Below are 42797 nucleotides of genomic sequence, written 5' to 3'. Positions count from 1 at the left end.
ACCCGTTTACGGGTAGCAAGAAATAGATGTAGATGGCAGACTACATTAGCGCTGTAAAGCGCAACTAGAAGTAAAGGGCTACGCCCGCATCTGAAAAACCACCAGCTAAGCTGGTGGATATTTATTTTTTTAGTATTTTTGAAAGGAGAGTTTCTGAAATACTATGTTTTTAGTTTTTTGGTTTCTCTACACCGTATTCATACCAGTTTAGAAGTGGGTTATAGCCACCAGGGATTGCTTCTCCTGTTTCAGGGTTAATAGCTTTTGAATCACCAGCTAAGATTCCTGTTGCAGTTCCACCAATACCGATTACTAATAATAGTACGATACATTTTGTAGGAGTCCAGTTACGTTTCTTGAGTAAGAAGTACATTAACATTGTTAAGAGTAATGGTAAGAGTTTTGGTAAAATTCCATCCATAATTTTTTGAACGTTTGTTACCATGTCACCATCAACAACTGAGATACGAATTTGTGTTCCACCGAAGATAGAAACCATCGCACCAACAATGAATACCCCAAGGATACCAGCTGCTCGTGTAAATTCTTTAGCATTTTCTGTAAAGACATCGATTGCTTGTGCACCAAGACGGTATGACATGTTCATTAACCAGAAACGAAGTGCAAATTGTACAGCGTTAAAGATTAATAAGAACAAGATTGGACCCATAATCTGTCCACCAATTGCCATATTAGCTGTAATACCAGCTGTAATAGGAACAAGTGTCATCCAGAATAGAGCATCACCAATACCTCCAAGAGGACCCATTGCAGCAACACGTACGGCACGGATTGTTGGGATATCAGCTTTGTTTTGTTCTAAGTTTAGAACAATACCCATAACAAATGTAACTAAGAATGGGTGAGTGTTGAAGAACTCAAGGTTATGCGTCATAGATGCTGAGAGGTCTTCTTTGTTAGTATGGATTTTTTCTAATCCAGGAAGAATTCCATAGAGCCATCCAGCTGCTTGCATACGCTCATAGTTAAATGATGCTTGCAAGAAGAGTGAACGCCAAACCATTTTGTTAAGAGTTTTCTTGTCCAGCGGTTGTGCTGGAGTTAAATCTTTGTAGTGTGTTACATTAGATTCCATCTTCTTCACCTCCACCGAATGTTGCATTTTGTGTTAATTTACGTAGTTTTGTATTTTGTTGGAAGTCATAGATAGCAATAGCGCCACCGATCATTGAAAGGATAAGCAATGCTGCTCCTGAAAGTCCAGGAACCATGTTGACGATTGTAGCAAATGCGAAACCAAGGAAGAAGAATCCCCATAGTTCGCCAGATAGCATAATCTTCATCAAGATACCGAAACCAACATATTTCATCATACCACCAGCAACATCAAGACCAGCCATTAACCAGCTAAGGTTATAGGAAGCTTCTGCTAATTGTTTACCGATAACTTGTCCTGATAACATTCCAAGTAAGACGATAAATGCGAAGAGTGATCCCAAGATTGCCATTGAGATAATGTTAACGCGTGTAATTCCTGCTGGGTTTGCGTCTTCAGCAGCTTTATCTGCTAATGCCATCATTGGTGACATTAATGTAAATGTCAATGTAACAGCATATTGTCCAAATAAAGCAAATGGAACTGCTAAACCAACAGCTGCATCAGGTGCCATATTTGATGAAATAGCAAACACAGTAGCCATGATACCACCGATAATTACGTTAGGTGGTTGTGCTCCACCAACTGGCATACTACCGATTGAGATTAATTGGTATGTACCACCAACAACCATTCCGGCCTTAATATCTCCAAGAATAGCACCAACAATTGTACATAATACGATTGGTTGGTAGAGGGATTCTAGGAAACTAAATTGGTCAATCGCTGCAATAAATGTAACGATCATTACGAGAATGATTGGAATAATTCCAAAATCCATAATCTTTTCCTCCTTGAGTATTATTTAAATAATTTAGCGACGTCTTCTGTACCTTCTTGAGGAACGCGTCGAATTTCAAGCTCAACTCCAAGTTCTTGGAGACGTTTGAATGCAGCAACATCGTTGTCATCAACTGCGACAACAGTTGCTACTTGGCGTTTCCCCTCCGCCATGTGCATGTTTCCGATGTTTACCTTTTTGATTGGAACACCGCCCTCAACAAGTGTTAAGACATCTTGAGGTGATTCGCAAATGATGAAAATCATTTGGCGATCAGATGCTTTGTGAATTGTATCAATTGTCTTTTGAAGTGACCAGTAACGTGTTTGTGCGTATCCTGGTGCAGCCATGTCCATAAGGCCTTGACGCATCTTGTTGGTAGAAACTTCATCATTAGCAACTAACAGTAAGTTAGCACCAATAACTCCCGACCATTGTGTTGCGACTTGTCCGTGGATGAGACGATTGTCAATTCGAGTTAATACGATATTTGGCATAATTCATGCTCTCCTTTCATACCCATAAGAGATGTAAGCGCTCTTATAGTGTAATATTACAATAGATAGGTACATTTTTATTTGCATTATTTTACATATCCTTTGCACTTTTGATTAATCGGCGGTAATTATTTAATGAAAAAGCACAATGTTGTATAATAGAGGCATAGAGAGAAGTTTAGGTAGGTGAATTATGTATTTAAAGACAACAAGTCCACAGTTTCTTAAATTTGGTTCGATTGCTGAAGAGCCGTCAGAATATGTATCACATCGTAGGATTATTGAAGGAAAAAATCCAGACTATCTAGAAGTAAGTGAAGTGCCAATTCGTATTGAGTTATTAGAAGGAATTGCGATTTTGGTAGTTCAAGAAGAGTTTGGAAGCCGCGAACAATTTGTTATCCACCGTCCAATTATGCTGAAAGAGAATACACCTTATACAGTCATTCCATTAACACAAAGCGTTGTTGTGGATTTCTCATATCAAACACCGATGGCTCAAGAGTTGAAACGGATCGATTTACCCAACCAGTTGGCGTATGAGCCGATTCGTCCAAAATTTGCTGTTACCGACATTTATTCATATTATTATAGTGTAAAAGGGAAGGACTATCACTTTGATGGCGAATCCCATTATTTCTGGGAATTAACGTATGTGGATACGGGAGAGTTAGGGGTTGAAGTGGATGGTGTTGAACATATCCTATCCAGTCAACAAATCATGCTTTATTTTCCAGGACAATTTCATAAACAATATATTCGAGGTGATAAATCGTCATCATACCTCACCATTATGTTTGATATGAACATTCGCACGAAGGATATGGCACATCTTAAAGATCGAATCATTGACTGTACTCCGGAGTTGTATCAATTGACGGATAAATTCATTCGCCACTCGACCATTATGGAGTCGCATAACGTACCATACTCGCGTGATCTCATGGTTTCATATCTTCAAGAATTAGTCATTCTTTTGATCCAACTTGAGAATCAAGATCAAACAAAAGTTACGACAAACAATCCAATTCAAGAAAACTTTGAAAATGAGTTAATGAATGAAATTAGTACTTACATTCATAATAATATTTTTGAACCCATCTCGGTGGAAGACATCTGCGATCAGTTTTCAATTAGCCGTTCAACCTTACAGGGTATTTTTAAGAAAAATCTCAATATGCCGCCGAAGCAGTATATTAATGAATTGAAAATGGCGAAAGCCCAACACATGATCTTAGAAGAACGCTATCCAATTACAGAAATTGCGTTAAAGCTTGGGTTTAGTTCAATCCACTACTTCTCACGTAAATTCAAAAAACGTTTTGGATTAGCACCTAGTGAATTCTCACAATCGATATACAAAGAATCCATTGAATCAATTACAGAAGAAAATAAATCAGAGCACAAAAAAAGCTGAAGTCGTGAAGACTCCAGCTTTTTTATTAACGATCTAAAATATTGGTAATGCTATACATTGCAATTTCGACTACAGTGTTATCACTGAGGCGTACTTTTGCAAAGATTTTTTCATCATCGGTACTTACAAGTTTTCCGACGAATCCACCAGCGAATACAATCTCTACCCCTGGTTTCAATTCATTAAGAATATCAGGCATACGGCTGTGTTGCTGCTTAATCTTACGCGCAGTTGTAATATAGTAAATGATTGCGAATGAAACTAAGAGCACTCCAACAGTTAAGCTTGAATATAAAACTACTGACATTGGTGTCATAGTTAGCCTCCCTAGATACCATCTCCATCAAAATCATCTTCTGATGTCTCTAAAACTAATTCAAAGAAATCTACTTGTGATGCGCCAGTTTCAACTAATGAACGTGAAAATGCTTGAACTTCAACATCACCCATTCGCATTAAACTTGCTTCTAACAACATCGCTAAGTTTGTTCCTGTTAAAACTTCAATGTTACTGAATGAAGCAGATAACATTGCTGATTCTTTAAACGGTGTTCCACCTTTTAAATCTGTGAACACTAAGACACCTTCGCCTGTATTAACACGTTCGATTGCTGCCTTTAAGTCTTCAGATAAAGTTTCCGGTGTTTTATCTTGGTTGAATGTTACAACCTCATATTGTTCTTGACGTCCAGCGATGAGTTCGACTGCTGATGTTAAACCAGAAGCAAATTCGCCGTGTCCTGTTACAACGATACCGATCATTATTTTGCGCCTCCATTATGATATGGATAAATGATAACCCCTTGAACAACACGGTTTACAAGTCCTGATGGCCATGGATTGTCTGGTGATTTATTCAACTTGATTGATTGGTACAGTGAGAAGATTTGAGCATACATCACCATATTTAAACCAACAAGGTCCATATTCATAGTTTCATTATATTCGATGACTTCGTAGACATCAACTAAGTCTTTAATTTGTGAATCGTGGCGTGTATCGACAACCATAATTTTGTTGCCTGCACGTTGTCCGCTCATTTCGCGAATTAAGTCGATTTGATATTTACGAACATATTCTGCTTCTTTCATGTAGATAACAGTTAAAGTTTTGTTGTTGACAATTGATTTAGGTCCATGACGGAAACCAAGTGGTGAGTTATGCATTGTTACTGTTTCACCAGCTGTAAGTTCTAACATTTTTAATGCACTCTCTTGGGCAAAACCGTTAAGGTCTGCATCTCCAAGATAAACGATACGGTCAAAATCAAAGCTATCAACTGTATCTTTAACAATTTGGAAACGATCGGATTCGATATGTTTTCCAACACGGACAACTTCTTTGACTGCATCTGTGTAGCTCTCTAATTTATCAATGTTGAATGATAGGTAAGCTGCAAGGAACATATTTGAGAAGCTGCTTGTCATAGCAAATGATTGGTCATTTGTTTCTTTTGGTAGTTTGATTGAGTAGATGTTTTCGTCATCACGTAACGCTAATTTACCTTCATGGTTACATGTAATGACTAAGTGTTTTGCATTCTTGTTGACTTCGTTCACAACATCAACTGCGGCAATGGATTCTGGTGAGTTTCCTGAACGTCCAAATGATACAAGTAATGTAGGGCGTGTTGGGTGAACATAGACTTCAGGAGTAACTACAATGTTTGTAGTTGCAACTGATTTAAAGTTGCGTCCATACGCTGCTTGAAGGATTGGTGCAAGTGAGTTTCCAACAAATTCACTAGTTCCAGCTCCTGTAAAAATAACATCAAAATCTTCTTGGCCTGTAACTTGGTTGATGAACGCTTCAATATCAGAACGTTTTGAAGTTACGATGTCCAAAGTCTTCAACCATGTTTCAGGTTGTTGTGCAATTTCATTTGCCGTGTGGAAACCAGCAAGTGCTTCCCAGTGGGCTTTATCTTGTTTAAACATATACAAATCTCCGTTTCTTATATTTTTTATCATCTTCATTATAGGATTGGAAAGGGTGTGCCTCAACCAAATTGGTTAAAGATGCAAAAAGCAAACTGAAAAAGACAAATGAATTGGTGCTACACTATAAAATATAAGGTAGAATAGGTATATAGAGACGGAGAATCATCGAATGGCAAAAACAGAAGAAACTATGTTTATTGATTTTTTTAATAAGAATGTATATCTTGTCCCCAAAGATAAAGAGGCACTTGCAAAGGTATTTCAGAGCCGTTTTGCAATTACTTTAGCACTTGCAGTTGTTGTGAATGGCCTGTTTTTTGATACACCTGCATCCATGGTGTTCGGTCTTGCGACACTCATTATAATGGAAATCATTTATCGTAAACGTTTTTTACAAGGGCTTACGATTGTACCAAAAGAACGTTTTGTGATGAATGATAATCTAAAACCACAAGCATTGATGATGAATATTGGTTTGTATGCATTGTTCGGCGTTCTGCTAACATATTATGCATTAACAGGCGTTACACAAGAAGCATCAAAGTGGGGCCTTCTTGCCTTAGGTGTTGGGTCCCTAGGTTTGAGTGGAACCTATTTGCTGACATATTTATCAAGTAAATAATCATGGGAAACCATGATTTTTTTTATATGCAAAATAAGCTATAATAGATGCATTATGTGGAGGATCTATGGAACATATTAAAATAATCGTTACAGATATTGATGGTACACTAATTTCGTCCGATGGAACACTGGATGAGACTACAAAAAAAGCTTTGATTAAGGCTCAACAAAAGGGAACGCGTGTTGTTTTAGCGTCGGGAAGACCGACAAGCGGTATGCTTCCACTTGCAGCCGAACTCGATCTTGCAAACTTTGGTGGCATGATTGTTTCTTATAATGGTAGCAAGGTTTTAAATCCAGCAACGGATGAAGTTCTCTTTCATCAACCACTATCTCATGAAGAAGTGCTTTCAATTATTGATCACCTGGAACAATTTGACGTCAGTATGATGTTTGATGACGGGACATTCTTGTATACGAATAATGAAGATGGTTATATGGTTCAACACGAAGCAGAAATGTGCTATCTGAAGCTCAAACCCATTAAAGATTTACGTGAAGCCGCAACATTTACCCTTAGTAAAGTTTTGGTGAGTGCTACACCTGAGTATCTTCAGGAACACCACGACGCCCTTATTGCACCATTTTCAGGAAAACTCAATTGTGTTTTCTCCGCGCCATTTTACCTTGAGTATACAGCGCAAGGGATTGATAAAGGAAATGCACTAGCGCAAGCATTAGAACCTTTAGGATACCATCCTGATGCGATGATTGGGTTTGGCGATGGTCATAACGATAAATCGTTCTTATCCTATGTTGGCCATGCTGTCGCAATGGGGAATGCAGTCGATGCAGTTAAAGATATGGCCCATTTTGTGACCCGTTCAAACGATGAATCGGGAATAGCCTATGCCCTTGAAACGTTAAAAATAATTTAGAAAAGAGTTCACCAATGGTGAACTCTTTTTATAATATCTTCTGATTTTGGAGAATCTTGCGATGAGCCGTCACGAGAGGATAAGTGTCCACAATTTCTTGAAGAGGCACAAAGAACCAATTGTGATCTCCAATGTCTAACGAATCAACGTGATAAGCTTCAATATTCCAATGCAAATGAGAAAACTTATGGACAAGAGTTGTGACAGGTTTCAAATCTTGGTGACCATCAATTTGTGGTAAACGGAAGAGACCTTCCATTAAACCATCATCGTGCTCATTCGAAATAAGCAATTTTCCATCTTTAACGAGGATAAAGACTGATTTATCATACGCTTTCACAGGTTTGCTTTTGGGTATAAAGGGAACCTGACCCACGACTTCTCCACGCCAACAAGCGCACATTTCCTCAAAAGGACACCCTTCGCAGTTTATGTTACTAGGAGTACATACAAGGGCCCCTAACTCCATTAATGCTTGATTGAATTCGTTAGGATCCGCACCATCCTTAATAAGCTCTTCTTTAAGAAACGCATCAAAGACCTTATGGGCTGCTCGTGCATTTACGTTCTCGGTATAATTAAGATATCGTGCCATGACACGCTTGACGTTACCGTCAATCACTATTTCCGGCAAACTAAAAGCAATTGAGGCAATCGCACTAGAAGTGTAGTCACCAATGCCAGGAATACTCATAAGTGCCTGTTTATCCGCGGGCAGAACACCGTCAAAATGTTCCACAACAAACTGTGCCCCGGCATGTAAGTTACGAGCACGGCGGTAATAACCCAATCCCTCCCACATTTTGAGAATTTCATCAATATCAGCTGCTGCTAAAGCTTGAACAGTTGGATACTTCGCAACCCATTTTTCATAGTAAGGGAGCATCGTTGCAATTTGTGTTTGTTGAGCCATGATTTCACTGACCCAAATTTTATAGGGATCACGCTCACGACGAAACGGTAAGTCTCGTTTATTTGCGCGATACCATGTTATTAATCTATCTGTAAATGTCATGCGTATAGTATAGCCCATATTCGCGACTTTGGGTATTTGAACGCAAAAAAAGAAATGGACGGGAACCCATTTCTTTTAAGAGAGATAGTGCGTAACATCGTAGTGGTCTTCATAAGTGGTTAAGAAGGAAATTATGAAGTCATCTACGACGGATGCAGTAACAACTTATCTATTATTTGAAGTTGTTACTAACATAATACCTTTTTGTAAATAAAAAATCAACCAATTACCATCGATAACATTATGTGTAATTTTGGTATTTGACTATATTGTAAAGATAATGTGAAGAAACCTAACACTACCGGAAGAGTTCATGAAATGATGGTGAACTCCCGAAAATTTCAAAAGATAATCAATTGGAAGGGGTTAGATTTAAACGATGAGTGTGATAGGATTATTAAGAAGAGGTAAAGATAAATGGCAAAGCGAAGACGTTATAAAATTAATTATAAATTTGCGATTCCTTTTGCATTATCAATCCTACTTGTAGTAGGTTTAGGAATATATATTATAAGTGGTATGTTTCCCAAATATCCAAGTCATTTAAAGAATGTGGATACAGATAATAAGCAAATTGGAACCCAAGTTAAGGATTTAAAATCAATGGATCAAGGATATTTTGCGTATCATTATCCAAAGACGGGATACAAATCTGCAGATACATTTGTGGACAATGTGCTTACAAATACCCAAACTCGAAACCAAGAGGTGTTTACCGACAGTGAACGAACCGATGTCGAATTTCTCCAAGACTACGCGGTATCGACGTATAAAGATAAATATTTGAGTGTTACATTCTACCAACAACTTGATGGTGCACTCACCAATGTGGAAAGTCGTGTTTTTGACATGAATTCAGATACGGAAGTAAGTCCCAAAGATCTGCTCGTTGACAAAGCAGATCGAAAGGTCATGAGTGACTACCGTAAGATTTTAGAACCAGTAATGCCGCGTGATCAAGTTATTGCATCATCGACGTTGGATGGGAAAACAAATTGGCTGCTCAACGATCAGAAAATGTGTCTGTTTTCGAATGATCGTAAGGTCGAGTACGATTTAAAAGAGTCTGCCCATTTCTTTGATGAACCACCGTTTGAGACTGATAAAACTGCAGCCGATGTTCCATCAGCCTACCTTGATCAAGGAATCGATGGCAATGAGAAATTGATTGCTTTCACATACGATGATGGACCACATGGTGATAATACCTTGGCATTAATCGATTTGTTTGCAACGTATAATGGAAAAGCGACATTCTTTACAGTGGGGAGTCGTGTAGGAAGTTACCCAGACATTGTGAAACAAATTCTTGATTCAGGAAATCAAATAGCGAGTCATACTTTTTCACATCCAAATTTGAATAAAGCGACTCCAGAGCAAATCCAGCAAGAAATTGCGAGTACAGAGCAAGCAATCCGCGATGCTTCGGGATATGATGGTCAAATCATGGTCCGCCCACCATACGGGAATGCTAATGAGTATGTTCGTGAAAATTCAAATGTCACATTTATTAACTGGTCAATTGATTCAAATGACTGGCGTTATAAAGATGGCAAATCAGTTTGCGATACAGTTGTGGAATATGCGCATGATGGTGGAATTGTTCTCATGCATGATCTGTATTCAAGTACTGTTGAAGGAACTAAGTGTGCGCTCGAAAAATTATCGGCTGAGGGTTATAAATTTGTCACGGTCGAAGAATTACTCGAATCACGTAACATCCCAATTGAACCAAAGAAAATTTACTATAGAACATAAAAAAAGGCACTTGACGTAGGTCGAGTGCCTTTTAATCTACTAGAATGTTGTTTCTTGTGAGTTGTTTGGGTAACCATAGTTGTTCATGTGGTCATCACCAGGACTTACTAAGAAGAAGATAAATACGAATTGACCAATAACTGGAATCATATTTACGAGTAGGTACCATGCAGATTTATTTGTGTCATGTAGACGACGAACTTGCATCGAGATTGTTCCAATGAAAATGATGGCTTGAATAACGATGATAGCTGCGCCCAAGAGTGTAGGTAATTTAACAATTAATCCAATTAAACCAACAGCAACGCCAAAGAGTGCTGCAAAGAGATAAATGTATAAGATTGTAAACCAGAATTCACGACGTGATGTGCGACCGTCCATGATTGCCATGTTAGCTACAAATTTCTTTAAATAGTTCATAAGTTTTCCCCCTTTATTGTCCTATTCTATAATATCTACGAACAGAAAAACAGTAATATGTATACAATATTTGAAAATTTATGAGAATATGAGAGTGTGTATCGAAAATGTACATGCGTTTTTCGACGACGAGGCTATATTTCAGTGTTATAATAAAGCAAAGAGGTATTGTATGAAACATGTGTTTTCACGGGAAGAAAAATCAGTTTTATGGATACAGATACTCGTGTCTGTAGTTTTAATCGTAATAGGGGTACTTTTTATTTATCGTGATAATCTCATGTGGTCACTCATTTATCTCGCTATCCGTATTGCATTAATTGCTTCGTTTGTGGTTTCGATTTATCAAAGTATCCGAAATCGGAATATCTTCAATGGGTTAATTGGTTTAGGTGCACTGGGTCTATTTATATTGCTGGGACTGACGGAGTACCTCTATATCGAGATCATTGCAATTATTTTTGGGATGTGGGCAATGTTTAATGCAGCAGTCCACGGACTTGAACTTTATGTCAAAATTAAGGACAACGAACCCGGAAAGTTTGGAAAAATTATTGCGTTTCTAATTTCATTTGGCATGGGTTTATTACTGATTTTCAGTGGTGTTGAAAACCGTTTTATTATTAATTTACAAGTTGGATCATACATTATTCTATATGGTATAGTGGAGGGATTTTCGGCAGTTCAAGTTCTTTTCCGTAATAAAATCAAGATTAGTTTTTCCTTGCCAGTCTTTTTTGCTGCATTAATTCCGAATTTTTTAATAAAGAGTATTAATCGTATTGAGTTGGAAAATCCTGGCAGTTTTTCGAGCGAGGTTGAGCCCTCAACGGGTACAATGTTATCCGTATACCTTTATGCTAAAGATGAAGGACATAGTCGAATCGGCCACCTTGATATAGGATATCGTGGCAGTATTTATTCTTATGGTGCCCATGATAACTTCAACCGTGCAAAATCAATGGCCTATGGCGACGGTGTCATGATTATTGGAAGTGAGAAAGATTTTGTCCAATATGCAGTCGATACGGGCACAACAGTCTTTCGTTTCTTTATTCATTTAACACAAGAGCAAGCGAGTCAAATAGAAGCACGTATTGATACAATTCTTGAAGATGCGTTTTATTATGATTACCCATATCAACAAGATACAGAAGGCGAAAACTATCTAACACGACTCCGTCAAGCAAATCTAAAAGTAGATTTCTATAAGTTTAAGCGCGGAAAGTTCAAAACATACAACGTGTTTACGACCAATTGCGTTCTGGTTGCTGATCAAATTATTGAATCAAGTGGAATGCGATTAATACAAATAAGTGGTGTGGCAACTCCCGGGGCTTATTATGAGTATCTTGAAAGCCAACTAAAAAAACCTGGATCTGGTGTAATTCAGAAAAAAATATATACATCAAAGAGCTCGTAAGAGCTTTTTTTATGGGAATCCAAACCAAATTGGTGCGTCAAAAAGTAAGGTCATAACGAACCCAAAAGTGATAAATGGAACAAAGGGGATAGCATCTTGCAGCGATCGTCGCCCCATCACAATTAACAAAATAGAAACACACGAAGCACTTATCACCGCGATCGCAAGTGTTATGTAAAACGAAAGTACATTTAAGTAAGTCGCACAAATAATAAGTAAGATAACATCGCCAAAACCGAGATATTCTTTGTGTCTTAAACCTATCAATGTTAGCGGAACAACACAGACTAACAAGAAAAAGTGATTTTGGGTCAGTGGATTTAGCCAACGCTGAAGTAGTGCTAAAATTAAGCAGATTATTAAGTGGTGATTCGATATACAACAGGTGTATGTATCAATTAAACTCATCAACAACAGAAGCGATATAAACAAACCGTGGACAATTCGAAGCATCGTTGGGAGTTCCATTTGCATCAATTGTCGAAAAATAATGTAGTGATTGAAAACCATAAAAATAAAGACAGAGACGCGCCGTTGGCCATATTGATTACTTTTGATTGCATCAATAACGCGAAATCCCCAGCACCATATTAAAAATGTCAGTAGTACACAAAAAATAGAAGTTAATATAGAATACATCAATTTCACCTCTATCTTTTAAATAGGAAGCGTGCGCTATAAATCCTATAAAAAAGATAGAGATTACTCTCTACCTTCATATTTTGAAACAATTTTATGAGCTGCTTCAAGATTCATGGGTTGGGTTTGTGTCAGTTCAGTCACGATTGCATCGAGATGTTCAGCGAGAGCCCCAGCTTGTAATGCGAGCGACCGGGCATGCAGTGCCATGTGACCTTTTTGAATGCCGTCAGTAGTTAATGCGTAAATGGCAGCGAAGTTTTGTGCAAGGCCGACACTTGCGATCATCATCATGAGGTCTTGAGCATTCTCGAATTTCATAATTTTACGTGCTAATTGTGCTTTAGGGTGAATACCCATTGAGCCGCCAACAGCGCCAATGGGCATGGGTAAGGTTATGGAACCGAGGATATCACCATTATCTGCTATAGACCATTTAGTTAAGGGTTGATATGTGCCTGAAAGTGAAGCATAGCTATGGACTGCGGCTTCGATTGCACGCCAATCATTCCCACTTGCCAAGACGACAGCATCAATACCGTTCATAATCCCTTTATTATGTGTTGCTGCTCGATATGGGTCTACCATCGCAAGATCGGATGCCTGTTTAATGCGTGAGGCAATGAGATCAGAATGTTTAAGCGTATCTGGATTCAAACGTACGGAAGCATGAACAACGGATTCCGTTGTTAGGTTTGATAAAATCCCCATTAAGGCTTCTGTTGCGAATGTTTCGGCTAAGTAACTCTTAACGGCCTCAAGCATAGTATTCATCATATTTGCACCCATTGCCTCTTGCGTGTCTACAATTAAATAGACAATCAGGAAGTGTGTTTTATCGGGATTCATCACATACTTGGTTTCTATTTTGTGAAGACCGCCACCCCTTTTCACAATAGATGGGTAAGCAGTGTGTGCAATATGCTGTAGTTCTGAGAAATTATTCTCAACAAATTCCATCATTTCTTGTGGGTTTTTTGGATTAGCAAATGCAATTTGACCACGCATGAAACGACTTTCTACATGACTTGTTATACCACCATTACGTTGGAATATCTTTGCGGCATTACTCGCAGCAGCAATCACTGATGGTTCTTCTGTGACCATTGCCATCACAACATCTTTTCCATTGATTAGAAATCCAGGAGCAACTCCCATTGGAAGTTCATAGGCTGTAATTGCATTTTCAATCATATTGTCGTAAACAGATTCCGGTAAAGGCGTATCCAAGGACTCATCGTAACGATGGTCTTGAGCAAGGACAGCTTTCCGAGCTGCGATATCTTTCTTATAAAACTTTGTATACATGTGAATCACCTCATAGATTAAGAATAACTTATCACGATGAAAATGCAAGCAAACTCTACCGCTTCTTAACGCAGTTTTGGTATGATGAAGACAGACAAAAGGAGAGATTCTATGAAAGCAAATAAAGTTTCAATAATTGGTGCAGGTTTTGTTGGTTCAACCACTGCATTTGCGTTAATGAATAGTAATGTCGTATCCGAAATTGTAATTGTTGATATCAACAAAGATAAAGCGAAAGGTGAAGCAATGGATCTGGATCAAGGTCAAGTATTTGTTTCTCCCGTAAAGGTTGTTGCTGGTGACTATCCAGAAACAGCAGGATCCGATATTGTAATTATCACTGCCGGTTTGGCACAAAAACCTGGTGAAACACGGATTGATCTTGTAAACCGTAATATTGAGATCTATAAGCAATTAATTCCAAGTATTGTTGAATACAATCCAGATGCTATCCTCTTGGTTGTCTCAAATCCAGTAGATATTTTGGCACAAATAACCTACCAACTTTCAGGCTTCCCAGCGAATCGCGTGATTGGTTCAGGTACAGTTCTTGATACCGCACGCTTCCAATCAATTTTAGCAAACAAGTTTGCTGTCGATCCTCGTAATATCCATGCGAATATTATTGGTGAACATGGTGATAGTGAGATTGCAACATGGTCACTCGCAACCATTGCTGGACTTACAATCGAGCAGTATTCACGCAATATGAACATTGAGTTTAATGACGCGATGCGTGATCAAATTACGCATGATGTTAAAACGGCTGCGTACGAAATTATTGATCGTAAAGGTTATACCAATTATGCGGTTGCACTTGCCGTTACGCACATTGTTAAAGCAATTCTTCGTGATGAAAAATCAATCTTAACCGTTTCCTCATTACAAAGTGGTGATTATGGAATCGAAGATGTTTATATTTCAGTACCAACAGTTGTGGGTCGTCAAGGAGTTCTTAATACCGTTGAAGTTCCATACAGCACAAACGAAGTGTCGGCACTTCGAGAATCTGCAGATATGCTTAAAGAAATTATCAACCAATCAAATCTATAAAGTATACGAATAGTCCGCCGTCATGGTGGGCTATTTTCGTAGTAAAGCACAGGTGCAAATGTTAACGATGGGTGATGAACACGAGAAAAACAGAGCAAATTGCTTGAAAATGGAACTTTTTTCGTCTGTAAACGCACTCATGATTGCATTTTCTACACTTTTACTACGAATTCGTGTATAATAGACCAGTTGTAGAAAAGGAAAATGTAATATATGAAAAAAATAATAAACATAGCAGTTATTGCTCACGTTGACGCTGGTAAAAGTACACTCGTAGATGCGATGTTAAAGTCCGCAGGTGTATTTCATGAGAATCAAGTGGTCGTGGACCAAGTTATGGATAGTGATGATATCGAGCGTGAGCGTGGTATTACAATCTATTCCAAAAACTGTAGTGTCGAATATGGCGACATTAAAATTAATATTGTGGACACTCCTGGCCATGCTGACTTCTCAAGTGAAGTTGAACGTATCATCAAAACGGTTGATACAGTTATCTTAATTGTTGATAGTGCAGAAGGACCAATGCCACAAACACGTTTTGTTCTAAACAAAGCGCTTGAAAATGGTTTAAAACCAATCTTACTAATTAATAAAATTGATAAACAAGACCGTCGTGTTGAAGAAGTCATTGAAGAAGTTTACGAACTCTTTATGGACCTTGATGCAACCGACGAACAACTTGAATTCCCAATTCTTTACGGAATTACGAAAAAACAAATTGTTCAAAAATCATTAGATCAAGATGCAACAAACATTAAAGATCTCTTTGACACAATTGTTGAACACACACCACTTTATCCAGATTACGATAATGATCCACTTCAATTCCAAGTATCATCATTAGCTTATGATGAATATGTTGGACGTCTTGGAATCGGTCGTATTACTAAAGGACAAGTTAAAAAAGGACAACAAGTAGCTGTTGTTGATAATGATGGAAACGTTAAACGTCAATCAATTTCAAAAGTATATGTCTACGAAGGTCTAAAACGAGTGGAGACACAAGTTGCATACGCTGGTGACATCGTAATGGTTGCTGGTATTGATGATATCTCAATCGGTAACACATTAAACAATGTTGATCACATTGATCCATTACCACCAATTATTATCGAAGAACCAACATTGTCCATGAACTTCATGGTTAATGCATCACCATTTGCAGGTCGTGATGGAAAATACGTAACATCTCGTAACATTAAAGAACGTCTTGAAAAAGAACTCGAAGTTAACGTGGGATTACGCGTTGATGATACGGGGTCAGCAGATTCATTCAAAGTCTCTGGACGTGGAGAACTTCACTTATCAATCCTTATTGAAAACATGCGTCGTGAAGGATACGAACTGGCAATTTCAAAACCACAAGTTATCACACAAATGATCGATGGCAAAAAACATGAGCCAATTGAAACTGTAATCATTGAAGTGCCAGAAGCATATTCAGGAACAATGATCAGCCAAATTAGCCTTCGTCAAGGGGAAATGACTGACATGACTGAAGACCGTGGTATGGTTAAACAATACTGGCGTGTTCCAACACGTGGTTTAATTGGTTTCCGTGGAGACTTTATTAACTCAACACGTGGTGAAGGTACAATGGTCCGCCAATTCTTCGGTTACGAACCATACAAAGGTGCTATCCAACAACGTCAAAACGGTTCAATGGTTTCAACAGAACAAGGTGTTTCGATGGCATACTCAATCTTTAACTTACAAGAACGTGGCCAATTCTTTATTGGTGCACAAACAGATGTCTATGAAGGAATGATCGTCGGGATTGCCGCACGTGATACCGACATGGATGTTAACCCAACAAAAAACAAAAAACAAACAGCGATTCGTAGTTCAGGACGTGATGAAGCCATGAAGCTTACACCACCAATCCAACTAACGCTTGAATATGCACTTGAGTTCATTCGCGATGATGAATTGGTTGAGGTTACACCTCTAAATATTCGTCTACGTAAACGTTTCTTAAAACCACACGAACGTAAAGCTGCAATCCGAAACGTCCAAGAATAATTAATGAGAGAGGTGTCGTACTATGGCATTGGATAACCAACCACTAAAATATACGTTGCTGAAAACTGAAAAAGATACAGGTGCCCGACTCGCATCCATTGAAACGCCACACGGCGTTGTGCAAACGCCAATGTTTATGCCGGTCGGAACACTTGCAACTGTTAAATTTTTATCACCTGAAGATTTGTACAATATCAATTCACAAGTAATCTTGAGTAATACCTATCACCTATGGCTTCGCCCTGGGTCCGATATTGTTAAAGAGGCAGGTGGATTGCATAAATTTATGAATTATGACGGACCAATCCTCACAGATAGTGGTGGATTCCAAGTCTTCTCTTTAGGGAAAATTCGTAAAATTGTTGAGGAAGGCGTTCATTTTAAGAACCATCTTAACGGCGATGCCCTCTTCTTAACTCCAGAAATTTCAATTCAAGTTCAAAATGATTTAGGAGCAGACATCATCATGAGCTTTGATGAATGTCCTCCATATCCTGCAACTTACGAGTATATGAAAGAAAGTATCGAGCGAACAGTTCGCTGGGCGAAACGTGGCCAAGAAGCACACCAACGTCCGCATGACCAAGCCCTCTTTGGGATTTGCCAAGGTGGAGAATTCTCTGATCTTCGCGAATGGCATGCAAAACAACTCGTTGATATGGACTTCCCAGGTTACTCAATTGGGGGAACCAGTGTTGGTGAACCTAAAGATGTAATGTATAAAATGATTGAAGATACAATCAAACACTTACCAGAAGACAAACCACGATACCTAATGGGTGTCGGAAGTGTTGATGGATTGTTTGAAGGTGTGTTGCGCGGTGTTGATATGTTTGACTGTGTTTTACCAACACGTATCGCACGTCATGGTGCTGCGATGACAAGTGTCGGTCGTATCAACATGAAGAGTGTAAAATATGAACGTGATTTCTCACCACTCGATGCAAATTGTGATTGTGAGGCATGTACTAAATACTCTAAAGCCTACTTACGTCATTTAATGCGTACAAACGAAGGTCTTGGAATGCGTTTATTATCAATCCATAACTTACGTTACTTATTAAAACTAATGGAAGATATTCGAGAAGCAATTAAAGACGATCGTCTCCTTGCACTTCGTGATGAAGTCTATGAAGCGTATGGAATTGCGGATGGAAGTAACACTTCTGGTTTCTAATTCAGAAAAAAGCTTTGACACAATATGTCGAAGCTTTTTTATTGTTAATAGAAGGGAGAATACCCATATATTGAAAACGCATACATATTTGTATTGAATCCAATGAATATAATGTTATAATGTTTTATATAGGAGGATTCACTATGAATGCATTAATGACATTTTTGGAAGCCAAGATTATGCCCTATGCGACACGAATTAGTGGACAGCGCCACATGTCCGCAATCCGTCACGGTATTATCGCCACCCTTCCGTTAACGATTGTAGGATCGTTTTTTACAATTTTGCTGAATATTCCCGTACCCGAAATTGCTGCGGTCATCGAGCCGTACAAAGCAATGCTTGATATTCCCTTCCGTTTTACTGTCGGAACGATGTCACTATATTGTACGTTTACCATTGCCCAGCATTTAGCAGGTACCTACCAATTGGATAAAGTATCAACAGGACTACTTGCTGTCTTGGCCTTTCTTATTTCGACAGTTGTTCCTGTTCATGTCACACAAGCTGTTGATGGTGTGATTGGTTCAGGTCGTTACATCAATATCGGAGCATTAGGTTCATCATCATTGTTCGCAGCAATTGTTACTTCGATAATTACTGTCGAGATTTTCCGTTATATGAAAGCAAAAGATTGGACGATAAAAATGCCTGATGGCGTTCCACCAGAAGTCGCGAATTCATTCATTGCGCTACTCCCAACAGCTGTGGTAATTCTATTCTTCTGGACGATACGCTATCTCTTAGGCTTTGATATTAATGGTTTCCTCACAACCATCCTAATGCCGTTGAAAGGCCTATTAACAGGAAATAGTTTAATTGGAGGGTTACTAACGGTATTCTTAATTTGCATCTTTTGGGTAATGGGAATTCATGGTCCGGCAATTCTAGGTCCCATTATTCGTCCATTTTGGGACATGTCGATTGCCGAAAATATGGAAGCATTCACTAATGGTGTACCTGCATCCCAACTCCCCAATATATTTACGGAGCAATTTATTCAATGGTTTGTATGGATTGGTGGGTCGGGAGCAACGTTGGCACTTGTTGTTCTCTTTATGTTCTCAAAATCAAAATATTTGAAGCAATTGGGAAAACTGTCGATTCTTCCGGGACTCTTCAACATTAATGAACCAATTATTTTTGGAGCTCCAATTGTTATGAACCCAATTCTTGCGATCCCATTTATTGTGGCTCCATTGGTTATGACGACAGTTTCATACATCTTCTTGAAACTTAATTTGATTCCGATGATGGTTGCGAAGTTACCGTTTACTGTCCTCTCGCCAATTGCTGCATGGATTAGCACTGATTGGACAATAATGGCAGCTATCCTAGTAATCATAAACTTCATAATCTCGTTGCTCATATACTATCCATTCTTTAAAGTATTTGAGAAACAACAGCTAGAACGTGAGCTTGAAGCAATTACGGAAACATCAGAACAATAAAAAACCGCTATTAGGCGGTTTTTTTATCGTTTAATTTTAATTGTACCTCAGTTAAAAACTCGGACTCATTTTGAGTGTAGCGGTTATCGATACGATAAATTTCAAAAGGACGATTGTCGGATGTATAGCCGTGCTCATGTGCAACATTAATAATTTTCTTCAAATTCGCAACACTCTGCTTATACGACCCTTGATAGAAAATAGAAATGTAGGTACCCGCTGGAAGGATAAAGTCATAATCGTCGGTTTCTTCATCACCAATAAAAAATACCGATTGCATGGTATTTATGATTCCTTGATTTGCATCATCATAGGAAGGGATGGCACCAATCTCTAAGTCACCCAATTCATCCAATTCTTCTTGGTGCTTCCTATGTAGTTGTTTGATCACAAAATCAGTTTCTTCATCACTTCGCATTTGTGATTCGAGTTCGTAACCGTAGCGAATTGGATACTCTTTGATGGTGATCGTGGCGGTGTCTAAATGACGGTAAAAGCGTAGCATATCACTCCGATAGTTTAGAGATTCATAGATTTCATTTAGTTTTGATATTTCCGTTTGGACGCGTTCTTTCTCGGTTTCGTAGAGTGTAATTGTATGACTGAGTGAAAAAGCATCTAAATAGTCTTTAATCTGTTCAGTGGAAAAATCTAAGGCCAAGAGGTCGCGAATGATGTTGAGAATGAAAATATCATTAAGAGAATAATAGCGATAATTGTTGTCGCCGCGTTGCGGTGCAATCAGTCCTTTAGTTTCATAATAGCGAATGGAATCAACACCAATACCATATAACTGCGAAATTTCTTTGATCGTATAAAGTTGTTTCATGGGTATCCTCCAAAGTTCTTTGTTTGACTCTAGTATAGTACTAGGGTTTAGAATGGTCAATATATAGAAAAAGGAGAAATACAATGTTTCGCAATAAAGAAAATAGGAAGACTGTTGGGGCAATGTTACTAGGATCTCTGATCCTATCATTCGGTCTTTATAATATTCACCAACCCCTACAAATCACCGAAGGTGGAGTTATTGGTGGGATTCTACTCATCAACCACTGGACAGGGATTAACGCTTCCTACATTTCCTTTGCATTGGATCTATTGTGTTATGCCTTTGCATTCAAATTCTTAGGTCTCGATTTCATTAAAAAATCGGTGATCACATCATTTTTTGTTGCTGCATTTTTAAGAATGTGGGAACTTCAACCTCCATTAATTACCCATCTATTTACGAATCAGTTCGTCGCTGCAATCGCTGCAGGAATGTTTGTAGGTATTGGGGTCGGGATTATTGTTAGAAGTGGGGGATCGAGTGGTGGTGATGACGCACTTGCACTCATCATCTCTGAACGTACAGGTTGGAAACTTGCGAAAGCGTACATGATTACAGATTTTTCAGTGCTAATACTATCATTGTCGTATATTCCGATGTCGCGAATAGTTTACTCATTAATCACGGTAACAGTGTCATCAGTTTTAATTGATATGATTAGTACCTACCGTGTTCAACCTATCAAAACAACAATTCCCCAAACTTAGTGAGATTGTGTGTTAGTACTTATTTCGCTCAAATTACACATAAATAATGCATAATGGATTTACGGAGGTGGTAACGATGTCCAAAAAATTCAGACAAACGCAGACCCCAAAAGTAGTGCCAATTGCAACGTTATTGGCCGTAGATAAAGAAGGAAATGTCCTTCTCGCAAAAAACGAACGAGGGGTATATTCGCTACCCAATATAGAATTAAAACAAAAGCAAACATTAGAAAATTCAGTACGTATGGATATGAAAGACGTGCATAATTTGGAAGTAGGAACATTATCATTGATGAATGTGTACTCAGATTCCGAGTTTAGCCCAAGTAAGTGGCTCGTAGAAGTTCATACAATTTACTATACTGAAGATTTTGAACCCAATGGCAGTCAGACCTTTTATCCAATGTATGACGTTCCAGAAAACATAGATGCTTTTTCAAAACGTGTTATTTGCAAGTATTATGACGATGTACAAAAATCATTCATGGACTATATTCGAGTCCATGGCGACTTATACTAAATCCAAAAGCTCGTGGTTCATAAACCGCGAGTTTTCTTTTGTTAAAGATTTGACAATAAATTCATTTAAACGGTACAATGCACACAGGAGAACTCACGATGGAAAAAACGTACCGAATAAAAAAAATACTCAACAATAACGTTGTGAGTGCCATGAGTGGACTCCAGGAAGTTATTATAGTTGGGATGGGTGTTGGCTTTCAGGGGAAAGTTCATGCCAAAGTTGATAACCGAAAAATTGAAAAAGTCTTCGAACTCAAGCAAGAAGATGTTTTAAAGACGTCTCAGCTTGTTCGCGATATTCCTGAAAGTATGTTCTATGACATGTATCGTCTGATTGATAATGTGTCGAAGCAAACGCGAATCAATTTGGATGCTCATGCGTATGTAACGTTGATTGATCATATTAATTTTGCGATGGAACGTCATCGAAGTGGTCAAGATATTAAAAATTTAATGAACTATGATCTTCAAATTCTTTATGGTGATGAGTTCCAATTTGGAACTCGATTGCTTGAAATGGTCAACACAAAGTATGGAATTAATATGCCTGACGATGAAATTGGATTCCTGACGATGCATATTGTGAATGGTGCCCATGCGGATATTAAAAACCAATCCTCGATTCTAACGGACACGGTTCTAAACTGTTTGAATATTGTTCGTGATTACTATTTAATCTCATTGAAACTAGAAGAAGCAGCAACACAACGCATCACAATTCATATAAAAATGCTCGTCCAGCGGGCACTGAGCGATACACAAATTGACTTCGAAGAAAATATCTTGTACAATGTTATTGAAGAATTTGATAGTGCTTACAAATGTTCGCTACAAATTCAGGAATACATTGAAAATCGTTTAAAGAAAAAACTAAACCCACAAGAACTTGTCTATCTTACAATTCATCTAAACCGTTTGGAGATGATGAATAAAGGCAAGTGAGGATTTGTTACCGGAATTATGGGCAAGCCTCTCAAGTGCGTCTTTTATGGCGTCTTGGGAGGCTTTTTATGTTTTCTTCTTTAAACCCCATTCCAAAGGAGGAAAGAAGATGGGAAAATATCAAAATGACGCACGTGATTTACTAAAACACGTGGGTGGCAAGGATAATATTGGGGCTGTAACACACTGTGTCACACGGATGCGTTTTGTGTTAAATCATCCTGACCAAGCTGAGATTGAAGCAATTGAAAAGATTCCAGCAGTCAAAGGAACGTTTACACAAGCTGGTCAATTTCAAGTCATCATTGGAAATGATGTCGATCTTTTCTACAATGATTTTGTAGAAATATCTGGAGTTGAAGGGACCACAAAAGAAGGTGTCAAAACACTCGCTAAAACGAATCAGGGTAAAGTTCAACAACTCATGAGCAACTTGGCAGAAATTTTTGCACCGCTTATTCCTGCATTAATTATTGGGGGACTCATTCTTGGGTTTAGAAATATTCTGGAAGGTGTTACATGGGGCGAGTGGGGTAAAATCGTCGATAACTCACAATTCTGGGCAGGGATTAACCACTTCTTATGGCTCATCGGAGAAGCAATTTTCCAATTCCTACCAGTCGGAATCACATGGTCAATTTCACGCAAGATGGGAACAACACAAATCTTAGGAATTGTCTTAGGGATTACTTTAGTTTCACCACAATTAATGAATGCGTATGAGGTAGCTGGTGCAACAGCAATTCCTTTCTGGGATTTTGGATTTGCACAAGTTCAAATGATTGGGTATCAGGCACAGGTCATTCCTGCAATGCTTGCTGGATTTACTCTGGTATATCTGGAACGGTTCTGGAAGAAAATCATCCCAAGTGCTGTCTCAATGATTTTTGTACCACTCTTCGCATTAGTACCTGCAGTCTTAATTGCACACGTTGTTTTAGGTCCTATTGGATGGACAATTGGTTCATGGATTTCAAATGTCGTCTATTCAGGTCTAACATCATCATTTAGAATTCTCTTTGCAGGAATCTTTGGTTTCTTCTATGCACCCCTAGTCTTAACAGGATTACATCACATGAGTAATGCGATTGATATGCAGCTCGTTAATGACTTTGGTGGAACGCTCTTATGGCCAATGATTGCATTTAGTAATATTGCTCAAGGGAGTGCAGTTCTTGGAATTTGGTGGCTCCATCGAGGCAATACCGAAGAAGAGCAAGTATCGATTCCTTCCATTATTTCAGCATATCTTGGTGTTACGGAACCAGCAATGTTCGGAATTAACTTGAAGTATAACTATCCATTTATTGCTGCGATGATTGGTTCATCAATTGCGGCTGTTATCTCGGTTGGATTTGGATTGATGGCTAACTCAATTGGAGTTGGTGGATTGCCAGGATTCTTATCATTTAATATTGACCGTTGGCCATTATTCTTTATGATTGCCCTCGTTGTCATTATTGTTCCGTTTGTAATTACTGTCGCATATGGCAGAAAGGTTGAGGGCAATGCAAAATAAGTTACCGATAGTTTATCAGATTTATCCAAAGTCATTTTATGATACAAATGGGGATGGAATTGGAGATGTTCAAGGAATTATTGAAAAGTTGGATTACCTCCAATATTTAGGTATCGATATGATTTGGCTAACTCCGATTTTTACATCACCACAGCGTGATAATGGATACGACGTAGCGGATTATCTTGCAATTGATCCTGTTTTTGGGACAATGGAATCGGTTGAAACGTTGATACAAGAAGCTAAAAAACGTGATATTGGTATTATGTTTGATATGGTTTTAAATCATACTTCAACAGAACATGCATGGTTCAAACGAGCACTCAAGGATCCACAATATCAAGACTTCTATTTCTTCCGCGAGAAACCAACCAATTGGGAGTCAAAGTTTGGAGGAAATGCTTGGGAATATGTTGAATCGCTCAATCTGTATTATTTACATCTTTTTGATGTAACCCAAGCGGATTTGAACTGGGAACATGAACCTGTTTTCCAAGCACTCGTAGATGTTGTGAATTTCTGGCTGGATAAGGGAATTCAAGGACTTCGTTTTGATGTCATTAATCTGGTCTCTAAACCTAATCCCGATACTTTTGAAGATGATTTTGAAGGGGACGGACGTCGATTCTATACCGATGGCCCGCGAATTCACGAACACCTTCACCGCTTGAATCAAGAAACATTCGGAAAATATCCCAATATCACCACTGTTGGTGAACTCTCGTCGACAGATGTTCAAAATGGAGTTGCTTATGCAACTCCAGAAAATAAAGAGTTATCCACAATTTTCAACTTCCATCATCTAAAAGTGGATTACAAAGATGGAAAGAAATGGGAATTAATGCCATTTGATTTCTTGCAATTCAAAACATTGATGAAAACATGGCAAGATGCAATGGCAGCAAATAATGCGAACATGTCGTTATTTTTAAATAATCATGACCAACCCCGTTCTGTATCTCGTTTCGGAAATGATCAAGAATATCCATTTGAATCGGCAACTGCGCTGGCAACCGCGATGCAATTAATGCGCGGAATGCCTTATATTTTTCAAGGTGAAGAGATTGGGTTACCGAATGCATACTTTGATAGCATTGACGATTATCGTGATGTAGAGTCGATTAATTATTATGAAATTCTAAGAACATCGATGTCAGATAATGAAGCACTTGAAATTTTACGCCAACGCTCGCGCGATAACTCAAGAACTCCCATTCCTTGGGATGATACCATACATCATGGTTTTACGACAGGAACCCCGTGGTTAGGATTGACCAAATATCCAAATGTCCAAACAGTTGCAGATAACCTTGATAATCCGAATTCAGTCTTCCATTATTACCGCAAACTGATTGCGTTACGAAAGACTTTGCGAATTATTGAATCGGGATCGATAACATTTGAAGCAATGGATCATCCGGAGCTTATGATTTATACCCGCGAATATAACGGAGAAACGATTGTAGTGGTCATTAATTTTTATGGCAATACCGTTGCATATCAACCGAAACAAAACGTTAAAGAAATCTTGCTTTCCAATGTGGGACGTACGACTTTAACTGCAACATGCGAATTGAAACCGTATGAAGCATGTGTCTACGCCATCACTGCGTAATGTAAACTAGAGATGAATACGTCACAAATGTCATTGTAATTTCATAATAAATAGTCGTTAACGTATCTATTCCGCGTGAATAAATGATAAAATAGATACACAAGCGCCAACAATCAACTAATAATGACTTGATGCGGCGTAGCGCCACTTGGAGGTATATATATGTTTTTTAAACGTAAAAAGAAAATAACAGATGAATCATATGGAGCATTCGGAACTGGAACTGTTTTATCATTAGAACAAGTTCCTGATCCTGTCTTTGCCCAAAAAATGATGGGTGATGGTTATGCCATTGAATTAACCGAAGGAACAATCGTTGCACCTTCAGAAGGTGAAGTAACGGTTGTGTTCCCAACGGGCCATGCCTATGGTATTGTCAGAGAAGATGGCGTTGAAATTCTTGTTCACTTAGGAATTGATACGGTTCAACTTGAAGGCAAAGGATTTGTATCGCACGTTAAAGTCGGTGATAAAGTATCCCGTGGAGATAAACTTGCAACGATGGATCTTGACCTCATCAAGGCGGCTGGAAAATCAATTATCAGTCCAATGATTATAACATCAGGCCAAGCGATAACATTACATCGTGATGGTGAAACAGTAACACCAACCACTGAGGATATCTTCTCAGTAAACGCATAATTTTAAAGCTTAGGATATCCTAAGCTTTTTTGTATATCAAAGGATAGATAGGAGTTACTTATGGAATATTACAAATACTTACGACAATTTGTTGGGCACCGTCCAATTATATTGCCAGGTTCAGTTGTACTTGTTTTTGATAGTGCTGGGGCAGTTCTTTTGGAGCAGCGTACTTCAGGTCATTTTGGCCTTCCTGGAGGAATGATGGATCTTGGCGAAAGTTTTGAAACAGTTGCCCTTCGAGAAGTCAAAGAAGAAACTAACCTGACGATTCGAACACTGGAATTTTTCAAAAATTATTCAGGACCGTCGCATCATGTTGTACTCGAAAATGGGGATGAGATGTACGTTGTAACCGCGGTTTTCTATACAATGGACTATGATGGAGATTTGCAACATAATCCTGATGAATCCCTAGGTGTTCATTTTTTTCCACTGGATCAATTGCCAGAATTAATGGTTCCCGTTCACTTACGAATGATTCAAGAATTCCAAGAGTTCGCAATCACAAAAGGGAATGTGTTAAAATAGTAAAGAACTTTTTAGGAGAACACTTATGAACGTAAATGATTTTGATTTTTACCTTCCAGAGTCACTGATAGCACAAACACCTGCCGCCAAACGCAGTGAGTCGCGCTTATTGGTTGTGGACGGTATGAATCTTGAAGATAAACACTTCTACAATATAACTGACTACTTGCATGAAGGGGACGTCTTGGTGGTTAATAACACTCGCGTTATTGCTGCTCGTCTTTTCGGAGAAAAACCTGAGACAGGTGCACATGTTGAGTTGTTGATTCTTAAATTTGAAGGGACAACTGCAGAATGCCTAGTTGGAAACGCTAAGGTTGTGAAACTAGGAACAGAACTAAGTTTTGGTGGCGGAAAACTGAAAGCTATCTGTACTAAAATTGGCGAAGAAGGCATTCGATTCTTTGACCTAATTTTTGAGGGGATATTCTTAGAGGTGCTGGATGAACTGGGACAAATGCCGTTGCCACCGTATATTCATGAACGTCTTGAAGATAAAGAGCGTTATCAAACAGTTTATTCGGAAGTTGCAGGAAGTGCTGCGGCACCCACTGCAGGATTACACTTTACTGAAGAAATCCTTGACCAATTGAAAGCAAAAGGTGTTATGATTGTTCCTGTAACATTACATGTCGGTTTAGGAACATTCCGACCTGTCAAAGTAGATAATATTTTCGAGCATACGATGCATGCCGAATCATACTTTATGACCCAAGAAACAGCAGATGTTTTAAATCAAGCACGTGCCGAAGGTCGTCGTATTGTAGCTGTTGGAACAACATCAGTCCGAACTTTGGAAACGATTATGAGCGAACATGGAACCTTTCTTGAGACAGAAGATGAAAGTAAAATATTTATCTATCCAGGATATGAATGGAAAGCAGTGGATGCAATTATTACGAACTTCCACTTGCCAAAATCTACACTCATTATGCTTGTCAGCGCCTTTGCTGGTAAAGCGGAAATTGACCACGCATATGCCCACGCAGTTGAAACTGAATATCGTTTCTTCTCCTTTGGCGATAGCATGATCTTGACCCATAAAAAATAAAAGAGGAGTCTTATGAAAATCAATAAAAATCCAGAGCGGTTAAAAATGATTCTAATTGTGATAGGAATTCAGTTCATTGTCGCAACAATAACGCTCTTAATGTATGGAAACGGTCACCCTTTAATTCAATATATTAGAGGGATTCATGTTGGTTTCCAAGTAATTATAATTAGTATTATAGGATTTATTATTTATGCGATTCCTGGTTATCTGCTCGTTATTTCAAAATCTAATAAGCGTAACCTTATCGCAACCATTGATTCAGCAGTTCTTGTACTAACGGGTATCTTACTTGCAACGTTTTTAATTATTTTTGCATACAGTTACGTGTTACACCTGAAGACGCCATGGTTATTCTATAGTCTTATGAACCCAATTTTTGGGAATTTAATGTACGATACGATGCAGATTCGATCGTTTATGAATCTTGTCTGGTTACCATCGACAATTATTCCGGGATTGGGAATATTGTTTGGTGCGTTTGTACGCCTTAAACAAGAAGGAGTTGTGAAAGTTTGAAACGTCATTGGACCGCATTACTGGCAATTGTTGCATCCGCAATAATTTACAGTCTGCTCTTAAAATTTATACCTGGAACCTTTACGTGGTTTCTAACATTTATTTGGATGGTTATGCTTCTAGTGATTGGACACTTTATGTCCCCACACAGCAAAGCAAATAACCGTTGGTTAGGAAAAGTTGTCATCGCAATCATCGTTGTCTTTATCTTTGGATTCCAACTGAATATTCTACAAGTACCAGAGTTTCGACAATTACTTGGAACCGTAGGAATTACCGGTGGGTTCCTCGATTTGCTCTTATTGTACTGTGGATGGGCATTTTTCCAAGTTTAAAAGAGTTTTCGAACTCTTTTTTTCGTTTAAACATGTATAATAAAATAAATGGGGTGACTGAATATGAGATTAAAGAAAAATGCGAACATCGTACTGTTGGGTGATAATACGTTTGTGAGTACATCATTAACACGATCATTAACGAAATCATTGCAAAATTATAACATTCATAACAGTGCACAAAAGCACTATCTTATGGAGGATGTATTGAATAATTTTCAATCCGATTGCACAACACTGAAACCAAGCGTTGTTTTTGTGAGTATTGGTAATGAAGATAGTTTGAGCTTACGGCGCGATATTTTATCGGGAACAACTGCATCCATGCTTAATTTTGAAAACCAGTATCATGAATTAGCCCGTAAACTGGATGCTATGACACTCAAACGTGTTGTCTTGATTGAACCTTTTTATGTATCTCGTTATGCAATCTGTGATCATGTTCGCTACGATATTCAGGATAAAATATACATCACCCGTAAAATTGCGAAATCGTATGGGTTTGAATTAATTACATTGGATGGCTTGCTGAATCAAGCGGCATTCGATACCGGAGCTTATAATATTGTTAAACCAAATGGTTTACAGTTGAAAAAACAAGGTGTTCGCGTTCTAGAGACTGCGATTTTGGATAAATTTAAAGAGTGGAGTATTCTATGATTGTATCAGGTAAAATAAGTGTTAAAGCAATTCTAAAAGAACGAAAACGAGAAATTAGTGCCGTCTATATTCTTGATAAACATCATGACAAAGAGTCGCGTTATGTTTTAGGAATTGCGCAGGGACTACCGATTGAACGGTTAGATCGTGAGGCTATGGATCAATTGGCAGGAAATACGAGCCATGGTGGATATTTAGTTGCATGCGGACCACGAATTTCGGATGGTTTTGATACGCTAAAGCAAGGACAACTTGCACTTATGTGTATTGAAGGGGTCACGGATCCTTTTAACCTTGGTGAGATTTGCCGTACGGTGGCGTCTTTGGGATTTGATGGTATTGTGACGCCAAACTATGATTTTTATGATAATGAAGCAAAACTGATTCGTGCAAGTGCTGGTGCAAGTGAATCGTTATGGTGGTTAAAATCTGATGATTTAGCGCACGATATGACTATTGTAAAAGAAAACGATGTTCGCATTGTTGCTGCATACCGTGGTGATGAGAGTGTTGCGCTTCATCACTACACGATGCCTAACCGTGTCTGTATTGCTTTAGGAGGCGCACTTCGTGGGCTTTCGCGCTCACTCCTTGATTTAAGTGATGATCATGTTCGAATTGATTATGATGCACGTGTCTCGTTGAGTACGGTTGGAGCAGCAACATCCTTTGCCTATGAGCACTATCGTCAAAAAGGAGTATCCGAATGAAACTAGCAATTATACAACAACGTATTTTTTCAAATAATCCACAACGAAACTTTGAAGCAATGAAAGCAGCGATTCAAACCCATAAGAATCAAGCAGATATCATTGTCTTCCCAGAAATGGCCGTCGGTGGTTACATGTTGGGGGATAAATATAATAATCTAGATACAATTCATGATTTCATGCAGTATAACGATCAATTAAAAGTGCTCTCTGAAGGAACCGCAGTTATTTGGGGAAATGTGCATCATGATGGAAAGCATTTATACAACGCGGCGTATTTTGCAGTTGATGGGGATTGGGCACAACGTGCATCTCAAACCGATCGGGGTATCTATTTCAAACACTTATTGCCTAACTATACATTTTTTGATGATAAACGTTATTTCCATGCGGGCCATGGTAATTTTGAACCGTTTGAATTTAAAGGTCAAAAAGTTGCAATTCAAATCTGCGAAGATATGTGGGATGAAACGCATGATATGTCACCTACGACACAAATGAAAGCCTATAACCCTGATGTAATGATTAATATTTCCGCATCACCATGGGTTAAAGGCAAAGAGACATCGCGCCTTGACACAATCCGTCGTCACAATCTATCAATGCCATTTGTTTATGTGAATGCCACGGGAATGCAAAACAATGGTAAAAATGTCGTAGTATTTGATGGTGGGTCATTGGTTGTGACGCCTAACACAATTCATGAGTTACCACAAAATTTTGAGCAATCAGAAACCGTGATTGATTTGATGGCCCTTGAGGCACATCAAAATCCAGTCGAGCACAAACTTTATGAAGCACTCATCCACGCAATTCGTTATTTTGATGAGGAAACACTTGCATACGGTCCAAAATGGGTCGTAGGTGTATCGGGTGGTCTTGATAGCAGTGTAACGGTATCGCTCTTAGTTAAAGCACTGGGAGAAGATCGTGTATTGGGTGTTACAATGCCAAGTAAATTCACACGTGACATTACCAAGAGTAATGCCTATCATCTCAGTGAAAAACTAAACTTTAAATTATTGGAGATTCCAATTGCTTCCATGGTTGATGCAACACTTGAAAGTTTAGGTCACGGTGGTTACGAAACGGTCGAAGGTTTATCCTATGAAAACATTCAAGCGCGTCTACGAGGCCATACATTGATGAGTGTATCGAGCCTAGAAAATGCTGTAGTTTCAAATAATGGAAATAAAATAGAGGTTGCATTGGGTTATGCAACGCTTTATGGTGATGCAATTGGTGCGCTGGCGATACTTGGAGATCTTACTAAGATGGAAGTTGGAAAAGTTGCGCAATCACTGAACGAAATTGCTGAGGCAGAACTCGTTCCACAAAACCTCATTCCTCATGACGAAGCAACACATGTATCTTGGGAATTTGCACCAAGTGCAGAATTAAAGGATGATCAATTTGATCCTATGAAATGGGGGTATCATGATGCTCTCATCGAATTCTTACAAAAAGACTCTTTGGAAGATTTGCTTACATCATATCGAGATGGTACCATTTACAATACGAAACTCGGTAGTTATCTCAAAACCTATCAATTGGATAAACCTGAAGCGTTTATCGATGATTTGAAATGGGTTATTCGAACGATGAATGTCGCTGTCTACAAGCGCATTCAAATGCCGCCGATTGTTTCAGTGAGTGACTATGCATATGGCATGACGTATCGTGAGAGCCAACTTCCACAGACTTACACACAGAAACAACGTGCACTTATGGAATCCATTCTTAAAATGTAAAAAGATAACTTAGGTTATCTTTTTTTATGTTTAATTCTAAATCTTAATTCCTCAATCACAAGAAAAACACACAGCAATTGAAAAATAGTTACCAAATAACCACTAAATACAGCATGTTAGTCAATATACAACGAACATGATTTAATAATTGTGCGATAAACCTTATAATGTGTCAGACACAATGGTATTATAATCCTATGTTCATGATAGGATGCCGTGTTGTATAAAACAACCCTTAGTAATTTTTTTGAAGGGGTGATTATGTGGAGAAAATACTACTGCTACTTATAGTAGTTTTACTTATCACGGGTTGTGCCTCAAATCAGCAACTGGGCATGGTGATGACTGGTGACACAGTGACCAGTTATTCCAAAGTAATTGATGAGCGAATTGAACCTATCTACTATGAAACAATTGAAAGACCTTCAGGATTATTGTTTGTTGGTGATTCGCGAATTGTTGAATCGGGAGCGGATGGGTATTATCGTTATGAAATCATTCAGTTAGAACATAATGGCGACATAACGACATATGAAAATCTTGCAGAGACAGTTCCTGCAACTGCAGAAATTATAGAAGTTGGGGTTAAAACCTTGGAGAGTGTGACACAAGGTGTTTATGATGATGCTTTTGCAAGTGCATTATTCGAATCAATTAATCAATCCCGACGTGATGTTTATTTAACAGAACTTTCGTGGTCGGATGAATTATCGCAAGCTGCTAAAACAAGGGCTAAGGAGCTTCTTATTACATTTGATCATAAACGTCCGGATGGACGCTTATGGGATACCGTGAGTAGCCATGTCTATGCTGAAAATATTGCATACGGACAAAAGACCTCTGAAGAAGCACAAGCTGGCTTCATGCAATCTGAATCACATCGTGACAATATTCTCTATGGAGATTTTGGGACGGTTGGAACTGCCGTAATTCGAGATGTTCGAGGCATGCATTACTACGTACAACTGTTTGGTTATTAGTAATGCCCTTGAACCGAAATAAAATACCGCGCTGTGTGGGGACCAGTGCGGTATTTTATTTATGACGTATCTTTCTAGAAATCAAATGTGTTACAGCTAAGGCTCTAAATTTACGAAAGTTGTTATCCTGTGATAACAACTTTTTCTATGGGAACGTGAAGATTTGTTAAAATCGAACCATTAAAATTGTCATGGCCGATAATTTGTAATATAATAGTAACTGAACATGGTTCATTTTATGAAATTTATGTGAAGATTATGAGAGAGAGGTACATGAATGAAACGTATTCTTAAGAATATGAAACCATTCATACTACTAGTTCTGGTAGCGATATCGCTCTTGTTTGTTCAGGCGTGGGCCGACCTAAAACTTCCGAATTATATGTCGGATATCGTAAACGTCGGAATCCAACAGTCGGGGATCGAACATGCAAGTCCAGAAGTAATGAGTAAGAATGGCTACGATCTAATCGCTGCTGTACTTCCAGAAACACAATCAAATGCATTTAAAAATGCATATACAGTATCTGGTAATGAAGCAGTCATCAACGATGATGTAGATCGAAAAGAAATCGATGTGTTAGTGGGAGAATCCATTTGGACATTGATGAACTACGAAATTCCCGGAACCGAACCGATGAACGGTCAAATGTCCGAAGATTTCAATATCACAGATCTTTACCCTGCAATTCCACTCTTTGAGTCCTTAGACAATTCAATCAAAGAAGCGGCATTTGCAAAGGCTGAAGAAACTCAAGATTCTTTAAAAGCACAAACAGGCGTCATGGTCGCAAAAATGCTTTATGAAGAACAAGGAACGGATATATCAACGTTACAACGTGACTATATCTTTAAGACCGGATTACAAATGCTAGGAATAACATTTGTTGGGGTTATTGCTGCTGTGTTAGTCGGACTATCCGCAACACGTACAGGGGCAGGATTTTCCCGTAATCTACGTCGTGAAGTCTTTGAAAAAATCCAAGGCTTCTCAAGTGCAGAATTTAATAAATTCTCACAATCATCAATGGTTGTTCGATCAGCCAATGATGTTACACAAGTACAAATGATGATCATGATGTCTATTCGAATTTTCTTCTATGCGCCAATTATGGCTATAGGTGGGATTGTCATGATTCAAAATAAAGCCGATTCCATGACGTGGTTAATTGGTGCAGCATGCGCCGCTCTCTTCGTTGTTCTTCTCTTTATTTATTTTGTTGCAATGCCGAAATTTAAAATACGACAATCGCTCGTAGACCGTTTAAACTTAGTTTTCCGAGAAAACTTAAGTGGTGTCATGGTTATGCGTGCATTTGGAAATACAGACTTTGAAAACAAACGATTTGAAAAAGCAAACGTTGATGTTGCAGACCTTACATTATTTGTGAACCGTGTCATGTCGATTATGATGCCAATCATGATGTTAATAATGAACATGACAGTTGTGGGAATCATTTGGTTTGGTGCAGGTGAAGTTTCAAATGGAATCATCCAAATCGGAGATATGATGGCCTTCGTGCAATATGCAATGCAAATTATTATGGCTTTCCTTATGATCTCGATGATGTTTATTTTTATTCCGCGTGCGATGGTATCATTAAACCGTATTAACGAAATTCTTGAAACGGAAAACTCAATTGAGGATCCGCAAACAAGCCTTCCGTTTGATGATACAAAACGAGGTGTTGTTGAGTTTGACAATGTTTCGTTTAAATATGACGGAGCGGATGAATATGTCCTCAAAGACATTAGTTTCACTGCACGACCAGGACAAACAACGGCCTTTATTGGGTCTACAGGGTCTGGGAAATCAACCTTAATCAACCTGATTCCACGCTTCTATGACGCAAGTGAAGGTGTTGTGCGTGTTGATGGTGTCGATGTGCGTGATATCGATCAGAAGACGCTTCGCGAAGACATCGGTTATATTCCTCAAAAAGGAATTTTACTGTCTGGAACGGTTGAAGAAAACTTGAAATACGGAAATCAAGGGGCAAGTGATGAACAAGTCCTCAAAGCATTAGAAATTGCGCAAGGAAACTTTATTCTTGATAAAGAAGAAGGACTCCAATATCGTATTGCACAAGGTGGAACAAACGTTTCTGGTGGACAACGCCAGCGACTCAGTATTGCACGTGCTTTAGTACGTGATGCGTCAATCTATATCTTTGATGATAGTTTCTCTGCTTTAGACTTTAAAACAGATCAACTTTTACGAAAAGCAATTCACGAAAATTATGAAGATGCAACACTGATGATTGTTGCACAACGTGTTAATACAATTATCGATGCAGATCAAATCATTGTATTGGACGAAGGTAAAATGGTAGGAATTGGAACTCACCAAGAACTCCTCAAATCCAGCGCCACATACTATGAAATTGCTGCGTCACAATTATCAGAGGAGGAATTGAATTATGGCAAAAAATAACAGTTCAGCTCCATCTGGAAAAGCAAAAGATATGAAGCAAACAATTCGCAAATTAGCAGGGTTGATTAAACCTCATATGGTGAAATTCATCTTTGTTCTGATTGCAGCACTCATCTCAACGGTTTTAGCAATCATTGGACCGAAGATTTTAGGACAAGCGACAACCGTTCTTTTTGAAGGATTGGTCTCTCGTGTCCAAGGACTTGGTGGTGTAGACTTTGAGAAGATTGGACAAATCCTTATCTTCCTCTCAGCTATTTACGGTTTTAGTTTCCTGTTTAGTTATATTCAAGGATTTGTGATGGCACGAATTTCTCGTGATATTACATTCAAATTGCGTAAAGATATGCAGGTTAAAATTGACCGCCTACCCCTTAGCTATTTTGACAAAACAACAGTTGGAGATACGCTCTCAATTGTAACGAACGATATTGACGTTATTGATACAAACTTGACCAATAGTATTACACAGATTCTCACATCGGTAACGACCATTGTTGGGGTCTTATATATGATGATCACGATTAACTGGCAAATGACGCTTGCGGCATTGCTCGTTATGCCGGTATCATTTGGAATCATGGTCTTTATCTTTAGCCGATCACAAAAATTCTTCCAAGCGCAACAAGACAACTTGGGAGAGTTGAACAGTCATATTGAGGAAATGTACGGAAGCCAAATTGTTGTTAAAGCTTATAATGCGGAAGACATTTCATTAGCAAAACATGATGAAATCAATAACCGTCTTTACGACTCAACATGGAAAAGTAATTTCTTCTCAGGCTTAGCACAACCAATGATGAACTTTATTGGGAATGCTGGTTATGTTGTAATTAGTATTCTTGGAGGTTGGTACGCAACGCAAGGAATGATTAGTGTTGGGGATATTCAATCCTTTATCCAATATATGCGTAACTTCTTAAATCCGATTGCACAATTAGGAAGTATTTCCGCACAATTCCAACAATCAATCGCGGCTGCAGAGCGCGTGTTCGAATTCTTAGAAGAGGACGAAGAACCGGCAGAAACACCCGTTGACTACGATTTGGAAACACTGCAAAGTTCTGTTATGTTTGAGAATGTAAACTTTGGATACCTTCCAGGACAGACAATTATCAATGACTTTAGTACCTACGTTAAACCAGGCCAAAAAGTCGCGATTGTTGGTCCAACAGGTGCTGGTAAAACAACCATTGTTAAACTGTTAATGCGTTTCTACGATGTTACTTCTGGATCAATTATGATTGACGGTATTGATATCCGAAACTTCAAACGTGAAGATTTACGTTCGACCATTGGTATGGTTCTTCAAGATACATGGTTATACAGTGGATCTATTAAAGAAAATATTCGCTACGGTAATCTCGCTGCAACGGATGAAGAAGTTTATACCGCTGCTCAAGAAGCACAGGTCGACCACTTTGTTCGAACCTTAGCTGATGGTTATGATACAGTTCTTAATGAAGAAACATCCAACGTTTCCCAAGGACAAAAACAATTATTAACAATCGCTCGTGCAATTCTTGCCGATCCGAAAATTATGATACTTGATGAAGCCACAAGTTCTGTTGATACACGTACCGAAGTTCTTATCCAACAAGCATTGGATAAATTGATGGAAGGACGTACGAGCTTTATTATTGCACACCGTCTCTCGACAATTCGTAACGCAGATATGATTCTTGTTATGGACAAAGGAGATATTATTGAAGTGGGAAATCATGAAGAACTCATCGCCAAAGATGGTTTCTATGCAACCCTCTACAATAGCCAATTTTCTGAAGACTAATCCTAAAGTCCGTGAGCTTAGCTCATGGACTTTTTTTCAAGTAAGCGATACAAAACGTTTAGAATGTTGTATTATTAGAAGTATGAAATAAGCGGGGTTTAAGATGAAGTATAAAACTATATTACTAGATATCGATAATACATTACTCGATTTCACAGCATCACAAGACATTGCTTTTGGTAAGTTACTTAACGATGTGGGCATTCCTTACAGCGATGCTCTCAAAGAAAAATATCTAGCCATAAATCATCAATTATGGCACGACCATGAAGCGGGCCATATTCCGAAAGAAACAATCATGGAACAGCGATTTGCGCGCTCATTTGAAGATTATGAAGTCAGCATGAGCGGATATGAAATGGATGATAAATTTCGACAACATGTAGAAAATCATCCCATTCTAATGCCCAATGCAAAGGAATTGCTTGCAAAAATTACAGATAAGTATACACTAGCAATAGTGACTAACGGTATAAGTCGAACACAACATAAACGCTTGCATAACGTTGGAATTCATGATATTTTTGATGCCATTGTTATTTCGAGTGATGTTGGTGCAACAAAACCAAGTCCTGTTTTCTTCGATTATACATTCAAACAATTACCACAGGCGGATAAAACAACAACATTGATTATCGGTGATTCATTGAGTGCAGATATTCAAGGTGGTAATCTTGCGGGAATAACGACCGTATGGTACAATCCAAAACAAATCGAAAACACCAGTAACATTATTCCGGATTATGAAATTGCGGACTTAATGGAACTACTCAGTATTGTGGAATAGGAGGATCTATGGCACAGAAGAGTAAAGATAAATCGACATATACAAGTATTGTAGGATTAGGAATACTTGTTACCTTAATGTGGATTTCAGATCGCATCTTATATCCTTTTGGCGGATGGCCAATGCTACGTATTATTAATTATGTATTAATGATTGCGGCAGTCGTGCTTATCATCCAAAAGTTTATAAAACTAACGAAACAAGCCAATAAATAGTGCTTGTTTCTTTTTCTATGAGGAGGAAACTATGGGCGTTATAATCGTAGCAGTTAGTGTTGTAGTAAGTGTGTTAGTTATTATCTTTTTGATTGCTAAATTTCAAAGAGAACAAACAATCCAAATGATTAAACAACAGTACGGAGAGAAACCGGAGTTTGATTCGCGGTTTTTTGAAATGGCTAATGCACGGTATCTTTTTGATCGTTTTACACCCGTACAGGCAATTGATGAGACAACGTTCCAAGATTTGGATATGGAGGCATTGTTTCACCGCATGAATGTAACGCAGTCTTCATTAGGAGAAAGCATGCTCTATTATCGGTTACGGGATATGCGCGAGCATAATCGCGATGATTTCGAATTAAAGGTCACAGCAATGGAAGATGAGGCAACACGACTCAAAGTGCTATTACCACTCAACCGCATTGGAAAACCGCGTGAGAAAATGATGCAAGCATACTTTGATGGTTATGAGCCCATTGATCATAACTTTAATATAATACTTATATTAGCCAGAGCCTTCGCAATTGGATCAATTCTCATGCTTTTTATCGATGTCACGGCGGGAATATTAGGGGTTACCTTTTCATTCATTGCCATGTTTGCACTTAATGAAAAAGTTACCGATCAAATAAAAGCCAACATAACCAGTGCAGCCTATTTTACCGATGTTATCAAGTGTGGCCACAAAATTACCAAGTTTGACCATGAATCTTTTGAAGTAGAAATGGAGCGTTTGCGATTATCGTTAAAACCTTTTAATGGTGTATCCGCGATGCTAAGCTTTGCGATGCCGACCAACCAAAGTGATATAATGGGTGTCAGTTTCTTTACAACGATACTATCAACTTATTTTTTGATAACACCCTTAGCCTACAGTCGCGTCATCAAAATCTATAATTCGAATCAAGACGCCATGCGTGAAGCTATAGAAATAATGGGAATGCTTGAAGTCTATGTCGCGACAGCTTCATATCGTGAATCATTGCAAAGTTATTCACTTCCGATCATATCGGATCGTTCCGCACCTAAATTTAGAAATATTGTCCATCCGTTGATTGAAGAAGCAGCGATTGCGAATACGGCTGAAATGGATCAAAGATGCCTGATAACGGGGTCGAATGCGAGTGGTAAATCGACCTTTGTCCGTGCATTGGCATTGAATACAATTTTAGGACAAAACTTCAATACATGTACTGCAGATTCGTTTGAATTGCGTCATGCTCAAGTCATTACATCGATGGCTATGCGGGATAACATTGAATCGGGAGATAGCTACTTTGTGACCGAGACAAAATCAATAAAACGAATATTAGATGCTGTAAAACATGAAGCATTCACACTTGTGTTTATTGATGAAATTTTAAAAGGAACCAATACAATCGAGCGGATTGCAGCATCAGCATCAGTGCTATCGGCTCTTGCTCATGAATCATGTTTTGTGGCTGCAGCGACACACGATATTGAACTTACGGAAATGCTGGGGACCATCTATACGAATTATCATTTCCGCGAAACGATCACCAACTACGGTATCGAATTTGATTATCAACTTCGCCAAGGCCCGTCGAACACAACCAATGCGATTCGATTACTTGAGCACTATGGATATGATCCGGAATTGGTTGCTGTAGCAGACGAACTGGCGTCACAGTTTAGAACAACACGGTCATGGTCACCTATTAATGACAACGATAAGTAAACTTATCGTTTTTCTTTGTACCAGATAAACATAAAAATTGACCACCTAAACCAAGAAACCTGTAGGAAGCTTCATGGGTTGCTATACTTGAACTAATGTGGGGTATATCTATGAAGAAAAAACAGTCCAGTCTCGTTCTAAGTATTATTGTCGCAACAATCGCATGCTATATGGGATTTAAAGTAATCCTCTTTTTGATTATCAAAAACATGGATGATGCGGCCGCACAACATCTTGATTTCATGAGTTTTATGACGGTTGATATTGTCGTGACTTTTATCGTTATTTTGGTGATTGCGATTATCGCATGGTTGGTTAAAAATACCCATACAAAAACATAAAGATGATGCAGCACTAAAAAGCATCCTCTATTCGTACACTTGTGCTAAGACAAGATACAAATAGAAGATGCTTTTTTTACTGTTTCTACTAGATTTGTGTCAATCCCAAATCGTATTGCGATTATAAATCGTAATCCTCGGCAATAACACCTGTGACTTCTTCAATTTCATCCATGAGCAGTGCTTCAACACCGCCACGTAGTGTGTAGTCAATTAAGCCACACCCAATGCAAGCTCCAAGAAGTCGTACCGTTACAACGCCTTTGTCACTGACACTTACGAATTCCATGTCACCGCCATCACGTTGAATATATGGTCTGATTTTATCTAACGATTGAATTATACGTTCTTCTAATGTCATGTTAATCACCCCTGAAAGAAATACAGAACAGATGCTGTGATTAATCCCAATAGGAAACCACCAATTACCTCAACCCATTTATGTCCTAAAACATCTTTGATTTTTTCACGATACACAGGATTTTCCAATGTAGTTTGTGTCAAAATTTCGATATCTTGGATGAGTTGTTTGGTCATCTTAATGTTTTGACCAGCATAATAGCGAACATTCGCAGCATCATAAATAACAGTTAATGAAAATACCAGCGAAATAAAGAAATACTGTGATTGGAACCCTGAGAGATACCCATACGACATCGTAAGACCAACAACCAAGGATGTATGTGAACTTGGGAAACCACCACTTTCGAAGATTGAACTTAAGTCTTTCTCCCCGGTTCTTAAATAGTAAAACAATGGCTTCAAGAGCTGTGCGAGCACATTCGCCAAGATTGCTGAAATGATTGGATAAAAATTTGAACTCATAGGATCCACCTCTGACTTTTATTATATCATACAAAAAAGGATGTGTTATAATATATAGGATATTGAGGTATGAAAATGAAACATAAGTATACAAATGGACAGATAGTTGAAGGTGTCATAACCGGAATCCAACCGTACGGTGCTTTTGTTGTCTTAGATGAAGAGACCACAGGTCTTATCCATATCTCAGAAGTTTCGGATGATTTTGTACGTGATATTCGTCAATATGTAACACAAGGGGAACATATTATTGCGAAGATTATTGATGTGAGTGAAGGACCCAGTCAATTGCGCTTATCATTGAAAGCATTGAACTATTCTTCGCGAAAAGATCGCACCGATAAAGACAATAAACGACCTTTAGTACCGGACGCTGAGTTGGGTTTTGAAACGCTTGAGACAATAATGCCTCGATGGTTGAAGCAAAAGGAGAAAGATATGGTTAAAGTAGATTTAAGCCACGCACTATTAGAAGGTAATGTGTTAGATTATCAAGAAGACGTGAATCGTATTCATGAAATGTTACATGCAGGTACTGGAAAAGGAAGCGACTATACAGGATGGTTAGACTGGGCAAACCGTTATGATAAAGAAGAGTTTGCACGTATCAAAACTGCTGCTAAACGCATACAAGAACAAGCTGATGTTCTTTTAGTATGTGGTATTGGTGGATCATACTTAGGCGCTCGTGCAGCGATTGAAATGCTGCAAGGACCTTATGCACAATCAGACTTAGAAATAATTTATGTGGGAAATACATTCTCATCAACTGCAATAGTTCGTATTTTGAACTATATTAAAGGCAAACGTGTTGCAGTGAATGTCATCTCCAAATCTGGAACAACAACAGAGACAGCACTCGCATTCCGTATGATTCGTCAGCACATGGAAGCAGTCTATGGCGAAGAAGAAGCAGCACAACGCATCTATGCTACAACCGATGCAAAGAATGGTCTTTTAAAACCACTTGCCGACACCAAAGGGTATGAAACTTTTGTGATTCCTGATGATATTGGCGGTCGCTTCTCAGTTATTACACCAGTAGGACTTTTACCAATTGCGGCTGCAGGGATTGATATTGATGCGTTAATGCAAGGTGTCAAAGACGCTACATTTGAATTTAATACGCCTGACCTTACAGCAAACCCTGCATACACTTATGCAGTAGCACGCCGTATGCTAGAAAAACAAGGGAAGGTTACAGAGATGTTTGTGAGTTATGAAACTCACATGCTTTTTGTTGCTGAATGGTGGAAACAACTCTTTGGCGAATCTGAAGGAAAAGAAGGCAAGGGTATATTACCAGCAAGCGTGAACTTTTCAACAGACTTGCATTCAATGGGACAACACATCCAAGACGGAACTAAAAATATATTTGAAACGGTCGTACTCATCGATAATCCAATCGAAGATATGTTAGTACCTGAAGAATTAAATGATCTTGACCAAATGAATTATCTCGCAGGCAAGAGCCTACACTGGATAAATCAAAAAGCATTTGAAGGAACGCTTGAGGCTCATGAAGTTACAGGTGGAGTTCCTAACATCTTGATCTCAATTGAGAAAGCCGATGCCTATACATTTGGATATATGGTCTATTTCTTCTTTACGGCACTTGCAATGTCAGTTTACATGTTGGATGTGAATCCATTTGATCAACCTGGCGTTGAAGTTTACAAAAAGAACATGTTCCGTTTACTCGGAAAATAAGTCAAAATAAAAACCCTCTATTATCAATGGAACTGACCTAGTTCCTTGGGACTCAAGAAAAAACCAAGTTAGGATGAAGCCAACCGATAATTAACGGGAGACTGATATCCTAGCTTTTCTTGTATTCGATTTTCATTGTAATATTTTAAATA

The 42797-nt window shown here is 38.5% G+C and carries 44 protein-coding genes and 1 pseudogene; 31 read left to right on the top strand and 14 right to left on the bottom strand.

Annotated elements, in window-relative coordinates; translation table 11 throughout:
• Positions 1 to 169: 169 nt before the first annotated feature.
• Genes GVV19_RS10320 through agaV form a run of 3 tightly spaced genes read right to left on the bottom strand, consistent with a single transcriptional unit; the run spans position 170 to position 2395 of the window.
• Positions 170 to 1096 carry a PTS system mannose/fructose/sorbose family transporter subunit IID gene (locus tag GVV19_RS10320; RefSeq protein ID WP_159634590.1) on the bottom strand — a complete coding sequence of 309 codons (927 nt, stop codon included), beginning with the start codon at positions 1094 to 1096 and terminating at the stop codon, positions 170 to 172.
• Positions 1086 to 1898, bottom strand: coding sequence for a PTS mannose/fructose/sorbose/N-acetylgalactosamine transporter subunit IIC (locus GVV19_RS10315; RefSeq protein ID WP_159634587.1), 813 nt, complete (start codon positions 1896 to 1898; stop codon positions 1086 to 1088). Before GVV19_RS10315 ends, GVV19_RS10320 begins: the two co-directional genes overlap by 11 nt.
• 20 nt (positions 1899 to 1918) lie before the next feature.
• Complete coding sequence (gene agaV, locus GVV19_RS10310; RefSeq protein ID WP_159634584.1) at positions 1919 to 2395, bottom strand: PTS N-acetylgalactosamine transporter subunit IIB; 477 nt, start codon at positions 2393 to 2395, stop codon at positions 1919 to 1921.
• Between the two features lie 193 nt (positions 2396 to 2588).
• Between agaV and GVV19_RS10305 the strand changes: the two genes are divergently transcribed.
• A complete protein-coding gene (locus tag GVV19_RS10305) occupies positions 2589 to 3812 on the top strand; it encodes a helix-turn-helix domain-containing protein (protein WP_159639779.1) in 1224 nt (407 codons plus the stop codon).
• Positions 3813 to 3837: 25 nt separating this feature from the next.
• Here the strand turns inward: GVV19_RS10305 and GVV19_RS10300 are convergent, their stop codons facing one another.
• The 3 genes from GVV19_RS10300 to GVV19_RS10290 are packed head-to-tail and all read right to left on the bottom strand — an operon-like array spanning position 3838 to position 5749.
• Positions 3838 to 4128, bottom strand: coding sequence for a preprotein translocase subunit YajC (locus tag GVV19_RS10300; protein WP_159634578.1), 291 nt, complete (start codon positions 4126 to 4128; stop codon positions 3838 to 3840).
• A gap of 11 nt (positions 4129 to 4139) precedes the next feature.
• Complete coding sequence (gene agaF, locus GVV19_RS10295; RefSeq protein WP_159634575.1) at positions 4140 to 4574, bottom strand: PTS galactosamine/N-acetylgalactosamine transporter subunit IIA; 435 nt, start codon at positions 4572 to 4574, stop codon at positions 4140 to 4142.
• Positions 4574 to 5749 (bottom strand): SIS domain-containing protein, encoded by a 1176-nt coding sequence (locus GVV19_RS10290; RefSeq protein WP_159647422.1) that lies wholly within the window; start codon positions 5747 to 5749, stop codon positions 4574 to 4576. The genes agaF and GVV19_RS10290 overlap by 1 nt, the downstream gene beginning before the upstream one ends.
• A gap of 172 nt (positions 5750 to 5921) precedes the next feature.
• Between GVV19_RS10290 and GVV19_RS10285 the strand changes: the two genes are divergently transcribed.
• Positions 5922 to 6374, top strand: coding sequence for a hypothetical protein (locus GVV19_RS10285; RefSeq protein WP_159639775.1), 453 nt, complete (start codon positions 5922 to 5924; stop codon positions 6372 to 6374).
• Between the two features lie 67 nt (positions 6375 to 6441).
• Positions 6442 to 7254: a Cof-type HAD-IIB family hydrolase gene (locus GVV19_RS10280; protein ID WP_159647420.1), complete on the top strand. Its 813-nt coding sequence runs from the start codon at positions 6442 to 6444 to the stop codon at positions 7252 to 7254.
• Positions 7255 to 7282: 28 nt separating this feature from the next.
• Here the strand turns inward: GVV19_RS10280 and mutY are convergent, their stop codons facing one another.
• A complete protein-coding gene (gene mutY / locus GVV19_RS10275) occupies positions 7283 to 8287 on the bottom strand; it encodes an A/G-specific adenine glycosylase (RefSeq protein WP_236262344.1) in 1005 nt (334 codons plus the stop codon).
• A gap of 399 nt (positions 8288 to 8686) precedes the next feature.
• Here mutY and GVV19_RS10270 point away from each other — a divergent pair, with 399 nt between their 5' ends.
• The gene (locus GVV19_RS10270) at positions 8687 to 10027 is read left to right on the top strand and encodes a polysaccharide deacetylase family protein (RefSeq protein ID WP_159647418.1); all 1341 of its coding nucleotides are present in this window, start codon (positions 8687 to 8689) and stop codon (positions 10025 to 10027) included.
• A gap of 39 nt (positions 10028 to 10066) precedes the next feature.
• Here the strand turns inward: GVV19_RS10270 and GVV19_RS10265 are convergent, their stop codons facing one another.
• Positions 10067 to 10447: a DUF805 domain-containing protein gene (locus GVV19_RS10265; RefSeq protein ID WP_159639767.1), complete on the bottom strand. Its 381-nt coding sequence runs from the start codon at positions 10445 to 10447 to the stop codon at positions 10067 to 10069.
• A gap of 172 nt (positions 10448 to 10619) precedes the next feature.
• Here GVV19_RS10265 and GVV19_RS10260 point away from each other — a divergent pair, with 172 nt between their 5' ends.
• Positions 10620 to 11870 (top strand): hypothetical protein, encoded by a 1251-nt coding sequence (locus tag GVV19_RS10260; RefSeq protein ID WP_159639766.1) that lies wholly within the window; start codon positions 10620 to 10622, stop codon positions 11868 to 11870.
• Between the two features lie 9 nt (positions 11871 to 11879).
• On the opposite strand, the gene GVV19_RS10255 is transcribed toward GVV19_RS10260, so the two are convergent.
• Together GVV19_RS10255 and GVV19_RS10250 are read right to left on the bottom strand one after the other, a co-directional pair.
• Positions 11880 to 12509, bottom strand: a complete 630-nt coding sequence (locus GVV19_RS10255; RefSeq protein ID WP_159647416.1) for a prepilin peptidase — start codon at positions 12507 to 12509, stop codon at positions 11880 to 11882.
• A 63-nt stretch (positions 12510 to 12572) separates the two neighbouring features.
• Entirely contained in the window at positions 12573 to 13817 is a 1245-nt protein-coding gene (locus GVV19_RS10250; RefSeq protein WP_159647414.1) for a hydroxymethylglutaryl-CoA reductase, degradative, read from the bottom strand.
• 111 nt (positions 13818 to 13928) lie between these two features.
• Here GVV19_RS10250 and GVV19_RS10245 point away from each other — a divergent pair, with 111 nt between their 5' ends.
• The 4 genes from GVV19_RS10245 to GVV19_RS10230 all read left to right on the top strand — a co-directional run bounded on the left by GVV19_RS10245 (position 13929) and on the right by GVV19_RS10230 (position 19523).
• On the top strand, positions 13929 to 14870 hold the full coding sequence (locus GVV19_RS10245; RefSeq protein WP_159634545.1) for an L-lactate dehydrogenase: 942 nt from the start codon (positions 13929 to 13931) through the stop codon (positions 14868 to 14870).
• A gap of 213 nt (positions 14871 to 15083) precedes the next feature.
• Positions 15084 to 16895, top strand: coding sequence for a translational GTPase TypA (typA, locus tag GVV19_RS10240; protein ID WP_159647412.1), 1812 nt, complete (start codon positions 15084 to 15086; stop codon positions 16893 to 16895).
• 22 nt (positions 16896 to 16917) lie between these two features.
• Entirely contained in the window at positions 16918 to 18072 is a 1155-nt protein-coding gene (gene tgt / locus GVV19_RS10235) for a tRNA guanosine(34) transglycosylase Tgt (RefSeq protein WP_159634539.1), read from the top strand.
• A 143-nt stretch (positions 18073 to 18215) separates the two neighbouring features.
• Positions 18216 to 19523, top strand: coding sequence for a PTS sugar transporter subunit IIC (locus GVV19_RS10230; protein WP_159647409.1), 1308 nt, complete (start codon positions 18216 to 18218; stop codon positions 19521 to 19523).
• A 10-nt stretch (positions 19524 to 19533) separates the two neighbouring features.
• Here GVV19_RS10230 and GVV19_RS10225 read toward each other — a convergent pair whose 3' ends face one another.
• Positions 19534 to 20352 (bottom strand): MerR family transcriptional regulator, encoded by an 819-nt coding sequence (locus tag GVV19_RS10225; protein WP_159647407.1) that lies wholly within the window; start codon positions 20350 to 20352, stop codon positions 19534 to 19536.
• Between the two features lie 83 nt (positions 20353 to 20435).
• On the opposite strand from GVV19_RS10225, the gene GVV19_RS10220 reads away from it, so the two are divergent.
• The 20 genes from GVV19_RS10220 to GVV19_RS10125 all read left to right on the top strand — a co-directional run bounded on the left by GVV19_RS10220 (position 20436) and on the right by GVV19_RS10125 (position 40110).
• A complete protein-coding gene (locus tag GVV19_RS10220; RefSeq protein ID WP_159639761.1) occupies positions 20436 to 21062 on the top strand; it encodes a YitT family protein in 627 nt (208 codons plus the stop codon).
• Positions 21063 to 21138: 76 nt separating this feature from the next.
• The gene (locus tag GVV19_RS10215) at positions 21139 to 21582 is read left to right on the top strand and encodes an NUDIX hydrolase (protein ID WP_159634530.1); all 444 of its coding nucleotides are present in this window, start codon (positions 21139 to 21141) and stop codon (positions 21580 to 21582) included.
• A gap of 98 nt (positions 21583 to 21680) precedes the next feature.
• The gene (locus GVV19_RS10210) at positions 21681 to 22526 is read left to right on the top strand and encodes a PRD domain-containing protein (protein WP_159639758.1); all 846 of its coding nucleotides are present in this window, start codon (positions 21681 to 21683) and stop codon (positions 22524 to 22526) included.
• A 109-nt stretch (positions 22527 to 22635) separates the two neighbouring features.
• A complete protein-coding gene (treP, locus tag GVV19_RS10205) occupies positions 22636 to 24045 on the top strand; it encodes a PTS system trehalose-specific EIIBC component (protein WP_159639757.1) in 1410 nt (469 codons plus the stop codon).
• On the top strand, positions 24035 to 25660 hold the full coding sequence (locus tag GVV19_RS10200) for an alpha,alpha-phosphotrehalase (protein WP_159647405.1): 1626 nt from the start codon (positions 24035 to 24037) through the stop codon (positions 25658 to 25660). Before treP ends, GVV19_RS10200 begins: the two co-directional genes overlap by 11 nt.
• A gap of 162 nt (positions 25661 to 25822) precedes the next feature.
• Positions 25823 to 26302 carry a PTS sugar transporter subunit IIA gene (locus GVV19_RS10195; RefSeq protein ID WP_159634518.1) on the top strand — a complete coding sequence of 160 codons (480 nt, stop codon included), beginning with the start codon at positions 25823 to 25825 and terminating at the stop codon, positions 26300 to 26302.
• A 60-nt stretch (positions 26303 to 26362) separates the two neighbouring features.
• The gene (locus tag GVV19_RS10190) at positions 26363 to 26833 is read left to right on the top strand and encodes an NUDIX hydrolase (protein WP_159647403.1); all 471 of its coding nucleotides are present in this window, start codon (positions 26363 to 26365) and stop codon (positions 26831 to 26833) included.
• Between the two features lie 25 nt (positions 26834 to 26858).
• Positions 26859 to 27884, top strand: a complete 1026-nt coding sequence (gene queA / locus GVV19_RS10185; RefSeq protein WP_159647401.1) for a tRNA preQ1(34) S-adenosylmethionine ribosyltransferase-isomerase QueA — start codon at positions 26859 to 26861, stop codon at positions 27882 to 27884.
• A gap of 12 nt (positions 27885 to 27896) precedes the next feature.
• Positions 27897 to 28403 (top strand): hypothetical protein, encoded by a 507-nt coding sequence (locus tag GVV19_RS10180; RefSeq protein ID WP_159647399.1) that lies wholly within the window; start codon positions 27897 to 27899, stop codon positions 28401 to 28403.
• The gene (locus GVV19_RS10175; protein WP_159634506.1) at positions 28400 to 28738 is read left to right on the top strand and encodes a hypothetical protein; all 339 of its coding nucleotides are present in this window, start codon (positions 28400 to 28402) and stop codon (positions 28736 to 28738) included. The genes GVV19_RS10180 and GVV19_RS10175 overlap by 4 nt, the downstream gene beginning before the upstream one ends.
• 63 nt (positions 28739 to 28801) lie before the next feature.
• The gene (locus GVV19_RS10170) at positions 28802 to 29398 is read left to right on the top strand and encodes an SGNH/GDSL hydrolase family protein (RefSeq protein WP_159634503.1); all 597 of its coding nucleotides are present in this window, start codon (positions 28802 to 28804) and stop codon (positions 29396 to 29398) included.
• Complete coding sequence (locus tag GVV19_RS10165) at positions 29395 to 30108, top strand: TrmH family RNA methyltransferase (protein ID WP_159639750.1); 714 nt, start codon at positions 29395 to 29397, stop codon at positions 30106 to 30108. Before GVV19_RS10170 ends, GVV19_RS10165 begins: the two co-directional genes overlap by 4 nt.
• Positions 30105 to 31859: an NAD(+) synthase gene (nadE, locus tag GVV19_RS10160; protein ID WP_159647397.1), complete on the top strand. Its 1755-nt coding sequence runs from the start codon at positions 30105 to 30107 to the stop codon at positions 31857 to 31859. The genes GVV19_RS10165 and nadE overlap by 4 nt, the downstream gene beginning before the upstream one ends.
• Before the next feature lie 263 nt (positions 31860 to 32122).
• Positions 32123 to 32839 (top strand): CAP domain-containing protein, encoded by a 717-nt coding sequence (locus tag GVV19_RS10155; protein WP_159647395.1) that lies wholly within the window; start codon positions 32123 to 32125, stop codon positions 32837 to 32839.
• Positions 32840 to 33116: 277 nt separating this feature from the next.
• Positions 33117 to 35273: an ABC transporter ATP-binding protein gene (locus GVV19_RS10150; protein WP_159647393.1), complete on the top strand. Its 2157-nt coding sequence runs from the start codon at positions 33117 to 33119 to the stop codon at positions 35271 to 35273.
• On the top strand, positions 35260 to 37062 hold the full coding sequence (locus tag GVV19_RS10145; protein WP_159647391.1) for an ABC transporter ATP-binding protein: 1803 nt from the start codon (positions 35260 to 35262) through the stop codon (positions 37060 to 37062). The genes GVV19_RS10150 and GVV19_RS10145 overlap by 14 nt, the downstream gene beginning before the upstream one ends.
• Before the next feature lie 103 nt (positions 37063 to 37165).
• Positions 37166 to 37849, top strand: a complete 684-nt coding sequence (locus tag GVV19_RS10140; RefSeq protein ID WP_159634485.1) for a YjjG family noncanonical pyrimidine nucleotidase — start codon at positions 37166 to 37168, stop codon at positions 37847 to 37849.
• A gap of 8 nt (positions 37850 to 37857) precedes the next feature.
• Positions 37858 to 38064 carry a hypothetical protein gene (locus GVV19_RS10135; RefSeq protein WP_159634482.1) on the top strand — a complete coding sequence of 69 codons (207 nt, stop codon included), beginning with the start codon at positions 37858 to 37860 and terminating at the stop codon, positions 38062 to 38064.
• A 31-nt stretch (positions 38065 to 38095) separates the two neighbouring features.
• On the top strand, positions 38096 to 39769 hold the full coding sequence (locus tag GVV19_RS10130; RefSeq protein WP_159647389.1) for a MutS-related protein: 1674 nt from the start codon (positions 38096 to 38098) through the stop codon (positions 39767 to 39769).
• A gap of 110 nt (positions 39770 to 39879) precedes the next feature.
• Positions 39880 to 40110, top strand: coding sequence for a hypothetical protein (locus tag GVV19_RS10125; RefSeq protein WP_159639743.1), 231 nt, complete (start codon positions 39880 to 39882; stop codon positions 40108 to 40110).
• Between the two features lie 121 nt (positions 40111 to 40231).
• On the opposite strand, the gene GVV19_RS10120 is transcribed toward GVV19_RS10125, so the two are convergent.
• On the bottom strand, positions 40232 to 40471 hold the full coding sequence (locus GVV19_RS10120) for a NifU family protein (protein ID WP_159634473.1): 240 nt from the start codon (positions 40469 to 40471) through the stop codon (positions 40232 to 40234).
• Between the two features lie 5 nt (positions 40472 to 40476).
• Positions 40477 to 40935 carry a divergent PAP2 family protein gene (locus GVV19_RS10115; protein WP_159634470.1) on the bottom strand — a complete coding sequence of 153 codons (459 nt, stop codon included), beginning with the start codon at positions 40933 to 40935 and terminating at the stop codon, positions 40477 to 40479.
• 69 nt (positions 40936 to 41004) lie between these two features.
• Here GVV19_RS10115 and GVV19_RS10835 point away from each other — a divergent pair.
• Both GVV19_RS10835 and GVV19_RS10110 read left to right on the top strand, forming a co-directional pair.
• A pseudogene (locus GVV19_RS10835) lies at positions 41005 to 41181 on the top strand (S1 RNA-binding domain-containing protein); the annotation flags it as partial.
• A 192-nt stretch (positions 41182 to 41373) separates the two neighbouring features.
• Positions 41374 to 42645: a glucose-6-phosphate isomerase gene (locus GVV19_RS10110; RefSeq protein ID WP_236262345.1), complete on the top strand. Its 1272-nt coding sequence runs from the start codon at positions 41374 to 41376 to the stop codon at positions 42643 to 42645.
• A 68-nt stretch (positions 42646 to 42713) separates the two neighbouring features.
• Here the strand turns inward: GVV19_RS10110 and GVV19_RS10915 are convergent.
• The coding region (locus GVV19_RS10915) for an IS3 family transposase (RefSeq protein ID WP_328598615.1) at positions 42714 to 42797 on the bottom strand (84 nt) is incomplete at its 5' end.

The organism is Erysipelothrix anatis (assembly GCF_009828745.1).
In the GTDB taxonomy this organism is placed as follows: domain Bacteria; phylum Bacillota_I; class Bacilli_A; order Erysipelotrichales; family Erysipelotrichaceae; genus Erysipelothrix; species Erysipelothrix anatis.
This window is presented reverse-complemented; position numbering and strand designations above follow the sequence as displayed.

What these genes read in the sequence shown, in the direction of transcription:
- agaV (WP_159634584.1), bottom strand. Translation starts at nt 2,395, where the DNA reads ATGCCAAATATCGTATTAACTCGAATTGACAATCGTCTCATCCACGGA.
- GVV19_RS10150 (WP_159647393.1), top strand. Translation starts at nt 33,117, where the DNA reads ATGAAACGTATTCTTAAGAATATGAAACCATTCATACTACTAGTTCTG.
- GVV19_RS10180 (WP_159647399.1), top strand. Translation starts at nt 27,897, where the DNA reads ATGAAAATCAATAAAAATCCAGAGCGGTTAAAAATGATTCTAATTGTG.
- GVV19_RS10195 (WP_159634518.1), top strand. Translation starts at nt 25,823, where the DNA reads ATGTTTTTTAAACGTAAAAAGAAAATAACAGATGAATCATATGGAGCA.
- GVV19_RS10130 (WP_159647389.1), top strand. Translation starts at nt 38,096, where the DNA reads ATGGGCGTTATAATCGTAGCAGTTAGTGTTGTAGTAAGTGTGTTAGTT.
- mutY (WP_236262344.1), bottom strand. Translation starts at nt 8,287, where the DNA reads ATGGGCTATACTATACGCATGACATTTACAGATAGATTAATAACATGG.
- GVV19_RS10120 (WP_159634473.1), bottom strand. Translation starts at nt 40,471, where the DNA reads ATGACATTAGAAGAACGTATAATTCAATCGTTAGATAAAATCAGACCA.
- GVV19_RS10110 (WP_236262345.1), top strand. Translation starts at nt 41,374, where the DNA reads ATGGTTAAAGTAGATTTAAGCCACGCACTATTAGAAGGTAATGTGTTA.
- GVV19_RS10210 (WP_159639758.1), top strand. Translation starts at nt 21,681, where the DNA reads ATGGAAAAAACGTACCGAATAAAAAAAATACTCAACAATAACGTTGTG.
- queA (WP_159647401.1), top strand. Translation starts at nt 26,859, where the DNA reads ATGAACGTAAATGATTTTGATTTTTACCTTCCAGAGTCACTGATAGCA.
- nadE (WP_159647397.1), top strand. Translation starts at nt 30,105, where the DNA reads ATGAAACTAGCAATTATACAACAACGTATTTTTTCAAATAATCCACAA.
- GVV19_RS10300 (WP_159634578.1), bottom strand. Translation starts at nt 4,128, where the DNA reads ATGACACCAATGTCAGTAGTTTTATATTCAAGCTTAACTGTTGGAGTG.
- GVV19_RS10255 (WP_159647416.1), bottom strand. Translation starts at nt 12,509, where the DNA reads ATGTATTCTATATTAACTTCTATTTTTTGTGTACTACTGACATTTTTA.
- GVV19_RS10265 (WP_159639767.1), bottom strand. Translation starts at nt 10,447, where the DNA reads ATGAACTATTTAAAGAAATTTGTAGCTAACATGGCAATCATGGACGGT.
- GVV19_RS10200 (WP_159647405.1), top strand. Translation starts at nt 24,035, where the DNA reads ATGCAAAATAAGTTACCGATAGTTTATCAGATTTATCCAAAGTCATTT.
- GVV19_RS10250 (WP_159647414.1), bottom strand. Translation starts at nt 13,817, where the DNA reads ATGTATACAAAGTTTTATAAGAAAGATATCGCAGCTCGGAAAGCTGTC.
- GVV19_RS10290 (WP_159647422.1), bottom strand. Translation starts at nt 5,749, where the DNA reads ATGTTTAAACAAGATAAAGCCCACTGGGAAGCACTTGCTGGTTTCCAC.
- GVV19_RS10165 (WP_159639750.1), top strand. Translation starts at nt 29,395, where the DNA reads ATGATTGTATCAGGTAAAATAAGTGTTAAAGCAATTCTAAAAGAACGA.
- GVV19_RS10320 (WP_159634590.1), bottom strand. Translation starts at nt 1,096, where the DNA reads ATGGAATCTAATGTAACACACTACAAAGATTTAACTCCAGCACAACCG.
- GVV19_RS10135 (WP_159634482.1), top strand. Translation starts at nt 37,858, where the DNA reads ATGGCACAGAAGAGTAAAGATAAATCGACATATACAAGTATTGTAGGA.
- GVV19_RS10145 (WP_159647391.1), top strand. Translation starts at nt 35,260, where the DNA reads ATGGCAAAAAATAACAGTTCAGCTCCATCTGGAAAAGCAAAAGATATG.
- agaF (WP_159634575.1), bottom strand. Translation starts at nt 4,574, where the DNA reads ATGATCGGTATCGTTGTAACAGGACACGGCGAATTTGCTTCTGGTTTA.
- GVV19_RS10220 (WP_159639761.1), top strand. Translation starts at nt 20,436, where the DNA reads ATGTTTCGCAATAAAGAAAATAGGAAGACTGTTGGGGCAATGTTACTA.
- GVV19_RS10260 (WP_159639766.1), top strand. Translation starts at nt 10,620, where the DNA reads ATGAAACATGTGTTTTCACGGGAAGAAAAATCAGTTTTATGGATACAG.
- GVV19_RS10285 (WP_159639775.1), top strand. Translation starts at nt 5,922, where the DNA reads ATGGCAAAAACAGAAGAAACTATGTTTATTGATTTTTTTAATAAGAAT.
- GVV19_RS10230 (WP_159647409.1), top strand. Translation starts at nt 18,216, where the DNA reads ATGAATGCATTAATGACATTTTTGGAAGCCAAGATTATGCCCTATGCG.
- GVV19_RS10225 (WP_159647407.1), bottom strand. Translation starts at nt 20,352, where the DNA reads ATGAAACAACTTTATACGATCAAAGAAATTTCGCAGTTATATGGTATT.
- GVV19_RS10125 (WP_159639743.1), top strand. Translation starts at nt 39,880, where the DNA reads ATGAAGAAAAAACAGTCCAGTCTCGTTCTAAGTATTATTGTCGCAACA.
- GVV19_RS10305 (WP_159639779.1), top strand. Translation starts at nt 2,589, where the DNA reads ATGTATTTAAAGACAACAAGTCCACAGTTTCTTAAATTTGGTTCGATT.
- GVV19_RS10190 (WP_159647403.1), top strand. Translation starts at nt 26,363, where the DNA reads ATGGAATATTACAAATACTTACGACAATTTGTTGGGCACCGTCCAATT.
- typA (WP_159647412.1), top strand. Translation starts at nt 15,084, where the DNA reads ATGAAAAAAATAATAAACATAGCAGTTATTGCTCACGTTGACGCTGGT.
- GVV19_RS10115 (WP_159634470.1), bottom strand. Translation starts at nt 40,935, where the DNA reads ATGAGTTCAAATTTTTATCCAATCATTTCAGCAATCTTGGCGAATGTG.
- tgt (WP_159634539.1), top strand. Translation starts at nt 16,918, where the DNA reads ATGGCATTGGATAACCAACCACTAAAATATACGTTGCTGAAAACTGAA.
- GVV19_RS10315 (WP_159634587.1), bottom strand. Translation starts at nt 1,898, where the DNA reads ATGGATTTTGGAATTATTCCAATCATTCTCGTAATGATCGTTACATTT.
- GVV19_RS10245 (WP_159634545.1), top strand. Translation starts at nt 13,929, where the DNA reads ATGAAAGCAAATAAAGTTTCAATAATTGGTGCAGGTTTTGTTGGTTCA.
- GVV19_RS10170 (WP_159634503.1), top strand. Translation starts at nt 28,802, where the DNA reads ATGAGATTAAAGAAAAATGCGAACATCGTACTGTTGGGTGATAATACG.
- GVV19_RS10215 (WP_159634530.1), top strand. Translation starts at nt 21,139, where the DNA reads ATGTCCAAAAAATTCAGACAAACGCAGACCCCAAAAGTAGTGCCAATT.
- GVV19_RS10140 (WP_159634485.1), top strand. Translation starts at nt 37,166, where the DNA reads ATGAAGTATAAAACTATATTACTAGATATCGATAATACATTACTCGAT.
- treP (WP_159639757.1), top strand. Translation starts at nt 22,636, where the DNA reads ATGGGAAAATATCAAAATGACGCACGTGATTTACTAAAACACGTGGGT.
- GVV19_RS10270 (WP_159647418.1), top strand. Translation starts at nt 8,687, where the DNA reads ATGGCAAAGCGAAGACGTTATAAAATTAATTATAAATTTGCGATTCCT.
- GVV19_RS10280 (WP_159647420.1), top strand. Translation starts at nt 6,442, where the DNA reads ATGGAACATATTAAAATAATCGTTACAGATATTGATGGTACACTAATT.